The organism is Enterococcus sp. AZ048 (assembly GCF_051715125.1).
Lineage (GTDB): Bacteria > Bacillota > Bacilli > Lactobacillales > Enterococcaceae > Enterococcus_A > Enterococcus_A gilvus.
The window spans coordinates 459,496-517,166 of record NZ_JBIOTD010000002.1; the positions used below are offsets into that span (position 1 = coordinate 459,496).

Here is a 57,671-nt window from a genome sequence, read left to right on the forward strand (position 1 = left end):
AATCAGAAAAACCCGTCAATCTTTTGGTCGTATCCACGGATTCAAAAATGCAGGAAAGCCTGCTGACGGAGCTTTTGCGCCTTTCTATCCGCGGAAATTATGCCATCCATCAAATAAATGTTACCCAAATACATAAAAGAAGTTATCGGGATGTCTTTGAAGAATATGATTTAGTGATCAGCAGTTCGACCTTCGATGTCCCCCGCTGCAAGACGCCGATCATCGCAGTCGAGCTGTGTCCAAGTGTCCAGTCCTTGAATAAGATCCAAAGCTTGGTGGACCAAATGAACGAGCAAAAAAGTAAAGCAGTATACGCATAAAAATGGACCTGAGCGCTTACTGCTCAAGTCCATTTTTAGCTGCTATTAAACGTGCCAGTTCCTTTTCCATCGAGGCCTTCTCCGCCGTTAAACTGTCGATCATTCGTTGGTATTTTTCGGTCCCGTTTCTTTTGCGGATGACATTCAATTCGACGAAGGAATACAGGATGACGACGGCTGACAAGCCAATAATCACTGCAAAAATAATTCCTGTATTTATTCGTAATAATGTATATAAAAAGACGATCGCCGCAACCACGATTTCAATGATACTCAGTTTGGCTCGGCGTCCTCCTCCAAATAGTACACGCTTCAACGTTGAACCATGAAGCAATTCCTCATAACGAGTCAAGCGCGCTTCTAGAAAGCTGACCTGCTCTTTTAGTTGATCGATTCGTTGATTATCTGACATAGTGTTCTCGCTCCTTAATATCTTGACTCTTATTATCCCTAGTAATCTCCGCTTTCGCAAATATTTTATTTGTTATTATAGAAATAATAACTTTTTAACGGCGTTGACAAAGAGGCATGTCCGTCGCTAAAAAAATGAGAATATGTAAAGGGTACCATTTGGTCACAATGACCCTTCTGCCAGAAAAACTTCTTAAATTCTTATTTGAATAACGGGAAAAGTCTTGTACAATAACTTTGTAAGCGAATTCAATTCGCCCACTATCAGCAAAGAAGGAGTGTGTCAAATGATTATTGGAATTCCAAAAGAGATCAAGAACAATGAAAATCGTGTTGCCCTGCCCCCATCTGGCGTATTTGATTTGACCAATCGCGGCCATCAAGTATTAGTAGAAACGAATGCCGGTAAAGGTTCCGCCATTTCAGATGATGAGTATACTGCGGCAGGCGCTACCATTATCGAGAATGCTGCAGATGTTTGGGCAGCCGAGATGGTCATGAAGGTCAAAGAGCCCCTTCCAGAAGAATATCAGTATTTCCGTAAAGGATTATTATTATTTACTTACTTACACTTAGCTGCAAACAAACCGTTAACAGATGCCCTAGTAAACAGCGGTGTCAACGCGATCGCCTATGAAAATGTGCAGCCTGCGGACAACACACTGCCTTTACTAGCGCCAATGAGTGAAATCGCAGGACGAATGGCGGCCCAAATCGGCGCGAACTTCTTAGAGCGTGTCAATGGCGGCAAAGGCATCTTGCTTTCTGGCGTTCCCGGTGTGAGACGCGGCAATGTCGTGGTGATCGGCGGCGGTGTCGTTGGGTTGAATGCCGCGAAGCTCGCAGTCGGACTCGGGGCTAACGTGACGCTTCTTGATGTCAGTGTGCCTCGTTTGAAGGAACTGGATATTATTTTCGGCAACAGCGTACAAACTATGATGTCTAACCGCTTCAACATTCAGGAATGCTTGAAGACAGCGGATCTAGTCATCGGGGCTGTCTTGATTCCAGGGCACAAAGCGCCGACTTTAGTAACAAAGGAAATGGTAGCGACTATGCCGGATCATGGCGTGATCGTCGATGTGGCCATTGACCAAGGCGGTATTTTTGAAACAGAAGATCGAGTGACCACCCACGACGATCCGACTTATGTCAAAGAAGGCGTCGTCCACTACGCGGTAGCCAATATGCCAGGTGCTGTGCCGCAGACCGCTACCCACGCCTTGAGCAACAGCACGATGACTTATGCAAACCTGCTGGCTAACAATCCGCTAGAAGAAATCTTGAAAACCAATCTAGCCCTGCGTCGCGGAGTGAACACATACGGTGGTAAATTAACGATCGAGGCAGTCGCCAACGATTTAGGTATGGAATACACGCCAATCGACGAGTTATTGAACACTGAGCTATTGATGAATTCATAAAACAGGAAGGACCTGTCAGCGAGCTGCTGGCAGGTTTTTTGTTATAATAAGGTACATTCTTTGATTACAAGGAGGTTCACGGATGATTTTTTCAGATATTACCTATATACGCCCTGATTTGACGCGCTATGAAACGAATGTCGATCAGGCCATCCAGCAATTTGTTGAAGCTGGCGATTATGAAACGGCGAAGCAGGCCTTTGAGCGATTGGACCATCTGCGGGGCGAAATGTCAAAATACATGAAATTGGCGTACATTCGTCACTCGATCGATACAAAAGACAGCTATTACAGCGGAGAAAATGAGTATTGGGATCATCACACACCTTTGGTCGAACAGATCCACAATCGCTTTTATCAAGCGTTACTAACCTCCCCTTTCCGATCTGAATTGGAGGAAGAATTTCCTACAACACTTTTTCTATTTGCGGAGGACCAATTGCGGCTGTTAGACGACTCGGTCATCGAACTGATGCAAAAAGAAAATGACGTTATCAGCCACTATACGCAATTGATTGCTTCAGCCGAAATAATATTTAACGGAAAAACCTGCACGTTGTCCGAATTATCTGCTTTCTTCAGTGATCCGGATCGGGCCATTCGAAAAGCGGCTCATGAGGCCTACGAGGAGTTTTTTGTCACACATGAACAGGACTTTGATAACCTCTATGATCAGTTAGTGCACTTGCGGCATCAGCAAGCCCAAAATTTAGGGTTTGATAATTATGTTGACTATGGCGACCGGTTGATGAATCGCTGGAGCTACGACAGAGACGCTTTAAGAGCCTTTCGCCAATTTATCATTGAGGAAGTCGTACCGATCAATCAAACCCTTTACCGCCGTCAAAAGGAACGTCTCGGCGTCGATACGCTTCTGCATTATGACTTGCCCCTCGTCTATCCGAAGGGCAATCCACGTCCTCAAGGAAACGACAAAGAGCTCGTGGCACGTGCACAAAAGATGTACCATGAATTATCAAGTGAGACAGGCGCCTTCTTTGACCAAATGATCCATCAGGAGCTGATGGATCTCGTCAGCCGTCCAGGCAAACAGAGCGGCGGGTATTGCGAATTCATTGACGAAGTCCAAATGCCCTTTATTTTCGCCAATTTCAATGGCACTTCAGATGATGTCGATGTCTTGACCCATGAAACAGGCCACGCCTTCCAAAGCTATTTATCTCGTTGGATCAGAGAACCAGAGCTGGTCTTTCCTACTTCGGATACCGCAGAGATCCATTCTATGAGTATGGAGTTTCTGACGTGGCCCTGGATGGACAACTTTTTTGGGACGGACAGTGAGAAGTATAAATATGCCCATTTAAGCAGTGCACTGCAATTTTTACCTTACGGCGCGCTGGTTGACCATTTTCAAGAAGAAGTGTACGCCCATCCAAATTGGACAGCTTCAGATAGGAAAAAATGCTGGCGAGAATTAGAACAGACTTATTGTCCTGAAAGAGATTATCGTGCATCTGATGCCTTGGAGCGCGGCATCTATTGGTATCGCCAGGGACATATCTTTGAAGTGCCTTTCTATTATATCGACTACACGCTAGCGCAGGTTTGTGCCCTGCAATTTTGGAAACGAGCGATTGTCGAACACGATCCGACTACTTGGGAGGATTATCTTGCCATTTGCCGGATCGGCGGAAGTCAGACATTTTTAGAAACCGTGGCGCTGGGGCAGCTCGACTCTCCCTTTGATCGCGAAAAGATGAGTGACCTATTAGCCTCTGCGGCCCGCTACTTATCCGACGTACCAGAGTCAGAATTGCAGTAACAAAAAATGCTGAAGAAGACAGACTATCTATAAAGATAGGGACTGCTTCTTCAGCTTTTTCTTGATTGTCCAACGGGTGAATCCGGGTTAAAAGGCACTTATCTCTTTTGCAATATTTTTAGCTCTTATTAACAAACCTAAAAAAATCTACTCATTGAGAGCAGATTTCTATTTGGGAATCACCATCCGACGGTCATTGCTCATTTCGTGAATCATGATTGGTCGCTGATAAAAATCATTTAAAATAGGTTCTTCTAACAGCGCGTCTCGAGGGCCTTGCTGAACAATTTCTCCGTTGCGAATCATCAGAACATGCGTCAGTATCGGCAAAATTTCTTCCGTGTGATGGGTGACATAGAGCAAGCTCGGGGCGTCTGCCGCCTGCTTCATTCTCTCAATGCGTGCCAGCAGATCCTCTCGTGCAAATAGATCCAACCCGTTGCAAGGCTCATCTAAGATCAACAGCTCTGGTTTAGCCATCAGCGCTCGCGCGATCAGCACTAGCTGTTTTTCCCCTTGGGACAGCACCTGATAAGGTTTACCGATCAGTTTTTCAGCGCCCAGCGACGACAGCATCTGCTTCGCTTCCTTCATTTCGTCATCCGAAACCTGCTGATAAATCCCGATACTAGCAAATTTTCCCGATAGAACGATCCATTCCGCAAGCTCTTCTCGGTGGATTCGTTCTTGCAGAGACTGGCTCACCCAGCCGATCCGTTTCGTCAAATCGGGAATCGATGTCCGCCCAAAGACTTCTCCTAGAACCGTCAACCTCCCGCTTGAGGGCCACAAATTACCAGAAATCATATTTAGCATCAAACTTTTCCCTGCACCGTTCAATCCTAAAACTGCCCAATCTTCACCTGCTTTGATTCGCCAATCAATGTCCTGTAACAATACGTTCTGCTGACGGACAAACTGAACGTTTTCAAAAGATAAAATATCCATACTTTCCTACCAACCCCTTCCTTTTTTACAATTTTAACAAAATTTCACAGGAATGATATGGGAAATGATATAATTTAGCAAATGTCTCGAAAGGAGTTTTATCGATGAATTATGAAGTATCAGCCAGCACGTTTGCTCCAATCGCAAAGGTCCGCTTGCAAAAGGGAGAGAAATTACGGATTGAACCAGGAGCGATGGTCTACCAGCTCGGGCAAATCGAATTAGAAGGAAAAATGAATACCAATGGAAAAAAAGGGCTCGGCGGTGCGTTAAGCGCTCTAGGGCGATCCGTGACTAGCGGCGAAGGCTTTTTCATCAGTACAGCCACGGCGAATTCCAATGACGCGATGATCGCTATTGCTCCAGCCGTTCCGGGGAAGATTTTCGCTTTAGAAGTCGGTGCTGAACACTGGCGTTTGAACACGGGGGCCTTTCTGGCGAGCGAAGAACAGGTGAATTATCAGATGAAGCGGCAAAAACTATCTGGTGCCCTATTAGGAGGAACCGGCGGCTTATATGTAATGGAAACTACTGGCAACGGCCAGATTCTTGTCTCTGCCTTTGGTGATATCGAAAAAATTGATTTGGATGGGCAGCAGCCGGTCATTATCGACAATCAGCATGTCATCGCCTGGACTAGCTCACTGGATTACAACATCAAGGTCGCTTCTGGCACCTTCGGCTTTACAACAGGTGAAGGCGTCGTCAATGAGTTCCATGGTCGCGGGTCTGTCTATATCCAAACGCGAAATTTTGAAAGTTTCGCGGAGCATGTCAGCACGTTGATCCCTAAATCTTAAATATTTTTAGGTAGGATTGTAAGTGGGCGGCAGAACAGGTAAAATATGGAGGACACTGTTGTAGAAAGCTGGTTTATATGACTGAAAAAAATACTTACGGAAACGGGTCTGTTGAACATCCTTCACGAATGGCTCGTTACCATGCAGATACGGCAATTCCGCCGAAAAAAGAAGTAAAGAAAACACTGGAACCGACTGACGAAGCAGAAGCAATCGGAGCTGGTCCTTCTAAACCGAAAAAACAGGCAAGCGCACAGGAAAAAATGGTCCAAAGCACTGCTTGGCTAACAGTCGGAAACATCTTCTCTCGATTATTAGGGGCGGTTTATGTGATCCCCTGGATCGCGTGGATGCAGCCTCACGGACTAGAGGCCAACTATTTATACACCAAAGGATACAATGTGTACGCCCTGTTTCTCATGATCTCCACTGCGGGAATCCCTGCTGCTGTGGCGAAACAGACGGCGCGATACAACTCCATGAATGAATATGGGCTTAGTAAGAAACTGTTATTTTATACTATGCGGTTAATGACTATCGGCGGCATTATCTGTGCCGCTATCATGTTTTTAGGTGCGCCCTACCTGTCTCAAGGAAATGCGGATCTTGTTCCTGTCATGCGCTCGTTAAGCGTCGTCTTGCTGATCTTCCCAGCGATGAGTGTTATTCGCGGGTTTTTCCAAGGGAACAACAACATGAAGCCCTATGCGATTTCTCAGATCGTTGAACAGATTGCCCGTGTTTGCTACATGCTGGCTTCTGCTTTCATCATCATGCAGGTCAATAATGGCAGCTATAAAACAGCCGTCGTGCATTCCACGTTTGCTGCATTTATCGGCGTTGCCTTTGCTATGGCCGTGTTGCTGTTCTCATTACTGAAGGAACGAACGGCTTTTCGAGAGCTGATCAAAGAAAGCAACAACCAAATCAGCTTCTCAGGCCGCCAATTGGTCTTGCAAATGATTGCCCAAGCGATCCCCTTCATCATCGTCGGCAGCGCCATCAGCATTTTCAAACTGATCGATCAATATTCCTTTGAAAAGATCATGCTGCTTGTTTCCGATTATTCTGCTGCAAAAAATGCGGATTTGTTCACGTTGATATCCGCGAATCCAGATAAATTGACCATGGTTGTTATTGCTTTGGGAACGGCGATGGCGACAGCAGGATTGCCACTGATCACCGAACGCTTCAACAAAAAAGATCAAGCGGGTCTTGCACAATTAGTGACTAATAACTTACAATTGTTATTTTTTGTCATGATGCCTGCTACGATTGGAATGATTGTTTTGGCCTATCCGTTGAATACGTTGTTTTATTGGCCAAACCCTTTAGGCGCGGAATTATTGGCAGCCTCTTGTGTCGTCGGCATCATGATGGGTTTGTTCATGGTCTCTTCAACCATGCTTCAAGGGCTAGATGGAAACATGCAAGCGGTATGGTTCCTGTGTATCGGTCTTTTCGTTAAGGTAGTCACACAATTTCCGTTGATTTATATGTTCAAAGCATACGGGCCTTTGATCGCGACTTTTGTTGGCTTATTCGTAGCCAATCTGTTCTTGCTTGACCGTATCCATGTGTTATCGAAATTCCCATTCAGAGAAACACTAAGCTCTATCGGAAAGGTCACTGTGATGTCCTTGGTTATGGGTGCTGTTGCTTTCGTCGCCAAATTTGGCTGTGAACTGTTTTTAAGTTCAGACTCGAAAGTCCAGTCCATGATCATTATTCTGATTGTCGCAACTATCGGCGGCTTCACATACATTCTCTTAGCTTTGAAAACTCGGATGGCGGACAAATTATTAGGCCCTCGGGTCGACGGTATTCGACGTCGTTTGCGGATGCGTTAACAATAAAAATCCTCTTGGCTTTACGGTCAAGAGGATTTTTATTGAAAAAAACAGCCTGACGATTTGCTTTATGCGTCGGGCTGTTTTTCGGGAATCGTACAATACAGCGGCTCAATACCCAGTTTTGCCAAAAAAAGAATGAAATCACTGAAGGCAATGACCACTGTTGCGGTATTCGTATTTGGGTGAAAGCCGATTTTTTCCCTTTGGTCAATGGCTTTATCGATGATCAAGGTGATTTGCTGTTTGGTATCATGGGGCAAAGCAAGAGGTGTGACCGAGCCTCGCTCAAGGCCAAGCAACTCAAAAAGCTCTGCTTCCGAAGCAAAGGACAATTGCCGCTCCTCTAATTTCTTGGCAAGCGCCTTGATGTCTAGCCGCTTCTGACCAGGACAGATCACAAAATAGTAGTTCTTCGTTTTCTTGCTTTTCATCAATAGGTTTTTCACGTCGCTGCCGTCGATCGTAAAATCGATCTCAGCAACCGTATAAACGGCCTGATGATCGATCCGTTCATAAGGGACCTGCCACTCTTCAAACAATTGATACACTTCTTGGTCTGTCGCTTTTGCCACCCTTCTCACCTGCTTTCTTTTAAGAGATTTCGCCATGTGATGATCGTTTTATTGACATGATTCAAGACTTCCAGCTCCAGCTTTTTCGTATCCGATACTTCCCGCTGTTGAAAATCAAGCAACGCGTAGTAATTTTTATGTAATTGCTCCTCTATCGACTGATTGGCCTCTGAAACGATCAGACTAGACGCTTCCGCCTTCAATTGTTCAAGAACGATCGGTGTCGTTTCTTGAAAATAGACATAGCCATAGCTGTTAAGATTTTTTTTATAGGATTGCAGCGTGTCTAAGGAGTGTTCAAGCACCGTTAGACCATCATTGGTTTGTTTGGGAATCTGAACAACCGCTTCTTTGGTACGCGGAGCCGTTGGTTTTCGTTTCAGGGCCCACCGGGTGATCAAAAAGGTGATGAGACAAACGATCACATTTGACAGCAGCACCTCTGGACGCAAAAGATTTTCGAGCATAACTATCACTTCCTCTAAGAGATGTTTCCATTATACCCAACAAGCCTCGTTTAATATATCCATTTCTCCAAAAAAGAAAGAAAAAGCCAAACGGATTTTTTACGCTCTCAATAGAACGTAAAAATCCGTTTGACTTTCGCACGGTTCAGTCTTCCGCTATACTACTTGTTCGGTTCACTTATTTTTGAGGAGACCTTTGACAATGCCTGTGCTAGATCCTCTAATAAATCGTCTGTGTCCTCGATGCCTACAGACAAGCGGAGCAGCCCTTCTGTAACGCCCTGCTTCTCCCGTTCTTCCTTTGGTACACACGCATGGCTCATCGTCACGGGATAGGATAAGATGGACTCTACTCCACCGAGACTGACTGCGGCGATTGGCAGCTTCAAGGCATCCGCAAATGTGTAGACCGCTTGTTGATCGGCTAATTCAAAAGACAGCACGGCGCCGCCTGAGGTTGCTTGCCGTTTGTGCACCTCATAGTCGGGGTGGCTCGGCAGCCCAGGGTAATGGACTTTTTTCACGGCAGGATGTGCCTCCAGCATTTGGCTGATTCGCTCAGCACTGGTCGCACTCTGTTCCATCCGCAGACCCATCGTCTTCAATCCCCGCATCGTCAGCCAACAATCCTCCACTCCTAAAATCCCCCCCAAAACTTTTTGCTGAAGGGTGATTTGATTGTGCCATTCCTCATCATTTGTCACAACTAATCCTGCGACCACATCGCTGTGGCCATTAATGAATTTCGTCGCGCTATGAATCACGACATCCACCCCCAAAGCAAGGGGCTTCTGAAATTGCGGTGTCATAAATGTATTGTCCATCATCGTCACTAAATGGTGCGCTTTTGCGATCGCCACGACTCCAGCGATATCCGTTACTGACAACAGCGGATTTGACGGTGTTTCTAAGTAAAGACCACGGGTATTTGGGCGAATCGCTTGTTCCCACTCGTCAAGATTCGTCTCATCAATAAAGGTCACTTCGATGCCGAATCGTTTCATAACCTCATTGACCAATTGGAAGGTCCCGCCATAAATACTTTTACACATGACTAAGTGATCGCCCTGATCAAAGCTCAGCAGGACCGCCGAGATTGCTCCCATCCCAGAAGCAAAGGCTGTCGCATATTTTCCATTTTCCAACGCCGCGACTGCTTCTTCCAGAGCCGTTCTCGTTGGATTGCCAAAGCGTGAATAGGTATAGGTCTGCCCATCTTTGATGGATGCCTGTTTAAATGTTGAACATTGATAAATCGGAATGGAGGAAGCACCGCTCTCCTCATCAAATGCGTTATATCCGTGAATAAATTTTGTCTTATCCTTCATTACAAATCCTCCTCAACCATTACTTGTAAGCCAAGCTTAACACCAATCGAAGCGTTTTCAGCGATCGTGTATAAATTCCCATAAGAAACTTAGCTTATTTTTAGGAATTCTAGGGGCTTTCTAATGGATGAAGAAATAAAAAATACCGCCTAATAAGAACAGCAACCCGAAATTCACAATACTAAATAGACCCAAGAATTTCTTCGTTTCGTTTGGAAAATAGATCCGAAACAAATTGTAGCCGATCAGATTCGCTAAAGAGGCCAAAAGGGTTCCCAAGCCGCCAATATTGACACCCAAAATGACGGCCTGCTGATTCGTCGTAAATGGTGCGATCAAGAACGCTGCTGGGACATTTGAAATCACCTGACTGAGCCCCAAACCTGCCAAATAAATTTGTTTGCCGTTCAATGACTGTAAGAACTGTTTGATAAATTGCGCTTCTCCGATATTTCCGACGATTAGAAAAAAACATACAAAGGTAAGCAGCAAACCGTAGTCCACTTCCTTGAAGAGTTCGCGACGATACACCGCAACGATCAGCGCGACCAAAGGAATGACTCCTTGATAAGGCAGTACATCGAGCACCACCAGAATCATGATAAGCATCAATCCACTCAACAACATCGTTTCTTTACGTTCGAATCGGTGGTCTTCCATGTCTATTTCTTCTAAAGAATCCTTTGCGACTAAACACGTCAAAATCCCTAATGAAAGAACGCTGACCAGCAAGACTAAAAACATCCACGTCAAGAATTGACCCAACGGCACATGATAATAGTCATATAAATACAGATTTTGCGGATTGCCAAAAGGAAAGAAGCTGCTGCCTAAATTCGCTGCCACGATAATCAAGACACTCCCTAAAAAGCGCCCTTTGAATCTCGGAAGAACGGCTAACAGCTTTAAATAAATCGGCAGCAACGTCAAAATCGCTACATCATTTGTTAAAAACATCGAACCAACCAACGATAACAAAATCATTAGCTGAACCAATTGCCGTGTATTCTTTGAATAATGAAGGAGCTTCTGTGCAACGAACCGCAACACTCCCACTTGCTCAAACCCCTGGATCAGCAACATTAAACCAAATAAACTAAAAATCACTTTGTAATCAATAAATCCAGCGGAAAATCGACCAATCAAACAGCTAATGATTGCTAGAAGTAACGAAACACTCATCAATCGATTATTTATAAAATAGTTTGCCATACGCTTCACACGTCTACACCTTCTCATTCTAACTTTCTTTTCAATAGAATACTCCAAATACTTAAAATTAGGCAAAAAATAGACCCCCGACGAGAGGGTCTACTGAAATATTTTAATTAAGCATGTTCCTGATTCGCATAGCCTGCATACGAAGTTCGTTTACTACGATTGTAAAGCACAGAAATAATTTGAATTACAGAAATCACCACAATCACAAGGCTGATAATTAGTCGAATTGATGCGGTATCGCCAGTTGAGATATAGTGCAGCACATCTCCGCTGGACCAGGTTTGTTCCTGTAATAGTTCTACTAATTCAGAACTGAAGATATTTTCTCGCATCAGTAAAAAGACCCCTAGAATTGTCCATATCAAAATCTCAATGATCGACCATAAACACACGCGATTCGTCCAACGGCGATCGACCAGTTTTAATACGTTTGAATTTAAGGTCAACAGGACTCCAACGATCACTGTTGGTATTAAGAGCATCGTAAAGCTGTTACTAAACAACGGCACGTTGACAATCGCATGACCCGTTTTAGAAAAAACCTGCGGAAATAAATTCAAGGCTCCGAAGATCAGAAAAGCGCAAAAAAGCAACGTCGCAATGATCTCTGCCACTGGATCAGAAACGGGGATCAGTTTTTCCGTGGTCAGCGGCGGCAAGTCCGCCACTTTCCAATCGTCTTTTTTCTTACGATTGAACACTCCGGTTCGTTCGGCGATCACAAATCCGATCGTAGTCCAAACCAGTGTCTGCATCACCCCAGATACCCCGCTTTGAATGCCCGATTGGAACATCACCTGCAGGATTCGACCGACCTGCGGACTATTCTGCTGAAGGATTTCGAAAACGCCAGAGACTGCACCAACTATTAAGGTAATAATCCCAACGATCGGCACTAACAGTTTCAATAAGCGAAGATATTCATCATAGACCTGTGGAGAAATGAGATACCGCGGATTCTGACGATATTGTTCGGCCAGTTTCGCTGGGGCTCCCATTGAGTGAAGGACCTTTTCGATTTCGATATCATTTGGCCGATCTGATAGCATATCATAAATATTGCCGCGCAGTTCCTTGGCGACTTCCGCCCGTTCATTTTCTGGCAATTGCTGAACAACCGCCGCTATATAGCGCTCAATTAGATTTTCCATTTTCACCCCTCCGAATAAATGCCGATCAGACTTTTTTGCATTTCCTTCCATTCCTCAAACAACTTTTCCCTAACTTTTATGCCTGTTTTACTGATTGAGTAATACTTACGCGGTCTACTCTCAGTCGTATCCCAATCACTTTCCAACAATTCTTGCTTTTCCAGCCTTCTCAGCAGCGGATAAAGCGTATTGGCTTCAATATCCATTCCTCGCTCCTGCAACGTCTGCAACAACGCATAGCCATAATGAGGCGTACTCAAACTGCCTAATACAGCCAAAACTAGATTTCCTCTTTTCAATTCTGTCACATAGTTTTGAACAATATCCTTGTCTGGCATATGATCACCTCTTCGTATTCATTATACTGTGCGACACACATTATAGTCAATAATACAATATTGTTAACCACAAAAAACTCCCGAAAAAAATTTCGAGAGTTTAAACATTATTTCGTTTCTAAATCATGCAAGAACAACCCGCTCAACAGCTTTGGTTCAAACCACGTAGATTTCGGCGGCATGATTTTCTTGGCATCTGCCACATCTAACAAATCGGTCATTTGGGTTGGATACATCGAAAAGGCTAATTTCCACTCACCAGAATCAACTAATTTTTCCAGCTCTTCAGTCCCGCGAATTCCACCGACAAAATCGATCCGTTTGTCGGTGCGAATGTCGTTGATTTCAAAAATATCTTCTAAGACAAATTTTTGCAGCAAGGCTACATCTAGTTTCTCTACTGGATCATTTGGTACCTTCTCAGGCTTAATACTCAATGTGTACCAAGCTGTTCCATCGTATAATTGACAGTCCCCCGCTTTTTCAGGTTTTTTAGTCCCTGTATTGGTTACGTGATAATTTTCTGCCAAGCGTTCCATAAAATCGGCAGGCGGCGGTGTTTTTAACACGCGATTGTATTCCCAGATCGCTAATTCATCTTCTGGGAAGATGATCGACAAGAATTGCTCCGTTTCGGGATTCTGTTCACCGGATTGACGTTTTTCCAAACCGATTTTCACCGCTGATTCTGTCCGATGGTGACCGTCAGCGATATATAACGCATCCACTTTTGTAAAAAGCCCTGCTAAACGATCGCTCGTTGCCGCCTGATCGATCACCCAGACGCGATGTGTAACTTCATGATAGCTCACGAAATCATAGACAGGCGCGTGCTCCTTCTGCCAAGTTTTGATGATCGTTTGGATCTCTTCCTGCGGGCGGTAGCTCAAGAAGATCGGACTTGTATTTGCATCGCAAGTGCGGATATGATTCATCCGATCGATTTCTTTTTCGTGACGTGTAAATTCGTGTTTTTTGATTTTTTCATCAATGTAATCGGTGATTGAGGTGCAGGCCACTATGCCCGTTTGACTGCGGCCATTCATCACTAATTCATAAAGATAAAAGTTGGCTTCATTTTCCTTAAATAACCAGCCCTTCTCTAAAAATGCCGCTAAATTGTCCGCCGCTTTTTGATAGACCTTTTCGTCATAAGGGGAAACATCGGCAGGCAGATCAATCTCCGCCTTGTCAATATGAAAATAGCTGTAGGGATTCCCGTTTGCCAGCTCTTTTGCTTCCTGTGAATTCACGACGTCGTAAGGAAGTGCCGCCACTTGTTCGGCTAAGTCCTCTGCGGGTCGAATGGCTTTAAATGGATGAACTTGTACCATTAAAATTCACACTCCTCATCACGTTTGATCGCCCGAACGCGGACGATGCCGTCATTTTTACTTAATTGCTCCACGATTGCTGCTATTTTTTCTGGATCTGTTTCAGAAACATCTACCAATGTGTAGGCATGCTCGTCTTTTCCGCGATTCACCATGTTGTCGATATTGACCTCTAAAGAAGCGATCTCAGACGCAATCAATCCCAGCATATTCGGCACGTTGCGATTGATAATGGTGATACGGTAGGGTGAATCAAAGGCCATTTCAACATTTGGGAAATTGACCGAACGCTTGATGACTCCTGTTTCCAAGAAACGCTTCAAGCCCCGCGCCGCCATTTTTGCACAGTTTACTTCTGCCTCTTCTGTTGAAGCCCCCAAGTGAGGCAAAACAGTGATCTTGTCATTATGAAGTAATTTTTCTTCCGCGAAATCGGTGGTAAACCCTGCGATTCGTTCTTCATTGACTGCCTTTACCACCGCACAGGTATCCACGATCTCCCCACGAGCAAAGTTCATTAAATGCGCCGTTTTCTTCATTTGCATCAATTCTTCCGTACTAATCAAATGATGGGTATGCTCCGTCAAAGGAACATGAATCGTCACAAAATCACAATTCGTCAACACTTCCTTCAAATCCTTCGCTCGTTTTACACGACGAGAAATACTCCACGCCGTATCAACAGAAACATACGGATCGTAGCCGGTCACTTCCATCCCTAAACGGTAGGCATCGTTTGCCACCATCGCACCGATGGAACCTAACCCGATCACACCCAATTTTTTTCCTTCTAATTCTGTTCCTGCAAATTGCGCTTTTTGCGCTTCTGCCTGTTCATCGACATTGCTGCCTTCTAGGGTCTGTACCCAACTGATCCCTTGAACCATCGGACGAACAGCCAATAATAGACTTGCGACGACTAATTCTTTCACCGCATTCGCATTCGCTCCTGGTGTATTGAAGACAACGATCCCTTTTTCCGTACACTCCTTGACCGGAATATTGTTCGTTCCAGCACCCGCACGCGCCACTGCTAAAACAGATTCAGGAAAGTCATAGTCATGCAGCTTTTGGCTTCGCAGAATGATGCCATCTGGTTCTTCGCTTTCATTGATTCGGTAATTCTCTTTATCAAAACGCGTCATTCCTTCAGGAGCGATCGCGTTGAATGTTTTAATCTGAAACATCTATTTTCCCCCATTTTCCTTTTCAAACGTTTCCATGAATGCGACCAACGCCTCGACGCCTTCGACTGGAAAGGCATTGTACAGACTGGCCCGCATCCCGCCGACAGATCGATGGCCCTTCAAATTTTCAAAGCCTTGTGCTAAAGCTGCTTTATTGAAGGCCTTGTCTAGTTCTTCATCGCCTGTCACAAATGGAATATTCGTGATTGAGCGACTGTTCTTCGCCACTGGACTCGTGAACAGGTTCGATTTTTCGATCGCGTCGTAAAGCAATTGCGCTTTTTGCTGATCCTTCGCTGTGATCCCAGCGACACCACCCTGCTCCTTCACCCATTCAAAGACAAGCTTTGCAATATAAATGGCATAGGTCGGAGGTGTATTATAAAGAGAATTATTTTTCGCCTGCAGTGCATAATCCATCATTGGGGCGAAAACAGCTTCTTGATTGAGCAAATCTTCACGAATGATCACGACTGTAAGCCCTGCTGGACCAATATTTTTCTGTGCGCCGGCATAGATCACACCAAAGTCTTCTACGTTGTACTCATTGGCTAAAATATTCGAAGACATGTCAGCGATCACGGGAACATTGCCCACTTTTGGAATCTTCCCGTAGGCAGTTCCTTCTATTGTATTGTTCGTTGTGATGTGCAGGTACGCAGCCTCTTGATCGACGGTCTCCGGCAATTCAGGAATATACGTAAAATTCTTGTCTTCACTTGAGGCAATCACTTCTACCTCTACCGTTTCGATGGCTTTGGCAGCGCTGATGGCTTTTTTCGACCATGATCCTGTATTCACGTACAATGCTTTTTTTCCTTGCGCAAGATTCAGCGGCAGCATAGTGAATTGCAAGCTGGCTCCGCCTTGCAGGAATAAGACCTTGTAATTGTCTGGAATCGCCATGAGTTCTCTTAATAACGCTTCAGCCTGTTGAATGATGTCTTCAAATAAGGAGGAACGATGACTCAGCTCCATCACGGACATACCGCTGTTTTTGTAATCAAGCATTTCGGACTGTGCGATCTCCAATACTGTTTTTGGTAATACCGCTGGACCCGCAGAGAAATTATAAATCGTCATACTTATTCGCTCCTTTTCATTAGTGACATCCCTTTAGATGTGATGATAATTATAACAGATGTCTTTATATGATAAAAGGCTAATTTAAAACTAATTTCTCTATAATATGGTTTTATACTGAAAAATTTCATCTTTGTTTGCAACAATCAAAAAAGCTTAACACTTTCGCGCTAAGCCAATTGGTCTTCTGCTCGTTTTAAAAAAAGTTCAAACTGCTGCCGCTCTTCTTTAGAAAATGCCGACTCCATTTGACGGCCCAATTCATCGAAAATCGTCTGGACCTTTTCTACCATCTGCTCCCCTTCAGGCGTCAGATAAATATTTTTTTGCCGCTCATTGTTTTTCGGAATTCTGCGATAAATCAATTTCTTTTCCTCAAGCACTTTTAGAATATTCGTTACGGTCGCCTGCTGCTTTCCCAGATAATTCGCCAATTCTCGCTGCATCGTTCCCGGATACATTGCAATAAAATTCAGACTGCGAGATTGCAAGCTATTCAAATGCAGCGTCTTCAAACGTTCAATAACAAAATTCTGCTGCAAGGTGCTAAGCGCATAGATTTTTTCGGCTAAATCTTCTCTTTTTGAGATCATCTTCTCCCTCATTTCTTTCTTAATAGTTTAAATCACAACTATTTATTTGACAACTGTTTTCAATCAGCGTATGCTGTCGATAGTTAAAATTACAACTATTTATGTTTAAAGAAAGAAGCGAATACTATGTCATTAACGCCGCAAGAAATGCAACGCACAAAAGAAGAATTTAAAGAAAATGTCGAACGAACAGGTCTTAGCCTCGAGCAAATTGCCGCTGACCTCCATACGACGCCTCAAACGATTGAAAATATCTTGACCCTTGATGTCAGTCATATCGAAGATCCGTGGATTCTCAAAAATTATTTAGAAGAAACACTAAATAAGCAAGGCAAAGCCGCGGTTCCCTTTACTGCATTGACGGGTGATCACCACGGCTATTGGTTCTTGAATAGTCGTCGGATCGATAAAAAGAAAATCGGATAGAAGGAAATTTTAATTAATTCATTACAAGGAAAAAATATTCTATTTCATCTTTTATTAATGACAGCTCATACAAAAATTCAACTAAAAAAGACTGACAGACAAATTTTATAACAGTCCTAAAAATTATAGCGCCTGATTTTTAAAAGACTTTTGTTTCCTTCTACAAGTTGGAATCAAAAGTCTTTTTTATCGTCCTTGATTTTCGAGTCAAATTCTTTTGCTACATATTGTCACATCGTTGAAATGAGGCCTGTTACAAAACATCTCTTTATGCACGCTTTTAAATCAGGTACACTGAAATTATCTTAAGTGAGTCAACTGGTGAAAGGTGGGATTTTTTATGAAAATAGGAAGCAAGCTAAAAGAACTTCGCATCGCTCATGGATATACTCAAGCGGAATTGGCAACGATTCTCAATGTCTCCCGTTCAACGATCTCAAGTTGGGAGATCAATCGAACCTACCCTGATCTCAGTATGCTTGTTTCATTGAGCCAACTGTATAACATTACGGTCGATCAATTGATCAATGAAGATGACAAGCTAGTGGATACGATGACGAAGGAGACGAAAAGGAATATGATCTTTAAACGAATCATTCTGTCATTGATTGTTGTGGTCCTCTCTTTTGCCGTAGTCTTTTTCTTCATTTGCTCAGGGAAAATCACCAAGCAAATGAAGAAAAAGTCCTGTCCTATGAATTTTCAGATTATTCAAAATTCGTAGAAAAAAAGAAAGAGAACGACAATTCGATCTATTATTATAAAGATAATTTTGTTGAAGAAATCATTGATACCTTACCTGACGGAAATGAAACTAGTCTCTGGCAATCCGCTCACCTAAATACTGGCTTTGACAGTCAAGTCATTTTAAAGGTTAAAAGAGATCAAGAAAATCAAATCAAAAAAGTCTCAGTAGTTGAGAGGAAAGATACAATTCAATTAATAGAGGACCAGTATGGCGGAAAAATTCATGCGGTGAAGTACAAATCAATAGAAGAAGCCAGTGAAGCTATCGCAGCAACAGCTCGTGATGCGAAAGGAAATCCAGAAGGACTGGTTGCTATGAGAGGTGATGATACCCATGCAACTGCTTATTTTAAAGTCACTGATTCTGACTAGTAATTCTACTCCCTCACGTTTGTACAAACTATTAACCTCTTCTTCCGAGTGTCTTTCTTTGATTCCCGATTAGGTATCATGCTAAAACAAATTAGGAACCATTTTTTAGATAACGAAAGGATGTACGGCAAATGAACAAAGGCAGAGTTGAAGCTTTTTCTGATGCCATCCATCGTAGCAATCATTATAACGTTCTGAACGAACGAGGGCCGGATAAACTCTTTTTGAAATAAAAATAAATCCCAGCAATAGGCACCTTTTTAGATGCTTTTTGCTGGGATTTTCTCTTATAGGAGTCCGCTTACCCATAAACTTAGGAGCACGACACCTGAAACGATTGCTGTAAATACGACAACGATAAGGGTTTTCGCCATCAGATCTTTTCCAAAATGTCGTTCTTTCCGCTTCGCTTCGACGTCCTCTCCCTCCATGTAGGCAACGATTTCTTTGTAGGTCTTCACGTTAGTTGCTTTCTTGATCTTTTCGATCTTTAAAGCTGCCCACATTCCGATCGCCCATAAAATAAATGGAATCCAAAGGCCTTTATCGCCGAACAGCTTCCACGCAGGTCCAAATAAAATCGCCGCTGCACCGATCGTTCCAAGCATGATCCAACTATACTTATCCATCTCATCTTTTTTGATCATTTTTTTCATCGTTTCCACGTCTCCTTTGACAAGCTCATCTAAAGTCACGTCAAAAAGAACACTTAGCAATAACAGGTTATGAATATCGGGATAGCTCCGTTCGTTCTCCCAATTGGAAATGGTTTGACGAGAAACATAGATTTTTTCCGATAATTCTTCCTGGGAAAATCCTGCTTCTTCACGTAGTCTCTTGATCTGTTTGCTTAAGTTCATTTCATCCGCTCCTTCATCCTTACCCTAATCGCTCCCTCGGATACTCACTAGCAAAAGTCTTTGTCATTAGGGGTTTTCCGCTTGTCAAAAGTCTTTATCATGCTTAAAAACCTTGATTTATCAAGTCTAACGGAAAAATGGACAAAATAAAAGTCCCGACGAATTTTCGTCGAGACTGTTTATAATTATTCTGCTTTAGAACGACGGACATAGTTTTGGTAAAGAATAATACCGACAACTGTAAATCCGACTGGACCTGCGATCATCCATAATGTATCGCGTGCGCCTGCTCCTTCGATGATTGGTTGGAAGATCGTAAAGACATTCGCACCCAATACTAATAGGAAGACTACGACACTGATGACCATCGTCATGCTTTTAGATTTGTATACTTCGAATGGACGATCCAAGCCCGTTTTGTTCTTGAATTTAGGGAATGCATAAATCAAGAACAAGTATGGCAATGTCATCGAAACGTTCGCCATCAAAGTCAAGATGTTGTAGAAGGCAGATGGATCTGGCGTTGCGAATGACGCGATCAAGATGATCGCAACAACGATCGCACATTGTGCCCACATTGCGTAGCTTGGCATGCCGTTTTCGTTCAATTCAGTGAATTTCTTCGGCCATAATTTCTTCGGTGTTCCCATGATCAACGTCTTCAATGGTGAATACGTCAATGTAAAGAAGGCACCACTATAGGCTAAGAACATCCCTAGACCAGTATAACGAGCAAACCAGTTACCCATACTGATCGCAGTTGCTTGGCTAAGGCCGATGCCTTTACCAAATTCAACCCCTAAGTTGTTCATCATTACGTAAGAAATATTTCCCAAGTTCGTTGAATCGCCTGATAATACGTCTTGCCAGTTTGTGCTTACGCCCCATAGGAAGATCCCTAGTGCGTACCCTACAGAAATGATCAAGGCTGAAAGAACGACCGCTTTCGGGAATGTTTTTTCAGGATTGCGTGTTTTGTCGACCATCCCACCAACAGCTTCAAGACCGCCGTAAGCGAAGATCGCGAACACCGCAAACCCTAACAAACCGATCGGGCTTTGGTAACTAGGATTTGGAGAATGTAAAATGTGGTCAAATGGTTGAGCCAAGTGTCCACCATTTACAACCAGAATAATACCTGAAATCACAATAAGAACCACGTTCAAACTAGTTACTGCTAAACCACCAAGACTGGTGATCTTAACGATTCCTTTGACCCCTTTGATTGAGACCAACGTTACGATGATCATCCACACACACGCTAAAAGCCCAACCATTTGTGTTGAGTTTAACCCGAACATGTGCAGTTTTTGCGTTTGGTCGCTTCCGGCGAAAGCCGTTGTGAAGGGAATCCAAACTTTTGATGATGTTGACACCATCCAGACAACATAGGAAGCAAACCACATGAATGTTCCGATAAATGCGAAACGTGGGCCTACGCTGACTTCCAACCATTTGTACATTCCGCTGTTTTCGCCTTTGATCGTTGAACCATATTCAGCCATCATTAACGCGAAAGGAATGAAAAATAGAATTGCAGCAATGACATAAAAGACGATTGAGCCATACCCCATCAAGTAGAATGCTACTGGACCGTTAGCAAACCCGAATACTGAGGTAAAGATCATCATGACCAGAGCGCCAAGCGTCATGCCTTTTTCTGCTTTGGACATTGAAACCACTCCTATTCAATTTTATCTCGGGTGCTCCTTCGTCTGGTCTATTCAAAACTTCAATTAGTTATTAATTGAGCAAGAATTTTTTAAAGACTAGAAAACCCTAAATGTAACTTTACAATGAAAAAACACAGAACGCAAGAAACGGACTAGTTTAAATATTCAGAAAATTCTTGTCAAAGAAACCTTTTGCGCCAGAATAGAGTGGACATAATTAAATGATAAAATAACTAGCCTTTCCCAGTAAATACTAAGCAAATTATAGCTGTTTTTTTATTGTAATTATTCGCATCACATTAATGCTGTTATATCGAATTTTTATAATGTATTCAAGCATAGGCAAGCGCTTTCTTTCCAGGTGCTTTTTTTATTTAAAATTAAAAAACGACAATGTATTTCCTAATAAACCTTCATAAGAGCGTGTATTAAAAAATTTTTCGTTTTATTTATGAAAAATCCATTTAAAATATTTTAGTTATTTGCCATTTAGAAACCATCATTTAGAAACGGAAAAATCCTCCAATTTTAATCTTTCTTGTGCGTATTTTTGACCAAAGTGACACAAAAAAAGGACGAAACGCCCTCTCTTCTGAGAGCCTTTCGTCCTTTTTTAACTTATTATTCGCTGATTTTTTTCCAAAAATTGCTTTGATTGATCCACAGCCAAGCACCAGATAAAATCGCCAACCAAATCATCACTCCGCCATTTAGAAGTAACGGATTAAGATTCATCACTACAGCGATCACATAAAGTGCGACTACGATCACGCCCAAGATCGATGAGCCGAAGAGCCACAGCATGAGCCCATAGTTTCCGACACCTCGAGTAAAGAGCTGGCTGACATTGGTCCATGTAATGTTCAGTAAACGGTAATCGCGGCTGAAAAAGTACAACGACAAAAGATAAGTCCCCCACAGTATTCCTGCTAAAAAAGGAACCAGTAAGTACAACGGTGCTTTCAGCACGAGGGCAATGATCAGCCCAACGCCGCCTGCGATCCCCATTTGAATCTTACAACCGACCCAGAATTTTTGTCGAAGATATTTTCTCATGGACAACGGCAACGACTGGATGAAGAAGAAATTCTCCCGATCCAGCGAGATCAAGTTACTGACAAAAGACGTTTGGTTCAACACAACACTGGAAAAGACTATACCTGCAACAAAGAACACGCCCATAAATGTCATCGGCAAAGTTTGCAGATCGATTGAGTTCGTCGTCACCATTGTTCCCACCATCACGACAGGCATGATCAAGGAAGACGTCAGCACCTGCATAATCAGATTGGGATTTTTAAGCAGTTGCACATTGTAGCTGCCTAATTGCGTTTTCAGTGATTGATTGGTTTTACGTTTTCGTTTGGTCGCAATCGTGCGAGAGCCCTCATCACTGAACTGTTCATATAAACTTGGAACGACGAAATAGCGTAGCGCAAGTAACAGCACCGCGGTTGCAACAAGCAGTCCAACAAGGGTCAGAAGTCCTTTCGTCGTAAACAAGGCGTGCATCACATGGTAGAACGGCATAAATATCGCGAAGGGATGGCGATCCGTAACGCCCGCTGAATGATCCACAGAGTTTTGGGAAAAATTGATCGCGAGGATTCCTCCAACAGAAACGACCATTGAGAATCCCAGCATCAAACTCGTAAATAATTTTTTATGTTGTCGGAACAACTTGGTTTTTGTCATCCCAAACACGATCAAGCTGCACAAACTAAAAAGCAGGTTAAAAAAGATGATAAATAGTAGAATGGCTCCAATCACCGCAAAGACAATGGAATAGCCGCTTTTAAACGCCGTTAAGAAAAATAAGATCAACAGCGGCAATAAAAAGGGCACGATCGTCATTCCGACCGCCAGGAATTTTGCGATGAAGACCTCCCCTTGCTTGATCGGTAACGGCAGATAATCCTGCAGGTCTTTGCTTTCAAAAAAGACGTTGAAAATGGCAGACAAGGATTGAGAAAAGCCGATCAACGCAAACAATGCCATATAATACGTAAAGAATCCCGGCAACTTTGAAAAATCGATCATGACCATCGTCAATCCGTAAATAGCTAAAAAAATGACCCCAGACAACAGATACTGCTGAACGATACTGCGAAGGACCTGCTTTCCTTTCCGTCCCTTTTTTCGAATTTGATTCGTCGCCGACGGATTGACATATAGCATATTGACGCCAATCAACCGTTTGATGATTCCGCTATTCATGAGCATCCTCCTCAATTTCAGCCACCAAATCCCCGTTCGCCTGTCGACCAGCCATCTTCAGATAGATACTCTCCAGTGATTCATTTGGATGTTCCGCTAACAAATCATCAACGGAGCCGTTATAAATCAGCTCTCCTTTTTTCAAAATCGCCAGATCATCGCACAATTGCTGCGCGGTGTCTAACACGTGTGTCGAAAAGATGACGGTTTTTCCTTTTTCCGCATGACGTTTGATCATTTCTTTCAAGTCGAAGGCGGCTTGCGGGTCTAATCCTTGCAAGGGTTCGTCCAAGATCCAGATATCCGGGTCCGGCAGCAGTGCCCCGATAATAATGGTCTTTTGCCGCATCCCATGAGAAAAGCTTTCCAGCGTTTCATCTTCATGTCCCACAAGATCGAACAATTCGATCAGCTCTTGATGCCGCTTTTCTTGCCCCTTCAGCTCATAAGCTGCGGAGATCAAATCCCAGTATTCATTAGCAGTTAATTGCAAAAACATATCTGGAGAATCCGGTACATAGGCGATTTTCTTTTTGATTGCCAAACGGTGCTCTTTTAAGTTTTTACCGTCAAACAAGATCTCGCCGCTCGTTGGTTCAATAATACTCACTAAGCTTTTGATCGTGGTGGATTTACCAGCGCCGTTATGTCCTAAAAATCCAAAGATCTCTCCTTCTCTAATCGTTAGGCTTAACTGATTCAGCGCTTTTTTCTCTCCATATACTTTCGTGATCCCTGTTAATTCAATCATTGTTCCATCTCCTCGTTTCCCCTACCAGCATCCAGAATGGCCTGCTAACTTAAGATTTTGGTCGCCTTTTTAAATATAACGCGTGATTGCTTTTATTCACTATACGAGAAAAAGCAGCGACTTACAATAGAATGGGCCTTATTAAACAGAGGACTCTTGTTTCAGTAACAACGCCTTTTGCATCATTTTATGATAATAAGGCCGCATCTCCTCTTCGGCTACCGCCTCGTCCAGCTCTGCCACAGCGATCCATTTGACATCGCTATTTTCGTCCTCCTTGATTGTTAATTGCTGATCTTCCTCCGCCATAAATAGAAAGGTCGTATTGACGTGCACGTGTTTTTTTATACGCTTTCCATTTTTACAGTGTTCCTCCACAGGTAAAATATCGAAGGCAAACAGCCCGTCATACATTAAGTGATAATCTGTTATCCCGGTCTCTTCTTCCAATTCCCTTTTAGCAACGCCCAGAAGGTCTGCGTCACCGTCAGCGTGTCCGCCGGTCCAGGCGTAGGACTGATAAATATGATGGAAAACCATCAACACCTTGTCATACGTTGGATTGACGACCCACGCAGAGGAAGAAAAATGAACCTCTGGATTGTCACGGGTCAAAAGGTCCTTTTGAAATTGCAGCTTCGTCAAAAACAACGTCTGATCCGCAGCTTCCTGTTTCGTGAAGGGGACGTATTCGCTGATTTGTTTTATTATTTCTTGCATTCTTTTCACCTCATACCATTGATTTTGACTCCTGTATCTACCGATTATAACAAAAGACCTCCGGCATCAGGATAGACAAGAAGACTCGATCAACGTGATCGAGTCTTCTTGTCTATGGGATGAATCGGTAGCCTGCACCCCAAACCGTCTGGATATGTACAGGCTCTGAAGGATTTTCTTCGATTTTTTCTCGAAGGCGGTTGATGTGGACTGCTACGGTGCGGATCTCTCCAATCGATTCCATTCCCCAAATTTTTTCGTACAATTCTTCCTTGCTGAATACCCGTTGGATGTTTTCCATTAAAAACAGCAACAGCTCAAATTCCTTGTGCTTCATCACCACTTCTTTTTCTCTGACAAACACCTTCATTGCTTCCGGCTGGATCACGATATCTCCCGTGCCTATCATGTGTTGCTTTTCAGGTAGCGACTGCTGCGTATTCAGGCGTTCAACTTGTGCGAGGTTGGCACGAACACGTGCGACCAATTCTGTTGGCGAAAAAGGTTTACTGATGTAATCGTCTGCCCCTAAGCCCAGTCCGCGTAGTTTGTCTAGCTCCTCGCTTTTTGCAGTGACTAGAAGAATCGGCACCCGCACCTCATTTCTAAGCTGGCGTAGGACCTCGATGCCATCCATAGTCGGCAGCATCACATCCAATAAAATCAAATCATAGATGTTTTTTAGGGCTTCGGTCAAGCCTTCCCCGCCATCATGGATCACCGTACTCTCAAAATGATTGATCGTCAAAAAATCTTGTACAATATCTGCGATCGCCGCATCGTCTTCTATGATCAAAATCTTCTTCATCGTTTTCCCCTTTACCTGCTGCAGGTTGTTTTTCTCTAGTTAATCCCTCATGTTGCTTCGCTGATGGGCAATTGGATTCGAATTTGCAGCCCGCCGCTATCAGAAGCTCGTGCTTCGATGGTCCCCGCCTGACTTTCAACCACTCGACGAGCAATTGCCAGCCCCAGTCCGCTGCCTTTTCCTGATTGGGTTCGTGATTCGTCCCCGCGATAAAAAACATCAAAAAGCTTTTCTCGTTGTTGAGGCGGAACCCCTGGACCATTGTCACTGAAGGTAAGGATTACTTGTCCTGACTGCTCGTACTGTTCGATGAACAATTGATTGTCCTTTTCGGCGCCATACTTTACTGTGTTTTCAATAATATTGAGGATCACATTTCGCAACTGTTCCGAGTCGATCGCTGCCATCGTTTGATACGAATGCACGCCAAGTGTGAGCGTCAAGCCACGCTGCCTGTACTCCTCTGAAATCCCCTGAATCAGCTCAGCTAGATATTTTCCAATATCGACAGGCTGTATCCTCAAGGCGTATTCCCCTAGATCGATCTTTGAAAATAGGAAAAGCTGGTCCACCAATCGTGTGAGGTCATCCGTTTTTTGAGTAATAATCTGCAAATACTTGTTCTTCATCGCAGGCGTTGTGGCAATCCCTTTGTCTAAACCTTCTACATAAGCTTTGATCGCTGTCAGCGGCGTACGAAGGTCGTGGGAGATCCCGGCGATCAATTCTTTGCGGTTCTCACTCGTTTTTTCTTGTTCCGTCACCATCATTTCTAAGCGCTCAGCCATTTCATTGAGACTCGTCACGACTGGACGAAATTCATCATTCGCCTGATACGTTGTCCGCCAACTCAAATGGCCATCACGAATTTGTTCTACGCCATAGAGTAACGTGTTCAGTCCTTCATTGATTGGTCGAAAAATGAAACGCGCGAGCACATAATTGGTTAAAATAACAAAAAGAACCACACAAAGTACAGTCAAAAAAGCGATCAAAAGAATCATTTCCTTGTTATCAATAATTTTTTCTTCCAAATTCATATGGTAATTCGGATTGACCAGCAAAAGGGTGAAATCTCCGATGGGAAGTCGATTAAGCAAAACGTTATTGACTACAAGAGTTTCTTGTTCAGGATTCCCCACCATACCAGTGACAATGTTATTTTCTTTGTACGTTCCTTCATGCGTTACCAATGTGTGTTCCTTATCATAAAGAAACAAACTATAGGCATGACGAGGATGCTCTGCGGCTAAACGATCGAGGGCGGTCGTTAACTCCGCTTCTGTCGGCGGCTTCGAATCAAAGGATTCCTGCAGGTCTTCGAGACGTTCGTATTCTTGCGCATACCCCTTATTTTCCTGCCACTGAGTTATGAAATCACTGCCCAGCGTTTCAGAGAAAATAAAAAAAACGCCTCCTAAAACAATCGTCGTCAAAACGATCGGCATGACGATCATTAAGACATTGGAAAAATATAATCGTTGTCGAATCGTCATTCTTGCACTCCTCACTGTTCGTTTCTCTCTCTTCTTATTTAACACGAATGTTTTGTGTTTTCACGAAATAAAGCAAGTATTAATAAATAGTTTATAAATTGTTTATTCTTTCCACCCTATTTATTTGCTTTTGTTTCTTATCATAGAAGGTGCTTTATCGATAAGATATTGACTGAACTGCTTCGGAGGAACTTATTTATGGATGAATTTACAGGATTAACAGAAAAACAAGTAAAGGAAAAAATTGCTGCTGGGCAGACCAATGAGCATCGGATGAATCCCGCGAAGTCGACAACGACGATTATCCGGGAAAATACGCTGACACTCTTTAATTTGCTGAATTTTCTTTTGGCCTTGTGTCTTTTCGCTGTCGGCGCCTACAGCAATATGTTCTTTATCTCGATCATTATTCTCAACATGATCATTGGGATCGTACAAGAGATTCGTGCAAGAAATATGGTCGAGCGCCTGACTTTATTGGCTCAACACGATATCACTGTGATCAGAGACGGAAAGAAACAATCCATCTCACCAGAATCATTGGTACTTGGAGACCATGTCTTGCTGAAGGCAGGGGAACAAATTCCTAGTGATATGCTGGTCTTGGATGGATTGGCAGAGGCAAATGAATCTCTGCTCACCGGCGAATCGGATACGATTCCTAAAAGAAAAGGATCAGAAATTTTATCAGGAAGCTACTTAACCAGCGGGCAGCTACTCGCAGAAGTTCAACATGTGGGAGCTGAAAACTATGCCGCAAAAATCATCAATGAGACAAAAACGGCAAAACCGATCAAATCGGAGCTGATTCAGTCCATTCGAAAAATCTCAAAATTTACAAGTGTTATCATTCTACCCATTGGAATATTACTATTTATTGAAGCCTTTTTCTTACGCGACAGCTCTACCCATACCGCAGTGGTCACTTCTGTTGCGGCGCTTTTAGGGATGCTGCCGAAAGGGTTGGTCTTGCTGATCAGCATTGCATTGACCACAGGCGTCATCAAATTGGCAAAGAAACAGGTTCTTGTTCAGAATATGTACGCCATTGAAAATTTTGCGCATATGGACATTCTTTGTTTGGATAAAACGGGAACCTTGACTGAAGGAAACATGCAAGTGGAGAATCTCTATTTGCTGGATGAGGACTATCGCGAGGCACTGCCTAATTTAATGACCAGCTATTTAGCTGCCACCGAGGATAGCAACCCAACAGCTCAAGCCTTGAATCGGTATTTTGGCTCAGGGGCGCACGACCCGGCTAAGCAAGTCTTGCCCTTCTCGTCCGAGAGAAAATACGGCGCGGTCACCTTTGAAAACAATACAACGCTCTATTTAGGATCGCCAGAAAACCTGTTGCCTGCGGAAGAGATCCCCAAGATCATTCAACACTATCAAGAATTCGGACTGCGTATCTTAGTGATTGCCTTATCGCCAACAGTGCTTTCAGAGCAGCCCAGCGGCTTAGCACCTATCGCCTTCTTGACCTTGAGTGATCCCATTCGCGAAAATGCAAAAGAAACCTTGGACTTTCTAACTGAACAAGGTGTGACACTAAAAATTATTTCCGGCGACAATCCGAAAACCGTTGCTGCGATTGCTGAAAAAGCAGGCTTTAAAGACTACCAGCAAGCCGTCGATCTTTCGGCATACACAAAAGAAGAAGACGTTCGTGCACTCGCCCACACCCATTCGATTTTTGGACGTGTAACGCCACAACAGAAAAAGCTTTTGATCCACGAATTGAAATCTCAAGAGAAAACAGTTGGTATGACGGGGGATGGCGTCAACGACATCCTTGCCCTTCGCGAGGCGGATATCTCCATCGCCATGGCTGAAGGCGATGACGCGACTCGTCAAATCGCTGACGTGGTGCTTTTAGATTCCAACTTTGGCAGTCTGCCGAACATCATTTTTGAAGGCCGCCGTGTTATCAATACAATTACGCGTTCCTCTGGCGTGTTCTTCATTAAGACGATTTATTCCTTGCTAGTTTCTTTGTTCTGCATTTTGACTGTCTCGACGTTCCCTTTTATTCCGCTTCAAATCACCTTGATTGATTTAGCGATTGAAGGCTACCCTTCTTTCTTCCTATCCTTCGAGGAGGATAACAGAAAAATCAAGGGACGGTTTTTACCAACCGCGATCAAACGCGCGCTGCCGAGTGGACTATTGGTCTTGGTCAATGTAGTTCTCGTTTGGCTATTTGGACAGTTTTTCTTGTCAGCATTAGATACACGTACCTTGATGTACTACTTACTAATCGGAATCAGCTGCTTTGCGGTGATGAAGTCGTGCCAGCCCTTCAATCGTCTGCGACTATTTTTAGTTGTTACGACGACGATCGGCAGTTTTGTAGCAGCTTTACTGTTCCACAACCTGTTATCTATCGGCTTGGTCACATTTCCGATCTTCCTCTTCTTTTCAATAATGATGATCGGCAATGTCCTTCTTTGGCAACCGCTTGCCAGCAGAATCAACAAAATGAAGTTGGCGTTTATCTAATTTATAAATAACAAAAAACCTGTCCGATTGGACAGGTTTATTTGTTATTTCGCTCTTACTGGCAACCAGACTTGGAATGTTGCATTTTCTGGATTGGCGTCCAGATACAGTTCAATATCCGGCAGTTCTGCATACTCAAAACCAGATGTCGGAAGCCATTCGGTAAAGATTTGTGTTTGAAGCTCTTGGATCGCACCGGGCATAGGTCCCGTTCCAGAAAAGATCGCCCATTTAGCTGCGGGAATTTCGTATTGCTTGAAGTTTTCAGGCACGTCATCACTGGCAACACCGATAACATATTCCCACTCTTCTTGACTTTCTGCTGTCATTAAACTAATGCCCATGACCCCTGGATTCTGCTGATCCATGATGGGAATGAGCTGCTCCAAACAGCCGTCCTTACTTGTTTCCGCCCAAAATTCTGGAATCTGTTTTTTAAACTTCTCCATGTCTTTGCCTAACGTGATCCCTACTCCTGTTACATTGAAAACGGACTTGTCGATTAATTGATATTCCATCGCATAAACTCCCTTTACTGTAATTTTGAAGGTCAACATGGGATAGCTGGTTAATTTAGTGCCAGATTGCTTTGCTTCTTTCGGGGTGATTCCGTGGACACTCTTGAACACCCGATTAAACGACGTCGGTGAATCATAACCGAATGCCGCCGCGACATCGATCACCTTTTCACCTCGTTGCAGTGCCACACCTGCCAAACTCATCTTACGGCGTCGAATGTATTCACCCAAAGTTACGCCGGCGATATACGAAAACATTCGCTGATAATGATAGGTCGAGCACTGCGCCAATTGCGCGGTTCGATCAAGATCAATCGTTCCCGTCAAGTGCGCCTCCACATATTCAATACTGTCGTTAAAATGATCCAACCATTCCATTCATCTTCCTCCTACACTTACTATACTGGGAAATGGAGCCGTATACCTCTTAAAACGTGCCGAGTTTGAAGAGCTTAAAAATGCAGCTTCGCCAAACGATCAAAAGCTTCCGCCAATACCTCTAATGGTTGTGTCGCTGCCAAGCGAATATAGTCGTCCCCCACCGTTTCACCAAAGGCTTTTCCGGGAACAAACAACACGCCGCTTTGTTCCAAGACCGTTTCAACAAACGTCACTGAATCTAGCCCGCTTTTACGGATATTGATAAACGCATACATGCTGCCCGTCACGGAACGCAAGGATAAATAAGGAATCTCTGCCACTCTTTTTTCAATATACGTCAATCGTTCCTTAAAAATCTCGACTGTCGGCGGCACGAGTTCTTCATAATGGTTCAACGCATAGATCCCGCCGCGCTGAGAGGCTGTCGGTGCCGAATACGTGATGCTCTCATTGATCATGCCGGCGACTTGATTAATATAGGCGGGTGCGATCATGTAGCCTAGTCGCCAGCCAGTCATCGCAAAGCCCTTCGACACCCCACTGATGGTGATGGTGTGTTCAGGAGCAAGACGCGCCATCGGGACAAATGTTTCTTTAAAAGCAAAATCCTCGTAGATTTCATCAGAAATAATGAATAAATCATTTTCAATAGCAACCTCCGCGATTTTTTTCAACGTTTCTTCAGAGAAAACCGCGCCTGTAGGATTGTTTGGCGAATTGATGATGATTGCTTTCGTCTTATCTGTAATCGCTGCTTTTAAATCTGTCACGTCTAATTGAAAGTCATTTTTCTCATAGGTCGGGACAAAAACGGGCGTTCCGCCAGATAAAACAACTTGTTCGCGATAGGGTGAAAAATAAGGCTCATGGATGATCACTTCATCGCCTGGATCAAGCAAGACTTGCATAACGAGGTACATTCCATGAAGAGCCCCCACGGTTGCTCGAACCTGATTGATCTGAAAACTCAAATCGTATTTTTTTTGATAAAAGTCAACGACTGTCGTTAAAAATTCTTTACTGCCATCGGGTGCCGTATAATTTGTGGCACCCTTTTTTACATCTGTATAGGCCGCTTCAATGATTTTTGGATTGGTGATCAAATCTGGGTCACCGATCGACAGATCAATAATATCTTCTTTTTCCTTTGCTAGAACAGCGATCTTCATCAGCAAATTTTCTGCCGGCTGCTGGAAGCGCTGTGCAATTTTATCTTTGTTCATCCTGGTTCCTCCGCCTCTGTTTACAATACTTTATTTAAGAAATCCTGTGTCCGGCTGTTTTGCGGATGCTCGAAGATTTCTTCTGGTGTCCCCTCTTCTTGAATGATGCCGTCCGCCATGAAGATCACACGGTCCGCTACCTCTTTCGCAAAGCCCATCTCGTGGGTCACGACGACCATCGTCATGCCTTTTTTGGCTAAATCCTGCATAACCGCCAACACTTCGCCGACCATTTCCGGGTCAAGGGCGGAGGTTGGTTCATCGAATAGCATCACATCTGGATTCATTGCTAAAGCTCGGGCGATCGCCACCCGCTGCTGCTGCCCGCCAGACAAACTCGCAGGGTAGCTGTCTGCTTTTTCCTTTAAGCCTACTTGATCCAACAGGGCTAATGCCTGTTCTTTGGCCTTTGTCGGATCTTCTTTTTTGATTTTTACTGGCGTAATCGTTAAATTCTCTACTACACTCATATGCGGGAACAGATTGAAGCTTTGAAAAACCATGCCCATTTTTTGGCGAATTTGATCGATGTTGCTGTCGGGTGCTGTGATATTTTGCCCCTCGAAAAAGATCTCGCCAGAAGTCGGCTCTTCTAAAAGATTCAAGCAACGCAGAATGGTACTTTTCCCGCTTCCTGAAGGACCGATGATGACTACCACTTCGCCTTCTTTGACCGTTAAATCAATGGCTTTTAAAACTTCATTGTCGCCAAAACTTTTCGATAGTTGTTTTACATTAATCATTTAAGCCCATTCTCCTTTCAACTAATCCCAATAGACGGGAAATACAGAAGGTCATTACGAAGTAAATCAGCGAAACGAGCACGTAGGGTAAGAACGGCTTGAAGCTGGCTCCTTGTACGACTCCTGTTTGGAAGATCAGCTCGGACACCCCGATGACTGAAACGACTGAGGATTCTTTGATGATCGTCACGAATTCATTACCTAATGCTGGGAGAATGTTCTTGATGGCCTGTGGGAAAACGATAAACCGCATCGCTTCTTTTTGATTCATCCCCAAGGAACGCGCCGCTTCCATCTGACCTTTGTTCACCGCGTTGATCCCGGCACGGACGATTTCTGCCACATAAGCCGCACTGTTTAATGAAACGGCGATACAGCCGGCTAGAAGTTTGGATAAATCTAGGCCTAATACGCCTGTACCAAAGTAAACGATAAAGATCTGAACCAATAGCGGGGTTCCCCGAACATATTCAATATAAATTACTGCAAGAGCCTTCAAGATCTTGCTTTTGCTTAACTTCATCAACGCCAGCAAGCTACCAAAAATCAATCCGAAGAGTACACCAACAAATGCTAATAAGATGGTATATTTCGCCCCATTCAAATAGTATGGACCGTATTTTTGCAAGAATGATTGGTCTCCTTGAAACATTAATTCATTGGCATCTTTTTGATAACCTTTCAGAAGGTCTTCATCATTGATCGTTTTGATCGAGGCATTGACGTGCTTCTTCAATTCTGGGGTGTTTTTTGACATCGCGATCGCGGTCACTTTTTCACCTTGTTCAAATTTCACTGGTGCCAGCTCCACATTGTCGCTTTGCTGTACATAGGCTTCAGCTACTGGCTGCTCCAGCACAACGGCTTCCACTTTTTTATTCAGCAAATTATTGACTAGGTCGGGCACTTTTTGCAGAGAGGTTGGTTCTGCCCCTGTCATTTCATTTTTGACAAGGTCTTCTTGTGTCGTTTGTTTTTGAGCTCCGACGGCTAATCCGTCAAAATCAGCGGTCGTTTTGAATCTGTTTTTATCTCCTTTACGAACCAGTACCTTTTGCTGAACGACAAAATACGGATCAGAGAAGTCTACTTCTTTTAACCGTTCCTCAGTAATAGACATCCCTGAAATAACTAGGTCGATCTTTCCAGTCTTCAAGGCACCGAGTAATGCATCAAAACCGAGCTCTTCGATTTTTAGTTTGACCCCCATATCCTTTGCGATTTTCTCTGCAATCGATATGTCAAAGCCAACGATTTTATCTTTTCCATCCACTTCTGCGTGGAATTCATAAGGCGCATAGTCTGCCGATAGACCAACGACCAATTCCCCGCTTTGTTGAATGCGTTCGTAAATTTCATCTTTTTCTGCTCCTTGTGCGGTTGCCGGTAAAATGCTCAACAACACGAACAGCACGGTGATCAACGCACCAATTTTCTTCTTCATCCGTCCCACTCCTTCTTCCTATCTACTGATTCACTCTTTTCAATGCAACCATCAATTTTGATCCTTATTCTTTGATCCGCGCGATTAAGGCTGTAGCAAGGTCGCAGGTGGAAAGACCTCCTGCCGACACTTTATGAATAATAATATAACTATGCAGATTTTTATAGAATAAATATTCAAAATCAACTTGCATTTATACTACCACAACTATTATAATAAAAAAAGATTTATCTAAAAAAATAATGAAAGAAGTTTTCCGATGACCAAACAGTTGATTGTACGTGGTGCACCACAGGAATATGAACTAAAAATCAATGCCTGGAATTCCTTAGAATCCCACCTAAATAGAAGAAAGATCACAAACATTCTCGTCCTCCATGGCGACACCTCTTGGAAGGCCGTAAAACCCTTTTTCCCTGAGCTATCAATAACAAAAACGTTTCATTATTATGGCGGTCAATGTACGGATTCTGCCGCTGAAGAATTTGCGTCTTTATGCAAGAAGGAACAGTTTGACGGTATCGTGGCAGTCGGTGGCGGAAAAGTGGCTGATTTAGGAAAGTTTGTCGCGTTCAAAGCACAGCTGCCGATCCTTATTTTGCCAACGTTGGCTGCAACTTGTGCCGCTTATACCCCGTTAAGTGTCGTCTATGATGAGACGGGCGTTATGCTCCGGTATGATATTTTTCCAAAGGCCAGTGATCTGGTTTTGATCGATCCCACCATTCTTTTGCACTCCCCTCGTGAATTGATGATCGCCGGGATCGGTGACACGCTCGCGAAATGGTATGAATCTCACGCCATCATTTCTCAATTGGAGGTGCTTCCTGTCGAGGTTCAAGTCGCAGCCTTTGCCGCTGAAAAGTGCCGCGGGATTCTTTTAGAAAAGAGTACCGACGCATTATCAGCAATGGCGAAGAACGAACTGAATCAAGCCTTTGTCGATGTCGTTGAAGCAAACATTCTACTGGCGGGCATGGTCGGCGGATTTGGCGATGAATACGGGCGGACAGCAGGCGCGCACTCGATCCACGATGCGTTGACCGTTTTGCCTGAGAGCCATCAGCAGCTTCACGGGAATAAAGTCGCCTACGGAATTTTAGTGCAATTGATGATCGAGGAAAATCTAGCAGAGATCCAACGCCTGCTCCCGTTTTATCACCAATTGAATTTGCCAACGAGTTTAGCTGATATGTCCATGGAGTTGTCAGAGGCAGACTATCAAGCCGTAGGGGAACGTGCTTGTGCCCCCGGTGAGATGATCCATTTAATGAAGGAAACGGTCTCACCAGCGCTCGTCATTGAAAAAATGAAAGCTCTGGAATCTTTGATGGAAAAATAAGAAAGCGGAACTTGTCAAAACAAGTTCCGCTTTTTTGGTCTAGCTTTAAAAAAAGTGCAAAAAAAAAGATACGAATGAAACGTATCTTTTTTAGAAAAGTTTCCCAGTTCTAATGGCATAAATAGTTAAGGAAATCAGGATGAACAACGCCAACATTTCTACTAGAAAGTCAGTGGTTTTTACTCCGTTTTTCGAAGTGTTCTTCTCTTGTTTCATTGCTCTATTAGGGCCCTCCTTACGTTTACAATGCAAGGATAGCAAACCATTGGTATAGGCTCGTAACAATTCTTATTGAATTTGATTAGAATACTGTGAGACGACCCTCATTCAATCCAATTTCTTTATAAAAAGGTCGCCTTTTGCCTTTCTCATTACTAGAGAAAGGCCCAACAACTGAAGGACTTGTATCAAAGGAACCCCCGCTCCAGTATAGAAGAACATGAACAAGCCCATTCCCTTCGGTGCCCAAGTAGCGAACCACGACACGCCAAAAAGATAGACAACATACGTCAGCAGCAGACCAAGAACTATGATCAAATACTCTGACAAAACAGCCCGCGTTTGTTTCTTTTTAGCGTAGGTGAACGTCGACAAGACGAACATCCCCAAGCTGATCAGCATTAATAGAGGAGAAAGAATACGGTAGATCCAGATCATGCCATTTACGATTCGTACGATTGGCCGTGTTCGTTTTGCTTCTGCCTCCATGCCCTTTTTAATAGTAGAAACAGAACGTACATTTACCAAGTCCAGGACTTTCTCCGCAGGTTGCTCTGGAACGAAGATCGAACCCCCGTAACTTGTTTGATAGCTTTTATAGAGGGTGGTCTCAATGATTCCAGCTTTCATATAATTTGCTACTTTACTCAGATCTTCCAGTTTTTTCCCATTGCTTTGTTTTGAGACGAAAAGCATATTCTTCTTGGTTAACTGCCCAGACTTGAATCCTTGCTCCAGTTCACGATTGATCTTTTTAAAGACTTTTTCGTTTTCACGGCCATCTTTATACAAACCCTCTCGCTGGAACATCTCCCTTAAGCCCCAGACAAACATATCTCCAGGCAGCTCGCCATTTTTGACAGGCCAAGAATCAGGCCAGATTGAGTCGTTCAGCATCCAGTGAATCCCTTGATGGTACTTCGCAAATGTCGGTGAGACTTCCTCCGCCTTCGCGAATGTTTTTTTCGACACCCAGATCCCGCTGTCTTCAGCAATCTCTGGTGTATCATACCCGCGATTATCAATTTGGATCAGATGTTCCGTCATCTTGGCAAAGGATGTCTTTGTTCGATCATTCGTTGTGAAAATACCGTAATGGTCTTCATTCATCTTGGAGATCAATAAGGACTCACCGACCGTAAATAAAACAGGTGCGATTAAAAGTAAAAAATTTCCAAGTATTTTTCTTTTTTTCGTCGTTTTTACAGACTGCCAAAAGGTACGAATCTTTTCCTTCGGTGACCCACCCAGCGGTCCTTTTCCCGCTAGGATACCCAAAAGTGTAAAAACCGTAGCGACGGCATAGAAAGGAACCAACCAAATCGAATCTTCTCGTAAAAACCAGAAAAAAGGAAAAGCTGCCATTAGCAGGATCGACCACGGCAGGCGCTGATGGATCGTGTCTTTCCTTCGTAAATACAGCCCTAAGATCCCTGCCAAAACAAAGAGGACAGCCGCAAACACTAAGCTGTTTCGGTAAATTCGCAAAGAAAAATCGGAGGCTAAAGTCGCTGGTGAGTAAATGAGAAATAAGAAGCCAAAAGCACTTAGGTACTTATTCTTAATCAGCGGCGCTAACGCCTTCACCATCGCAACTGCTGCGAGCATATCGATCAAACATAAAAAGAGCGGATATGACAGCCTTGAAAAATGATTCACTAGTAAAAAGAAGGTAAAAGACAATCCTTTAGTCAATATCCCTGCATTGTAGGGTCCTAGCCACTTACCGGCTAAAATGTTCAACGCCTGATTGATGGATAGCGCGTCATCATACCCTGCCTGCATATACACTTTGACAGGCATCTCCACAGCAATCAGAAGCCGAAAAAGAATCGCTAAAACAACAAAACCAACAAGTATTTTTCCTTTTTTCGTATTCAGGTGCCATCGTTTTATAAGGTTCATAGTTCAGGGAAAGGGATAAAAGGCGGCATTTCCCCTTCTACCTCCATTAAAAACTTTTGCAGCCAAATGACATCTAGCCATTGCTCAAATTTGTAGCCGATTTTAGGGAAATTCGCGACCTCGCGATACCCTAATTTTTCATGAAAATGAATACTGGCTTGATTTCCGCCTGTGATACATGCTGTTAGAATCGCCACGTTCTGCTTTCTCAACGTTGCTTCTAACGCTTGATATAAATGTCTTCCTGCACCATTGCCACGTTTGTCACGGTCTACATAAACACTGACCTCCACCGCCCAGTCGTAAGCTGCTCGTTCTTTATAAGCATGTGCATACGCGTAGCCTAAAATGTGTCCCTCTTCTTCTGCCACTAAGTAAGGGTATTTTTCACTAGTTTCTGCGATTTTTTGAACAAAATCCTTCGCATTCGGTACGTTATAGTCAAAAGTAATTGTCGTTTCTTCAACGTAAGGTGCATAAATCGCGGCCAAAGACGCGGCGTCCGCGGGTACTGCTGCTCTAATATTCATCATAGACCTCCTCGCTGTCCCAATTCTAACACTCCACTCTATAAAAAAACACCCTGTTCCAAAAGGATTACGACAAAACTTTAAAAATAATAAGGACTTATCTGCGAAGGCGGGGCTTACTTGAACCCTCCATAAACATGACATCATGATGGCATCAATAACACGTTGGTACATTTTTATACAAAGTTATTTCTCATTTATACAGACCTATTTTTTGTTTAAAAAGATGTGAATTTGCGAATTTTACCTGTTTGTCCTTATTCCTTGAATCCTATTAAAAGAAAATGGCAATTATTTAAGGCAAAACTGATTAGTTTTACCCCCTACTTCTGGTTATTTTTGCATAAGTATGCTTATATAGAAACTGTGTTTCTTGAATCCTCCATTTTCAATGTCACAACGAAAGTGAGTGTTTCAATAGAAGCCGTAGTTCACTAATTAAAGAGCATTTTTCGTTTTTCGAAAGATACGTCTATGCCTATGAATTAAAGGAGAAGTTATGAATCAGAATCAAACGCCGGATAATCATACAAAAGAAATGAGTCTGCTAGGACTGAGCATGAGCATGATCGTGATCGGCTCGATGCTTGGCGGCGGTGTATTTAATTTACCAAGCAGTATTTCCCAATCAGCTGGAGTTGTTGCTTCCTTGCTTGCCTGGCTGATCACTGGGATCGGTGTGTTCTTCATCGCTAAAGTTTTTCAGACTCTTTCAAAGGAGACACCAGAGATCATTGGGGGAATCTATTACTATGCAAAAGACGGTTTTGGCGATTATGTCGGCTTCAATTCCGCTTGGGGCTATTGGCTGAGTAATATAATCGGAAATGTATCTTTCGTTATTTTATTCTTAGATGCATTGAGCAAATTTATCCCGTCGATCGGCGGTTCGGGCGGTCGAATCGGTTTATTTTTAGGGACATTTATGATCTGGGGCGTGGTCTTTTTAGTCGCTCGCGGAATTCGTACAGCCAGTCTTTTAAATACCATCGCCACAAGTGCAAAAGTGGTGCCCATCTTGATGGCGATTTTTCTTTTGTTTATTCATTTTAAGTACCAGACCTTTTCAATGGACATCTTCGCTAAAAATATGATGCTGAATGGCAAACAACTCGGCGGAATCCCCACTCAGATTCGCCACGCGATGCTCCAAACCATGTGGGTATTTGTCGGGATCGAAGGCGCCGTTGTCCTGTCTGGTCGTGCGAAACGGGCACGAGATGTGGGCCGCGCGACACTGATCGGCTACAGCACGACGCTTGCGATCTACGTGCTGATCGTGATGCTGAGCTTTGGTTCATTGCCGCAGGAACAGCTTGCGAATTTGCCAAGCCCTTCATTGAGCGGTGTGTTGCGCGCATCCACAGGCCCTTGGGCGGCTCATATGATCGATGTCGGTGTCATAATTTCCGTATTGGGCGCTTGGATTTCTTGGACGATCTTAGCAGCGGAAATTTCATTTGATGCGGCACAGGACAAAATGTTCCCCGCTTTCCTAGGAAAAGCCAATAAACAAAACGCACCAGTAAACGCATTGATCCTGAACGGTGTGATCATGCAGGTCGTCTTTTTGATTTCACGTTGGGCGATGGATGCCTTCCAAGCGGTGACCGACACTGCGACAACAATGGTGCTCGTCCCTTATGTCCTATCTGCCGCTTTCTTATGGCAGATCGCGAAAGGGAAAAAACATAAAGGACAACAAGTGTTAGCTATCGGCGGGATCGTCTATGGCATCTATATGCTGTATTCCTCCGGCATTTTAAATTTACTTTATTGTATCGGTATTTATGCGTTGGGCATTGTCTTTTGGTTATGGAACAGCCATACGTACCACCGTCCGATTTTCGCCACCAAACGAGACAAACTTCTATTTGTGCTTGTGACCGGCTTAGGCGTCGTGAGCCTTGTGACTTTTTTGATCCAATTAATGTAAAAAAAAACAGCGAATCAATTGATCGCTGTTTTTTATATACGTTGTAAAATCATCGTAATCAGAAGCCCTGCCGCATAGCAGCTATTGAAGACAATCAAGTTTTCAACGGCCATCGGAAATGTTTTAGTTTTGATCTGTACCTGTGTGAAGCGGGCGGTTTGAGGAATCACTTTTACCAGACTGACAAAAACTAGCAGAATCGGCCACTGATAGATGCCAGTGAGCATTCCAACAAGGATCACGCCATAACAGCTATACATCAACCCATTGAATAAGCGAATCCCCCACTCACGTCCGATATAAAAAGGCAGCGTGTAACGATGATTTTGAATATCTTGTTCCAAGTCACACAGGTTATTTGCCAGCATAATATTCGCGATCGTCAGCATCAAAGGCAACGCTGCCCAAATAACGGCCAATACAGCCCTCGTGTCGCCAGTCACTGCGAAGTGATCTATGTCTAGCTCCATGAAAAAAAGCCGCTGGTCGTAAGTGTTCAAGTAGATCGTAATCGCAAAAATCCCTAGCCCTTCCGTCACGCCACTAAAGATTTCTCCTAAGGGCATCCGTGACAGCGGAATGGGACCATACGTGTAAAACACGCCAACAAAAAAGCAAGCCGCTCCCATCGGCAACAGCATCCAGCCCGTTTGGACAACTAATATGAGTCCTATGATCGCCGCAAATCCTACTAAGCCAATAATCAGTCGTTGAATCTGCTTTTCGGACAAATTTTCGCGTCCAATAATGTTTTCTTCGTACTTATAGGTCTCTGAATGGGCCTTTTTAAAATCCATATAATTGTTGATTGCTGTGATTGCCAAATCAAAAGCGAACATCCCGAAAAAGAAAATCATTGTTTTTCCTGGATGAAACGAATGGAAATAGGTATTCGTAAACAGCACAGCTATGACAAAAGGAAAAATCCCAGCGAACTTTGTGCGTATTTGCACAAGTTCAAAGAAATGTTCTTTCGTCATTTTCTTAGAGGCGTGTTTCAAGTCCTTCATATTCTCCATAGTGTCAATTCCCCATTTCAGTTCCTTTTTTCTAGATATATACATAAAAATAGACTACACCAGCAGGCAAGTGACGGCTCCACCTGCCTGTGGTGTATGTCTATTTAGCCAATAAAAATCTGCAAGAGAATGGTCGCAGCAAGACCGATCGCGTAACAGCTATTGAAGGCGACCAAATTTTTGATCGAAAAGATAAAGGTTTTTCTTTTGATCTGTTCTTTTGTAAATGCCTTTGTCTGGGGATAGACCCTCACTAAACTCAGAAAAGTCAAGAGGATCGGCCACTGATAAATCCCAGCGATCCATCCAATAACAATCGCGATGTACGAACTGTACATAAGAATATTGAACAAGATCACCGCATTTCTTTTACCCAAATAAAACGGCAAGGTGTATCGGTGATTCGTAATATCCTGCTCCAGATCGCAAATATTATTAGCCAGCATAATATTTGCGATCGTAGCGATCAAGGGCAATGATGCCCAGATGACTGCCAACGCTGCGGTGGTACTTCCGGTAATCGCAAAATGCTGCAAATCCAGCTCCATGAAGAATGGTTTCTTATCATACGAATTAATATAGATCGTAATGGCAAAAATCCCCAGTCCCATCGTTACCCCGCTGAACACTTCACCTAGCGGCATCCGAGATAACGGAATCGGACCGAATGTATAGAAAACACCAATAAAACAACAAGCACAACCCATGACAAGTAACAGCCAGCCCGTTTGAATTGCCAAGGTGATCCCTACAATTGCCGCGAAACCGATCAGTCCAAAAATGATCAGTACGACGGTCTTTTCAGAAAGCTTGTCTCTTCCGATAACATTTTCTTGATATTTATATTCTTCTGAGTGGGCCTTGCGAAAATCCATGTAATTATTGATGGCGGTCGTTGCCATGTCAAAAGCCAGCATTCCAAAGAAGAAAAAGAGCGTTTTTCCCCAATGGAAGGAATGGAAATACGTATTCGCAAACAGCACCGCAATTATAAATGGAAACAGACTTGCTAATTTGGTGCGTATTTCTACTAGATCAAAAAAGCTTTCTCTTGTCATATTATTTCATATCCTTCTCGTCGCCCATCGTATAGCCTGCCTCTTTGTTCAGCTCGAAAACATCCTTCAGGCCAGAGGTCACATAGACTTTGTCATCGCGTGTAACGAAAATAGCTTCCGTATCCTTTATATCCTCCACGTATTTCATCCCATCTTTCACGCCCATTGAAAAGACTGCCGTAGACAGACCGTCCCCGTCAATGGATTTTTTCGACACGATCGTTACGCCTGCAAGATCGTTATCAAAAGGATACCCTGTCTTCGGATTGAACAGATGATGGTACGTCTTTCCATCTACTTCCAGATAGCGTTCGTAAATTCCAGAAGTGACTAGTGACATATTGGTCTCAGGAACACTTCCTAAAACGACATTTCGTGCCTGGTTCGGGTCTTGAATCCCCACAGTCCAATCTTCTTTTTGATTTCCACGAGGACTGTTCCCCATTACATAGACATTTCCTCCAAGGTCAATGATCGCTGTAGTCACACCATTTTCCTTCATGACTTTCACGACTTCATCTGTAATATAGCCTTTGGCGATGGCACCTAGGTCCAATTTCATGCCCTTTTCTTTTAAAAAGACGGTCTGTTCATCGTCGTTGAATACCACATCGTGATAATTGACTAGCTTCAAGGCCTGATCGATCTCACTTTGATCCGGCTTGCGCGCATCAGGGAAGCCAATTCGCCATAGCGAAGTGATCGAGCCGATCGCCATGTCAAAGCCGCCCTTTGAATCTTCACTGTATTTGTAGGCTTCTTTCAGCAAATAATACATGTCATCGGTAACTTTAACTGGCTTTACGCCCGCCTCTTGATTGATCTCGTCAATCTCGGAACCCTTCTGATTGACCGTGATTTTATCCGCCAATTCCTTTACCCGCTTAAAAGCAGGCTTCAAGACCTCTTTTTTCCCATCATCATAGATGCGCATTTGGACATATGTACCCATTAAAAACTGTTTATCTTCATAAGGTTTTTGATTGATCTTCGGTTTGCTGCCTCCACAGGCCGCTAGAAAAATCGTTAATAGACCAAAAACCAAAATTAATGCTCGTTTTTTCACTTCCATACTTCCTTTACTAAAGCTAAATTTTTTTCACCTTATCATAGCCTTTTTGAACCTATTTTCAAAGTACTTTAAGAAACTTTTTGTCAGGAATAGGAATCCTGTTTCTTCTATAGTAATAAACATTTGATAGTTATTGATTGCCAACTAAGAAAAGACTGACAGTCATCTCAACTTCTAGGAAATAAATTTTTGACAAAATTTATCTGCAAGTTCGCTGACATATCATCCAACTAAACTTCATTGTTGCTTTACTTGATAATCATTTCATACTGATTGCACTATTCTAGATACTGCGAAAAGTTGGACTGACAGCTCTCTCCGTTTTTATGGATTCATTTTTCTAAAATCTTGAAAAATGAGTCTTTTTTTCGTTGCGCCTATCATTTTACTAACCTGCTAAAGCAGGAAGTAAAACTGACAGTCATCTCCGCTTCTAGGAAATAAATTTTTGACAAAATTTATCTGCAGGTTCGCTGACATATCATCCAACTAAACTTCATTATTGTTTTACTTGATAATCATTTTATACTGATTGCACTATTCTAGATACTGCGAAAAGTTGGACTGACAAAAAGAGCTGGGGAAACCCCAGCTCTTCTAAGATTCCCTATTGATAAAGGAATTATTTTTTCATTACGATGTTGTCTACTTGGATTGTTTCTGTGTTGCCTTTTTCTGCAGCGTTTACTAATTGTGCTGCATATGTTTGGAAAGCGTGTGAAGAATGAGTAGCACCAGTGACAACTTCTACATCTGCTGGAGCGCCTTTTTCTACTAAGCCTTTGTTCAAGTCTTCGATGTATTCTTTTGGTCCTACACCGCTTTTAGCTTTCATGTTCTTTTCGTAGTCAGCGTCATCTTTTTTAGATTTGCCGTCTTTGTCCACGTTATCGTAGTTTGATTCAGTGATTTTTCCACCAGCAACAGTAATACTGAAGTCTGTACGGTAGCCGTTAGAATAGTTCTTTTCTTCTAATTTGTACGTGCCGTCTTTCAAGTCCGCACCGTTGTCGATTTCAATCGTATCTGTTTTACCAGCTTGAGCAGCTTGTACTAATTGTTGAGAGTAGTTTTTGAAGCTTTCGCTTGAATGAGTCGCGCCTGTCACTACTTCAACCGCATCTGGATTTTGCGTTTGTTCTAAAGATTTATTCAATTCTGGAATGTATTCTTTAGGACCAGTTTTTGTTTTTTCTTTCATTTTCTTTTCGTAGTCGGCATCTTTTTGTTTTGATTTGCCGTCTTCGTTCAGATAATCATAATTTGATTTTGTGATTTTGCCATCTTTAACTGTCATATCGAAGACAACGCGATAGCCATTTGCATAATTTTTTTCTTCAAGCTTGTATGTTCCGTCTTTTAAATCGCCGCCTGCTTCTTTTTCTGCTGGTTTTGCAGCTTCTGAAGAACTTGCAGTTGAACTTGAGCTTGACGCAGCGTCTTTATCATTGTTTCCGCCGCAAGCAGCTAAAGCTAGTGTAGAAAATGCAACGACAGCAAACCCTGATACTATTTTTTTCATTTTCATGAGTAACTCCACCTTTTTTCTTTTTTTGTGATTCATTAAACAAGAATCATTCTAAATCACTTCTCAAGTTTTGTACATAGTTTTTTTACATATAACCTTAGTTTTTAATTTAATTATTAGAATACCACCATTATCAAATGAGAATAATTACCGTAGACAAAGAAATAAAGTAAATGTATAATATATTCGATTGTTCATTTATTATCAATACATATTCATTGTGCAGTCATTATCATTTAAAAGGAGCGGATTATCAATGGCGAAAGAGAAAATTGTCGTTGTGGGTGCAGGGTATGCAGGTGTTGCAGCAACGAAATTTATGGCCAAGAAGTTAAAAAAAGATGATGTTGAGATCACCTTGATCGACCGTCACTCTTACCATACAATGATGACCGAATTACACGAAGTAGCGGGCGGACGGGTAGAACCGGAGGCTGTGCAATACGACCTACAACGTTTATTTGCTCGTCAGAAGAATGTTTCATTAGTGACAGATACAGTTACTGGGATCGACAAAGACAAAAAGATCGTTAAAACGAAGTTAGGAAAATACCCATTTGATCAACTGATCATCGGTATGGGTGGTGAACCAAATGACTTTGGTACTCCTGGCGTGAAGGAACACGGATTTACGTTGTGGTCCATGGAAGATGCGATCAAGATCAGAAAACACATCGAAGATACCGTGGCAAAAGCAGCCGCAGAACCAGATGAAGCAAAACGTCGCGCGATGTTGACCTTTGTCGTTTGTGGATCAGGGTTCACAGGAATCGAAATGATCGGCGAATTGATGGAATGGAAAGCGGTTTTAGCGAATCAGCACAAATTGCGTCCTGAAGAATTCACATTGATGGTCGTAGAAGCCCTTCCTACTATCTTGAATATGCTGGATCGGAAAGATGCTGAAAAAGCAGAACGCTTCATGATGAAAAAAGGCATCCAATTGAAAAAAGGCGCCCCTATCACTGAAGTAACCGCAGATCACATCATTTTGAAGGATGGTTCACAAATTCCTACAAACACTTTGATCTGGACTGCCGGAGTCAAAGGAACTTCTGACGCGGCGGACTTTGGACTTGAAGCTGCGCGCGGGCAACGGTTATTCGCCAACGAGTACATGCAAGCAAAAGGCTACGAAGAGAAAGACATTTATATTATCGGTGACTTGGTTCATTACGAAGAGAACAGCGATGGCCGCCCTACTCCGCAGATCGTTCAAGCAGCGGAACAAACAGGACACACGGCAGCAGCGAATATTGTCGCGAAGATCAAGAACACACCAAAACACGAATTCAAAAGCAATTATCAAGGATTTATGGTTTCGATCGGTTCTAAATGGGGCGTCGCGAACTTGATGGACAAGTTCCACCTGTCTGGTTTTCTGGCGATCGTCGTAAAACATCTAGTGAACCTGTTGTACTTCTTCACGATTCGTTCTGGGTACTACATGTTCCAATACATGATGCATGAATTCTTCCATATTAAGAATGATCGTAATGTTACGCGTGGACATTCTTCCCGTTACGGCAATGTTTTATGGAGCGTACCGCTGCGTGTCTTCTATGGCTCAATGTGGTTGATCGAATCTTCGAAGAAAATTGTTGGAGACGGTCAGTATTTAAATCCTACTTCTTGGTTTGGAGACGGCTCATGGTTTACAGATAAAGTGGTCTTTCCTTTCCCTTGGTTGCAAGAACAAGTGACTACTGGCGCTTCTGCGGCAGGTGCTCATGCGGCCGAAGCAACGACTGCGGCAACAGATGCCGCTGCGACAGCAACACATTTTGGCTTCAGCTATGCTTTTGGTGAAAATCCAATGCCGGTCTTTGAAAAAATGCCCCACTGGTTCGCAAACATCATGGAAGTTATGATGCCAAATAGAGACGTTGCATTGTTCATGCAGAAATTCATGACCTTTGTGGAAATCGGTATCGCTTTAGCCTTGATCTTCGGATTGTTCACTTGGTTGGCAAGTGCTGCGACGATCGGTTTGACTGTTGTCTTCTGTCTGTCAGGCATGTTCTACTGGGTCAACATCTGGTTTATCTTCGTTGCCTTTGCTTTGATGAACGGCTCTGGTCGTGCTTTAGGACTTGACCGTTGGGTGATTCCTTGGATTCAACGTAAAACAGGCAAATGGTGGTATGGTACGCCACGATCCATTTATGGAAAAAACGATTCAAATTAATTGGATGAATAATGAAGGAAAGTTCTAAAGGGCTTGTTTTTCTCTTTAGAACTTTCTTTATGTTATGATAAGAAAAGATTTATACCCGAATCAACCTACAAATCAAGAGAACAAGTAAGAGGTGTTTATGTTGAAGCTGAAGGATCTTGCAAAAAATAGTTTGCTGCGCCCTTGGGATGGCCTCATTATTCTTCTTCTTGTGCTGCTCTCCTTTGCACCTGTCGTGGTCTTTAGTCTGAATCGCGCCTCTAGTTCGACACAAGAAGCGGTCCTTTCAGTCGATGGAGAAAAAATCAAAACCTTCGATCTATCTGATAAATCCCAAACCTACACGTATCGTTACGAAGAAAAAGATGGAGATTATAACCTGATCGAAGTCAAAGATGGTCGGATTCGAATCAAAGAAGCCGACTGCGGAGATCAAATCTGTGTTCGACGTGGATGGATCGACCAATCTGGCGAGACTATCGTGTGCTTGCCTCATAAATTGTTGATTGAAATCAAATCCTCAGACGGAGGGGAACCTGGCAGCGTCATTTATTAGCTGTCTTCATTATGAATAAAACACAAAAGTTGATCTATATAGCCCTACTCGTCGCCCAAGGTGTTATTTTGGGCTTGATCGAGAATATGTTCCCGTCCCCTTTCGCATTTGCGCCAGGAGCAAAGCTGGGACTTGCCAATTTAATAACAATCGTTGCTATTTTTACGATGCCAAAACGCGACAGCTTTCGCCTGATTTGGATGCGTCTGATCTTAACGACCCTCTTAGGCGGAACCGTGTCAACGTTTTTATATAGTATGAGCGGCTCTTTGCTGAGTTATTTCGGCATGCTTCTCGTCAAAAGTCTTGGCCCTAAGCGTGTCAGCATCATTGGTATCAGTGCTGCCGGCGGTTTTCTTCATAACGTGGGTCAGCTTTTAGTTGCTAGCTGGATCGCTCAATCCTGGACGGTCATGCTGTACTTGCCTGTCATGTCCTTCATGGGTATCCTTGCCGGGATCGTTATCGGGATCGCTGGAAACTACCTATTGAAGCATGTACGAGCGCTGCAAAAATTCCAATTAGATTATGAGCAGACCAAGAAATCGAATAAAGGCTCAGGAGGCCAGCCAAAATGAAACTTCATCCTATGTGGCAAGATTATCCTGATCTTGCGAAGCAATTGACGACGACACTGCACTTAATGGAAGACGTCGTGAAATTAAAAAATAAAAAAGTGGAATCTGCTGTACTGGATATGATCCATGCTGGCGGCAAGCTTCTGCGCCCGGCATATCAGCTTCTATTCGCTCAATTCGGTCCCGAGCAGGACGAAAAAAAAGCCACGGCCCTCGCCGCGTCGATCGAAATGCTGCACACAGCGACATTGATCCATGACGATATCGTCGATGATTCTGAATTACGCCGTGGATTGCCGACGATTCGTTCGACCTTTGGAAATGACACGGCCGTATACGCTGGCGATTATCTATTTATTTGCTGTTTCAAATTATTATCGGACTATTCAACGTCACTGAGAAGCTTGCAGCTAAATTCCCGCAGTATGGAAAAAATCCTCGATGGCGAATTGGGACAAATGGATGATCGTTACAAATTAGATCAAACAGTAGAAGAATACTTAGAAAATATTTCTGGTAAAACCGCTGAGCTCTTTGCTTTGAGCTGTTCTGTCGGTGCTTTTGAGAGCGGGAATAGTGAACGCTTCGCCAAAAAAGCTGGAATGATCGGACAAAACATCGGCATCGCTTTTCAAATCATGGACGATCTCCTCGATTACGATGCGGCTAGCGATACATTAGGCAAGCCCGTTTTGGAGGATGTCCGTCAAGGCGTCTATTCCCTGCCTTTGATTTATGCCATAAATCAGGACAACGAAGAATTGCAACACCTGTTGGAAAAGAAAAATCAACTGACGGCAGAGGATGCTTTGGCTGTCCAACGTCTGGTTCATCAATTAGGCGGCACGACCTATGCGCAGCAATTGGCCTCTGATTATACGGATCAAGCCTTAAAGGACATTCGCAAATTGCCGGATAATTATTTCAATACGAAGGAAACCTTAGAGCGTTTGACACGTCAAATTTTATTGCGTACTAATTAAAAGCCTCCAAAAGTTAGATTGTCTGTCTAACTTTTGAAGGCTTTTTTCATTATTCGACTAAGCCGAAGCTCATACCGATGATCAAAATAATCAAGACGAGGATCGTGATCGCCACATACAAATAGTCCTTCTCTTTTGCAAAGGCAAAAATCGAAACTACCACTCGCAAGACAGGCGTTAAGATCAGACAAAAGAGTCCGAACATCACAAAGGCTTCCCCGTTGAACTGGACCATCCCCTTGAAAATCGTTTCTAATGTAGTCGGTGTTTGGTGGGCGGCCGTTGGGTTTAAAAACAATAATGCCAATCCAACTAGAATGATCACCGCTGAAACAATGACACCGATCCGTAAAATGTACCCGATGGAACGCTCGATTTTCAGCATTTCTTCTTTATTGTCCATTACATGATCACCCCAAATCCACGAAGAACCATTTGAAGTCCCATAAAGAGCAGTATTGGAATAAAGATCATACGAATCACGATCGGCTTCAAGCGTGTCATGATGCGGGAACCGATCGTCGCTCCAGCTAACACCCCTAACGCTACCGGTGCCGCGATCTCCGGCAAGATCGTCCCATTAAAAAAGTAGACCATCGCAGAAGCCGCTGCTGTGACGCCCATCATTAAGTTACTCGTGGCGCTTGAGGGTTTCATCGGCATTTTCATGATGGTATCCATCGCTGTTACTTTGAAGACCCCGCTGCCGATCCCCAATAATCCCGAAGCAAGTCCTGCCCCCAGCATCATGGCGAAGCCTCCCGGTACCTTTTCTACTTGATAATCAATTTTTTTATTTAAGACTTTATCGTAATAAGACCCGTTCAATTTTAATTTTTCCGCTAAAGGATCATTGGCGACTTGAAGAGCCTCTTCTCCTGATTTACTGCGAATCTTTTGGAGCATATTGAGGACCGAAAATAACAAAAAGCTGCCAAACAAAACAAATAGAAAGCCTGTCGGCGCAACGCCTGAAAGCAGCGCCCCAACGATTGCTCCGATGGTTGTCGCGATCTCCAAAAACATGGCTACTCGCAAATTCAGCATGTCGTCCTTCAAATAAGCGATCGTTGCACCTGAACTGGTGGCGATCACACAGACGATGCTGGTCGCGATCGCATATTTGATGTCCAATCTCATGATCAACGTCAAATACGGGGTCAAAATAATGCCGCCGCCGATCCCTAAGATCGAGCCCAATACGCCGGCCAGTATACCGACTACAAGTAAAATTCCAATCTGACTAAGCATAACTTCCCGCCTTTCTGCTGCTATTATAGCGCAACATTTCTTTTGCGGCAGAACGTGTAGCGGATACATCAGACAATCAAATAAATTACTTTAGCAAAACCAATCATTTTTTAGTTTGTCCCGTTTGTCGAAGGGGACACATCTAATTGCGTGTGCAGAATTTTTTTCACGCGATCCACTTCTTCTTGCGGAATGCTTTGATACGAGATGCCCTCTTCTCCTGTAAATCCATCCCCTGTGAACCCTTCCCCTTGAACCTGCTGACTGTCAATTTTGGTTAAGCAGGAATGATAATTCGTAAGGATCTTTTGCATTTGGTTGAAGGTCAAATCTGTTTTTCCGTTTTCACCGATCCCATCAAAGATTTTTTGATAGTTGAAGAGGCTTTTCGTGGAGAGCATTTTTTGGATCAGCAACTCGATGACCTCCCGCTGTCTACCCTGACGACCATAATCTCCGGTGGGGTCTTCATACCGCATCCGTGAATATTGAAGGGCTTCCCAGCCATTCAAATGCTGTTTTCCCTTTGGATAATCGATGCCCTCTGCGGAAAAGGCAAATTTGTTGTTTACATCCACGCCGCCAACTGCATCGACCAGCGTCTGCATGCCATCCATATCCACCGACACATAGTGATGGATCGGGATGTCTAAAAATTTCTCCACCGTGTCCATGATCATTTCTGGTCCGCCGATAGAATGCGCATGATTGATCTTATCTTCATAATCGGCACCCACGATCTCTACGTAGGCATCCCGAGGAATACTCACCAGCGTGGTTTCTTTTGTTTGATTGTTTAACGTAGCGACCATGATCGTGTTCGCTCGAAAGTCGGTTTTTCTTTTTGAGTCGTTGGCGATTCCTAGAATCAAAATACTCATCGGCTCCGAAGCTTCGGGTGTTTTCACCTTGCCTGTACGCGCAGTTGGTGAATACATGGAGTCCGCCATTTTTTGCGAACTGTGATACATCTTCATCGCAAAAACACTGACTCCTGAAACAAGAAGAACCAAAAGCGCGACACCGCTCAAGACGACTTTTTGCCAGGTCCCTCTTCTAACGCGTCCGCTGCGTGTCCGACGAACATCGGCAGTAATAATCTCAGGTTTACTTTGTAGATAAGGGTAAAGGATACCCGCCGTTCCAAAAGTAAGGCCCGCTCCCAGCAGAAGTCCAGCAAGTACGTCGCTGAAATAATGGACGCCTAGATAGATCCGTCCGCCTGCGATCGTGATCCCTAAGAAAATAAACCCTAATTTAATGAATCGCGGCAGCTTCTTTTCGTCAAATAAATACAACAGCGCGATGGTACTGATAAACGTCATGATCAATAACGAGTGACCACTTGGAAAGCTGTAGGAAGATCGTGAGATGTATTGCAGCTGTTCTGGTCGTGAACGCTGGATCAGATGCTTTAGCACGTAACCTACACCACTAACGAAAATCAGATTGGCCAGAGACCAGATCGCCAGTCTTTTCTCGTTTTTTCGCCAAAAAAGAAACGCAAATCCGGCAATCAGCAGCAGCATCGGCCCGATCGTCGCAAGCTTAGAGAGCCCTCCGACACCTGCTGTTAAAAAAGAAATATTTGGTACTCGATGATTTATGAAAAAGTGATCTGCTTGTTTCAACCACTGTGCGCCGCTTGCGACTGACAAAGTCAGCAGGCTAACGAAGGCGAGCGCAGCTCCGCTAAATAGTAACATTTTCTTTCGCATAGTTTTCCTCGATTCTTTGTTCGATCCTCGCTTGATCGAATACTTATTTTTCTTTGAAGCCCATCATGATTCCTAGGCCTAGGCCTAATACGATCAAGGATGTTCCTCCCTGACTCAAGATCGGCAACGGGATTCCTGTTAACGGCAAAATGCCGATCGCCGCACCGATATTTTCAAAAATTTGAAACAGCAAACCGAAGACAAACGCGACGGCAATGTAAAGATTGGCCTTGTTGTTTGTTTTGATCGCGGCGGAAAGGATCTGGTAAAACAAATAGAAATACAAAAAGATGACCAGCGTTCCGCCGAAGAAGCCAAAACCTTCACCAACAACCGTAAAGATCATGTCCGATTCGCGCACGGGAACGTAAACCGACGCTTGCTCAGCGCCTCGTCCGAACAAGCCGCCGGAGCCGATCGCATACAGACTCTGGACCTGCTGATACGCGATCGAGTCACGGTATTGAAAAGGATCGACCCAGGCACGTACACGATCCAATTGATAGGTTTTAAAATGCATAAAATAAAGCAGCTTGTTTCCCCACTCGCTAAATACCAACACCAGCAAGCCGCCGCCTAGCGCCGCACCGATTCCAGTAATCGTCGTCAGTATCTTCCAATGAACACCAGAAATCACAAACAACGCACCTAGAATGGCGATAAACACCAGACTCGTTCCAAAATCTCGCTGCATAAACATCAGTAAGAATGTGGGCAAGCTGAATAGCAGAACTTTTCCGAGATGCCTCAGATCTGTTTTTAATGTCCGATGCTTGCGATTCATCTCATCCACGATCGTCAAACGAACCATCAGCAAAATAAAACTCAGCTTCATCAGCTCCGAGGGCTGAAATGAAAAGCCGCCGAATCGCAGCCAGCGTTTGGTTCCCGTCACAGCGTACATCGCGGGATCATAAAACCAATACAGCAGCGCCATTACGCCAAGGGAAAGGACATAAAAAACAGGTGCATACTTCAATAGAAAGGAGGTGCTTATTTTACTGACTATTCCCATCGCCGCAAGCGAGATCAGGCAAAAAACAATCTGCTTGGTCACAACATTTTTCACATCTGCGCCATCTAGATCAGCCGCCAGCGATTGCACACCGACACTGATCAAATAGAACAAGAAAATCGGCAATAGCAGCGAATAATTACAGTCATTGCTTAATCGTTTGATCATTGACTCGAACCTCCGAAGAAAATTTTAGACAGACCCCCAAGGCCGCCGATAAAATCAAATAACTTGTTCCCCCGTAGCTGATAAACGGCAGCGGGACACCCGTCATAGGGATCAGCCCTAAGATACTGGCGATGTTGATGCTGGTTTGCAGCAAAATCAACGCGCCGACCCCGAAGTAGATCAGACTGACTTGCTGGCTGACCTCTTTTGATGCCAATACGAACAACCTCAAAGCGATCAAAAAGAGCATCGCGAGTACGAGAAGGCCGACGATCATTCCCAATTCTTCTACTAAGATCGAATACACGAAATCTGTCTCTGCAACGGGCAGATAGCCTTTTTTCGTGATACTATTTCCCAGCCCTCGTCCGAAAAATCCACCGTTGTAGAGGGCATAATAGGAGTTGCTCATCTGAAATCCTTTTCCGTAAGGGTCTAAAAAGGGATCTCTCACCAATCGGATACGGTCATAGGTGTGGGCGAACAATTCCGGCAATAACTGGTGACTCCCTAGGAAGAGAATTATGCCGCCGATCAACACGATCCCGGCGAAAATCGTTGCAAAGACCATGACGGACAATTGATACGGCAGCTCCGCAGTGGTGATGATCACCAATGCAACACCCCAGATAATGATCGCTCCGGTAACCTTCGGCTGAAGCAGGATCAACAACCCGCTGAGCAGTACCAGCCCGCAAGGAACCAGCAGCTCCCGTTGGGTCCGTTTTACTCGGAAATAATAGGCCAAGTAGAGAATCAGCGCGACATTCGTTACCTCTGAAGGCTGAAACTGAATCCCCATCACGGAGACCCAGCGTTGGGCACCGTTGATGTTCACTCCGCTGATTTTCACCAGTATCAAACTGACCAGCCCTGCTGCCAGTAATCCCTTAGCCAACGTCCCCTTTACTAATACATTGCTTTTTACCCGATAAATGAAGGCGATCAGCAACCAGCTCAATCCCATAAAAATGGCTTGCTTGCTAAATAAGGACAGTGGATTCTGACCTTCCGCCATCAGCCGGTAGGAACTTGCGCTAAAAACCATTAAAAGACCGATCAGGCTTACTCCCAAATAGGGTAATAATAACAGCCAATCGATCTTTTTTCTCTTCATCATGTGCATCTCTCCCCTTCGTCAAGTAATTGTTTGAGACGAGAGAGCCCACAGTTAAATAACCTAAAAAAAGAGACACCAAACGTTAGTAGAAAAAAACTAACTAGTTTGGTGTCTCACACAATCAATCTCATCGTCTGAGTTTTAGCACTAAACAACGTAAAGAATTACTCTTAGCTATTTTATGAAAAGCCTTAATCCGACAATTCCTATTTTACACATTGGCGTCTTTCGACGTTTCTGCGCAATAGCCTGTGTTTGTTTAGGAGCCTCACCTAACAAGTTTACTTATATTCACTTTCACAATGAATACTACGTCCTTTATCTTTCGATAGCAAAAGTTTCCCTAGAAAATATCATTTTCTTATCATTTGCTTATAAAATCTTTTAAAAAAAATTTACTAGGCAACCGTGCTATTTTCTGGTATTAGGGAAATTCCCTGTTTTAATCACGAAATGGTCAAAAATAACAAAGAGAAAGACAAAAGTTGAACGTTTTCTTTGTAATTAAATAGTTATTATTAACACGTTATAAATTAATTAAAAAAGAGTTACATTTGTGAAAACTATATTTATTTATGACGTTACACTATTACCTTTATCCTGAACTACTTTTTTATCCCCTATTCAACATACATAGACTTTTTAACGAGTGGCACGAACGTCGTTACTTCAAGACGCAGCTTCAACAAGGATCAAATGCCTATTCAGTCGAAAAAAGCACCGGATATTTCTCCCTGAACGATTCAGATACCCGTGCTTTCATCGATTTTTTAATACAGAGCGGATCACTCACGAAAACGATCACCTAAACATCATATATAAAGGAGTTTTATTTTTGAAAAAGAATCTATATGTTTTAATGGCAAGTATGTTGGTCGCGGGACCAGCGCTAAGTTTCCCTATACAAAGCAATGCCGAAGCAACAGCCGCAACAAGCAGCGACTCTATCCCCACACCTGCTAGTGAACCTGTCTCTTCGACGCAAGCATCACAGGCACTGCCTTCAACGCCGCCAGTGAGCAGCACGACTGCAACCACTCAAGCATCTGTACCAACAACGGCTTCTTCCAGCACAACGGATGCACCAGCCAGCACCACGAGTGATTCTCAGTCTACTTCGACTACAAGCACTACCTCAAGCACTCCTGAGACCCGGTCAGCCGATTTGACTACATGGATGCCGGACCCAGTATTGCAGCAAATCGTCGCAAAAGCGGTCGGAAAAACGGTCGATACGTTGACCAAAGAAGACATGCCGAAGCTGACAACGCTGTATATCCAAAACGCGGATAGCGCGATCGCAACTCTCCGAGGGCTGGAATTAGCAACAAATCTGGACTCTTTTTATATGAACGCAAACAGTCAGATCAGTGATTTTTCATTGCTTGCTGCATTGCCAAAATTAAGCCAAGTATATTTAATGGGTGCCAATGTCAACGATCAGAACGTACCGAATTTTGGAACAGGGATTACCCGTTTGAACCTTTCAGGAAGCAGTGTAACGGACAATGTCTACGATAAAATAACTAAAATTACAGGTCTGTTATCTTTGACCTTTGAGTCTAATATGAACATCACGACGATCAAACCAGCAACTGCCTTACCTCAATTAAATGAGCTTCGAGTACAATTTTGCGGTATCACGGACTTCACGCCCATCAATCAAATGCCTGCCCTGACTCAACTGGCCGCGTTCGGACAGAATACAGGACGTAACGATCCGGCTACAGCGATCAATGCCAAGGAATTAAATTACGATGCTGAAAAGCAAACGGTCTACATTCCTTTTTCAATGATGCCGAACCGAATGACGAACTTTGATGGCTATGTTCCTCCGTTCAGTACATCAAACAGTGCAAGTCAAACCTATCTTGATTTCAATGGGACGCAATTGGCGAGCAGCCGTTTGGCAATAACAGATGAAGGGATAACCGTATCTGGGGTAACACAGGACGAATTCGATAACTTGCAGACCTTTGAATACAACGCGCGGTTGAACAATCCGGCCGGAAGCTATAAACAGCCGGAGCGCTTTACCTTCTACGCGATTTCATCAGGCACCTATTTGCACCAATTCACGATTCAGCATACTGCTGTTTCTCCTGGATTGACGGTCAACTATGTGGATGAAGACGGCGACGAGATCGCTCCTTCTCAAACAGTCGAAGGCAATGTGGGTGATCCCTACGATGTTACGACAGAAACGTACCAACCAGAGATTCCCGGCTATCTTTTAGATCAAGATCAGCTGCCAGCGAATGTCGTCGGCACATTGACCGCGGAAGCTCAGACAGTCACCTATATTTATCAACAAAATAAGGCGGTCCTGAAAACCCATGATTCTAAAATCTACGTTGGCGATCCATGGACAGCGAAGGACAACTTTGATGGCGGGACTGATACGTGGGGAAATCCTATCACATTTGAGGACGTGACTTTCGAAGACAATGTCGATCCTTCCAAAGTCGGTCAGTACGAAGTCAAATATACCTATGACCGTGTACCCAATCGGATGTGGACCGGCGATTATGCTACTGCAACGGCAACTGTGACAGTCGTTGACCGCAACAAAGAAGCTCAACCTGTCACGATCCGCTATGTCGATCCTGATGGAAAAGAGATCCATAAAAAGAAGGAACTTCATGGAACGATCGGTGAAGCCTTCGATGTTTCTGACAAAAAGTACCAACCTGCAATTCCAAACTATACATTGGATAACAAGCAGTTACCGAAAAACGCTAAAGGACTCTTCAGTGACAAAGCGCAGACTGTTACCTACGTGTATCAGCCCGTGACGACACCGACAACCACTACAAGCGACTCGTCTTCAGAGACGACTCCGCCTAGCACCACGACGGACACTGGCACGACAACAGAAACTAGCTCTAGCAGTCAGTCAAGTGGCAAGATTTCTGATTCCAGCAGCAGTACGAGTGGCGGGAATGGGACTCCGGCTGGAACATCCAGCACGCCTCCAAGCAATCGGGGCACGGCAAAACAAACCGATAAAAAGCTGCCGCAAACAAACGAAAAAATAACTCCTGCTTATCTTTTAGCTGGGCTTGCCATTCTCAGCTTTGCTACAGGACTACTCTTCGTTAGTCGAAAAAAAGTCAACTAAAACAAAAGCATCCTAGCCGATTTGGTTAGTATGCTTTTATTTTCCTTCAATGAAGGACGTTCTATAGAAAATGGGGCTCTGTGAAGGCGAACGATTTCTTCTCTGGGTGACTTCCGATTTCTCAAACTACGAAACACTCCCACGAAAGCGTCCTTTTCTCCTTACCCCTCTTGGATCTGCAGGCCTAGACCTGCGGCGATGGTCAAGGCTTGGTAGCTGTTGACCTTCAGCCCCTTCAGTTGTTCCATTGAAAAAGCGATCTTGCTGAATTGGTTGGAGGTCAGATCCAAATCAGACAATTTCGTCCGCATCCAGTTGCTGTTCTCCAGATTATTAGTATCCAAAAATAAGTACTTCCACGTGACTTCAAAAAATTCGCTGTCGGTCATCTGACAATTTTCAAAAGCGACATGCTTAAGATTTGTCCCACTGAATGAACCAAAATTGATCACACAATCTTTGAAGCGACAATCGCGCAAATAGCTTTCTGCAAAGTTGCAGCCGGTCAGTTTGCAGTTTTCAAAAACCACTTGATGAAAGCTGCCGCCGATCCATTCCAGATTTGAAAAATCACAATTTTTAAACAGAACATTTCCCGCCTCGAAACGGGTCAGTTTCCCACGCTGCATCGTAACCTTTTCTAAAATCGACCGTCGAATAACAAGGTTCTCACACGTTA

General features: G+C 43.6%; 51 protein-coding genes and 1 riboswitch (2 of these 52 only partly in view). Of the genes, 16 read left to right on the top strand and 35 right to left on the bottom strand.

The annotated features are described in order from the left end of the window. Positions 1-320: the final stretch of a helix-turn-helix domain-containing protein gene (locus IGI66_RS16060; protein ID WP_010779336.1), read on the top strand. The gene continues 1,195 nt to the left of window position 1, outside the view; only the last 320 of its 1,515 coding nucleotides appear in the window; its start codon lies off the left edge, out of view; it ends in the stop codon at positions 318-320. A 16-nt stretch (positions 321-336) separates the two neighbouring features. Here the strand turns inward: IGI66_RS16060 and IGI66_RS16065 are convergent, their stop codons facing one another. Further along, positions 337-732: a hypothetical protein gene (locus IGI66_RS16065; RefSeq protein WP_438849572.1), complete on the bottom strand. Its 396-nt coding sequence runs from the start codon at positions 730-732 to the stop codon at positions 337-339. Between the two features lie 286 nt (positions 733-1,018). Here IGI66_RS16065 and ald point away from each other — a divergent pair, with 286 nt between their 5' ends. Both ald and IGI66_RS16075 read left to right on the top strand, forming a co-directional pair. Next, a complete protein-coding gene (gene ald, locus IGI66_RS16070; RefSeq protein ID WP_010779338.1) occupies positions 1,019-2,155 on the top strand; it encodes an alanine dehydrogenase in 1,137 nt (378 codons plus the stop codon). Between the two features lie 82 nt (positions 2,156-2,237). Beyond that, positions 2,238-3,938: a M3 family oligoendopeptidase gene (locus tag IGI66_RS16075; RefSeq protein WP_438849573.1), complete on the top strand. Its 1,701-nt coding sequence runs from the start codon at positions 2,238-2,240 to the stop codon at positions 3,936-3,938. Between the two features lie 168 nt (positions 3,939-4,106). On the opposite strand, the gene IGI66_RS16080 is transcribed toward IGI66_RS16075, so the two are convergent. Continuing rightward, positions 4,107-4,886, bottom strand: coding sequence for an ABC transporter ATP-binding protein (locus IGI66_RS16080; protein WP_438849574.1), 780 nt, complete (start codon positions 4,884-4,886; stop codon positions 4,107-4,109). A gap of 104 nt (positions 4,887-4,990) precedes the next feature. On the opposite strand from IGI66_RS16080, the gene IGI66_RS16085 reads away from it, so the two are divergent. Then, positions 4,991-5,686: a TIGR00266 family protein gene (locus IGI66_RS16085; protein ID WP_438849575.1), complete on the top strand. Its 696-nt coding sequence runs from the start codon at positions 4,991-4,993 to the stop codon at positions 5,684-5,686. A 77-nt stretch (positions 5,687-5,763) separates the two neighbouring features. Further along, complete coding sequence (locus IGI66_RS16090) at positions 5,764-7,536, top strand: putative polysaccharide biosynthesis protein (RefSeq protein WP_438849576.1); 1,773 nt, start codon at positions 5,764-5,766, stop codon at positions 7,534-7,536. A 68-nt stretch (positions 7,537-7,604) separates the two neighbouring features. Here the strand turns inward: IGI66_RS16090 and IGI66_RS16095 are convergent, their stop codons facing one another. The 10 genes from IGI66_RS16095 to IGI66_RS16140 form a co-directional block, all read right to left on the bottom strand. Beyond that, positions 7,605-8,111, bottom strand: coding sequence for a prolyl-tRNA synthetase associated domain-containing protein (locus IGI66_RS16095; protein WP_438849577.1), 507 nt, complete (start codon positions 8,109-8,111; stop codon positions 7,605-7,607). 5 nt (positions 8,112-8,116) lie between these two features. After that, positions 8,117-8,578 carry a hypothetical protein gene (locus tag IGI66_RS16100; RefSeq protein WP_438849578.1) on the bottom strand — a complete coding sequence of 154 codons (462 nt, stop codon included), beginning with the start codon at positions 8,576-8,578 and terminating at the stop codon, positions 8,117-8,119. A gap of 161 nt (positions 8,579-8,739) precedes the next feature. Next, positions 8,740-9,906, bottom strand: a complete 1,167-nt coding sequence (locus tag IGI66_RS16105; protein WP_438849579.1) for a trans-sulfuration enzyme family protein — start codon at positions 9,904-9,906, stop codon at positions 8,740-8,742. A gap of 120 nt (positions 9,907-10,026) precedes the next feature. Continuing rightward, positions 10,027-11,118: an SLC13 family permease gene (locus IGI66_RS16110; RefSeq protein WP_438849889.1), complete on the bottom strand. Its 1,092-nt coding sequence runs from the start codon at positions 11,116-11,118 to the stop codon at positions 10,027-10,029. A 116-nt stretch (positions 11,119-11,234) separates the two neighbouring features. Beyond that, the gene (locus IGI66_RS16115; protein WP_438849580.1) at positions 11,235-12,278 is read right to left on the bottom strand and encodes an HAAS signaling domain-containing protein; all 1,044 of its coding nucleotides are present in this window, start codon (positions 12,276-12,278) and stop codon (positions 11,235-11,237) included. 2 nt (positions 12,279-12,280) lie between these two features. Further along, positions 12,281-12,616, bottom strand: a complete 336-nt coding sequence (locus tag IGI66_RS16120; RefSeq protein ID WP_438849581.1) for a PadR family transcriptional regulator — start codon at positions 12,614-12,616, stop codon at positions 12,281-12,283. Between the two features lie 107 nt (positions 12,617-12,723). Then, the gene (locus IGI66_RS16125) at positions 12,724-13,950 is read right to left on the bottom strand and encodes a DUF1015 domain-containing protein (RefSeq protein WP_438849582.1); all 1,227 of its coding nucleotides are present in this window, start codon (positions 13,948-13,950) and stop codon (positions 12,724-12,726) included. After that, positions 13,950-15,137, bottom strand: a complete 1,188-nt coding sequence (locus tag IGI66_RS16130) for a 3-phosphoglycerate dehydrogenase family protein (protein ID WP_114525443.1) — start codon at positions 15,135-15,137, stop codon at positions 13,950-13,952. The genes IGI66_RS16125 and IGI66_RS16130 overlap by 1 nt, the downstream gene beginning before the upstream one ends. Continuing rightward, a complete protein-coding gene (serC, locus tag IGI66_RS16135; protein WP_438849583.1) occupies positions 15,138-16,220 on the bottom strand; it encodes a 3-phosphoserine/phosphohydroxythreonine transaminase in 1,083 nt (360 codons plus the stop codon). It abuts the gene before it with no gap. A 170-nt stretch (positions 16,221-16,390) separates the two neighbouring features. Next, the gene (locus tag IGI66_RS16140) at positions 16,391-16,813 is read right to left on the bottom strand and encodes a MarR family winged helix-turn-helix transcriptional regulator (protein ID WP_316407043.1); all 423 of its coding nucleotides are present in this window, start codon (positions 16,811-16,813) and stop codon (positions 16,391-16,393) included. 126 nt (positions 16,814-16,939) lie between these two features. Between IGI66_RS16140 and IGI66_RS16145 the strand changes: the two genes are divergently transcribed. From IGI66_RS16145 to IGI66_RS16155, 3 genes are all read left to right on the top strand, one after another. Continuing rightward, complete coding sequence (locus IGI66_RS16145) at positions 16,940-17,239, top strand: DUF2316 family protein (protein WP_438849584.1); 300 nt, start codon at positions 16,940-16,942, stop codon at positions 17,237-17,239. Positions 17,240-17,579: 340 nt separating this feature from the next. Beyond that, a complete protein-coding gene (locus tag IGI66_RS16150; protein WP_438849585.1) occupies positions 17,580-17,963 on the top strand; it encodes a helix-turn-helix domain-containing protein in 384 nt (127 codons plus the stop codon). Next, a complete protein-coding gene (locus IGI66_RS16155; RefSeq protein ID WP_438849586.1) occupies positions 17,888-18,358 on the top strand; it encodes a hypothetical protein in 471 nt (156 codons plus the stop codon). Before IGI66_RS16150 ends, IGI66_RS16155 begins: the two co-directional genes overlap by 76 nt. A gap of 287 nt (positions 18,359-18,645) precedes the next feature. Here IGI66_RS16155 and IGI66_RS16160 read toward each other — a convergent pair whose 3' ends face one another. The 7 genes from IGI66_RS16160 to IGI66_RS16190 form a co-directional block, all read right to left on the bottom strand. Beyond that, a complete protein-coding gene (locus tag IGI66_RS16160; RefSeq protein ID WP_431380294.1) occupies positions 18,646-19,218 on the bottom strand; it encodes a helix-turn-helix domain-containing protein in 573 nt (190 codons plus the stop codon). Positions 19,219-19,403: 185 nt separating this feature from the next. Further along, the gene (gene yjeM / locus IGI66_RS16165) at positions 19,404-20,891 is read right to left on the bottom strand and encodes a glutamate/gamma-aminobutyrate family transporter YjeM (RefSeq protein ID WP_438849587.1); all 1,488 of its coding nucleotides are present in this window, start codon (positions 20,889-20,891) and stop codon (positions 19,404-19,406) included. Positions 20,892-21,512: 621 nt separating this feature from the next. Next, positions 21,513-23,108 carry an ABC transporter gene (locus tag IGI66_RS16170; protein ID WP_438849588.1) on the bottom strand — a complete coding sequence of 532 codons (1,596 nt, stop codon included), beginning with the start codon at positions 23,106-23,108 and terminating at the stop codon, positions 21,513-21,515. Further along, the gene (locus IGI66_RS16175) at positions 23,101-23,859 is read right to left on the bottom strand and encodes an ABC transporter ATP-binding protein (RefSeq protein WP_010779355.1); all 759 of its coding nucleotides are present in this window, start codon (positions 23,857-23,859) and stop codon (positions 23,101-23,103) included. Before IGI66_RS16175 ends, IGI66_RS16170 begins: the two co-directional genes overlap by 8 nt. A gap of 141 nt (positions 23,860-24,000) precedes the next feature. Next, complete coding sequence (locus IGI66_RS16180) at positions 24,001-24,579, bottom strand: NUDIX hydrolase (protein WP_438849589.1); 579 nt, start codon at positions 24,577-24,579, stop codon at positions 24,001-24,003. A 112-nt stretch (positions 24,580-24,691) separates the two neighbouring features. Beyond that, entirely contained in the window at positions 24,692-25,387 is a 696-nt protein-coding gene (locus tag IGI66_RS16185) for a response regulator transcription factor (RefSeq protein WP_010779357.1), read from the bottom strand. A gap of 47 nt (positions 25,388-25,434) precedes the next feature. After that, positions 25,435-26,883 (bottom strand): sensor histidine kinase, encoded by a 1,449-nt coding sequence (locus IGI66_RS16190; protein WP_438849591.1) that lies wholly within the window; start codon positions 26,881-26,883, stop codon positions 25,435-25,437. Positions 26,884-27,081: 198 nt separating this feature from the next. Here IGI66_RS16190 and IGI66_RS16195 point away from each other — a divergent pair, with 198 nt between their 5' ends. Then, a complete protein-coding gene (locus IGI66_RS16195; protein ID WP_438849592.1) occupies positions 27,082-29,388 on the top strand; it encodes an HAD-IC family P-type ATPase in 2,307 nt (768 codons plus the stop codon). Positions 29,389-29,432: 44 nt separating this feature from the next. On the opposite strand, the gene IGI66_RS16200 is transcribed toward IGI66_RS16195, so the two are convergent. From IGI66_RS16200 to IGI66_RS16215, 4 genes are all read right to left on the bottom strand, one after another. Next, positions 29,433-30,284 (bottom strand): AraC family transcriptional regulator, encoded by an 852-nt coding sequence (locus IGI66_RS16200; protein WP_438849593.1) that lies wholly within the window; start codon positions 30,282-30,284, stop codon positions 29,433-29,435. A 74-nt stretch (positions 30,285-30,358) separates the two neighbouring features. Next, a complete protein-coding gene (locus IGI66_RS16205) occupies positions 30,359-31,510 on the bottom strand; it encodes a pyridoxal phosphate-dependent aminotransferase (RefSeq protein ID WP_438849594.1) in 1,152 nt (383 codons plus the stop codon). Positions 31,511-31,530: 20 nt separating this feature from the next. Further along, entirely contained in the window at positions 31,531-32,253 is a 723-nt protein-coding gene (locus IGI66_RS16210) for an amino acid ABC transporter ATP-binding protein (protein WP_086304676.1), read from the bottom strand. Continuing rightward, a complete protein-coding gene (locus IGI66_RS16215) occupies positions 32,246-33,697 on the bottom strand; it encodes an ABC transporter substrate-binding protein/permease (RefSeq protein WP_114525430.1) in 1,452 nt (483 codons plus the stop codon). The genes IGI66_RS16210 and IGI66_RS16215 overlap by 8 nt, the downstream gene beginning before the upstream one ends. Positions 33,698-33,956: 259 nt before the next feature. On the opposite strand from IGI66_RS16215, the gene IGI66_RS16220 reads away from it, so the two are divergent. Then, the gene (locus tag IGI66_RS16220; protein WP_438849596.1) at positions 33,957-35,039 is read left to right on the top strand and encodes an iron-containing alcohol dehydrogenase family protein; all 1,083 of its coding nucleotides are present in this window, start codon (positions 33,957-33,959) and stop codon (positions 35,037-35,039) included. 327 nt (positions 35,040-35,366) lie between these two features. On the opposite strand, the gene IGI66_RS16225 is transcribed toward IGI66_RS16220, so the two are convergent. Together IGI66_RS16225 and IGI66_RS16230 are read right to left on the bottom strand one after the other, a co-directional pair. Continuing rightward, positions 35,367-37,043 (bottom strand): hypothetical protein, encoded by a 1,677-nt coding sequence (locus IGI66_RS16225; protein ID WP_438849890.1) that lies wholly within the window; start codon positions 37,041-37,043, stop codon positions 35,367-35,369. Positions 37,044-37,159: 116 nt separating this feature from the next. Continuing rightward, positions 37,160-37,693: a GNAT family N-acetyltransferase gene (locus IGI66_RS16230; protein WP_438849891.1), complete on the bottom strand. Its 534-nt coding sequence runs from the start codon at positions 37,691-37,693 to the stop codon at positions 37,160-37,162. 499 nt (positions 37,694-38,192) lie between these two features. Here IGI66_RS16230 and IGI66_RS16235 point away from each other — a divergent pair, with 499 nt between their 5' ends. Continuing rightward, complete coding sequence (locus tag IGI66_RS16235) at positions 38,193-39,629, top strand: basic amino acid/polyamine antiporter (RefSeq protein WP_438849597.1); 1,437 nt, start codon at positions 38,193-38,195, stop codon at positions 39,627-39,629. A gap of 32 nt (positions 39,630-39,661) precedes the next feature. Here the strand turns inward: IGI66_RS16235 and menA (IGI66_RS16240) are convergent, their stop codons facing one another. The 4 genes from menA (IGI66_RS16240) to pplA all read right to left on the bottom strand — a co-directional run bounded on the left by menA (IGI66_RS16240) (position 39,662) and on the right by pplA (position 44,306). Next, complete coding sequence (gene menA / locus IGI66_RS16240) at positions 39,662-40,648, bottom strand: 1,4-dihydroxy-2-naphthoate polyprenyltransferase (RefSeq protein ID WP_438849598.1); 987 nt, start codon at positions 40,646-40,648, stop codon at positions 39,662-39,664. 104 nt (positions 40,649-40,752) lie between these two features. Continuing rightward, entirely contained in the window at positions 40,753-41,706 is a 954-nt protein-coding gene (gene menA / locus IGI66_RS16245) for a 1,4-dihydroxy-2-naphthoate polyprenyltransferase (protein WP_314574712.1), read from the bottom strand. Position 41,707: 1 nt separating this feature from the next. Further along, a complete protein-coding gene (locus IGI66_RS16250; protein ID WP_438849599.1) occupies positions 41,708-42,772 on the bottom strand; it encodes an FAD:protein FMN transferase in 1,065 nt (354 codons plus the stop codon). A 628-nt stretch (positions 42,773-43,400) separates the two neighbouring features. Further along, positions 43,401-44,306 carry an extracellular electron transfer flavoprotein PplA gene (gene pplA / locus IGI66_RS16255; protein WP_010778538.1) on the bottom strand — a complete coding sequence of 302 codons (906 nt, stop codon included), beginning with the start codon at positions 44,304-44,306 and terminating at the stop codon, positions 43,401-43,403. A gap of 256 nt (positions 44,307-44,562) precedes the next feature. Between pplA and IGI66_RS16260 the strand changes: the two genes are divergently transcribed. The 4 genes from IGI66_RS16260 (at position 44,563) to IGI66_RS16275 (ending at position 48,599) form a co-directional block, all read left to right on the top strand. Continuing rightward, positions 44,563-46,494, top strand: coding sequence for an FAD-dependent oxidoreductase (locus IGI66_RS16260; RefSeq protein WP_438849600.1), 1,932 nt, complete (start codon positions 44,563-44,565; stop codon positions 46,492-46,494). A 130-nt stretch (positions 46,495-46,624) separates the two neighbouring features. Further along, the gene (locus tag IGI66_RS16265; protein WP_438849892.1) at positions 46,625-47,038 is read left to right on the top strand and encodes a NusG domain II-containing protein; all 414 of its coding nucleotides are present in this window, start codon (positions 46,625-46,627) and stop codon (positions 47,036-47,038) included. An 11-nt stretch (positions 47,039-47,049) separates the two neighbouring features. Beyond that, positions 47,050-47,616 carry a Gx transporter family protein gene (locus IGI66_RS16270; protein ID WP_010778541.1) on the top strand — a complete coding sequence of 189 codons (567 nt, stop codon included), beginning with the start codon at positions 47,050-47,052 and terminating at the stop codon, positions 47,614-47,616. Then, entirely contained in the window at positions 47,613-48,599 is a 987-nt protein-coding gene (locus IGI66_RS16275) for a polyprenyl synthetase family protein (protein WP_010778542.1), read from the top strand. Before IGI66_RS16270 ends, IGI66_RS16275 begins: the two co-directional genes overlap by 4 nt. Positions 48,600-48,648: 49 nt before the next feature. Here IGI66_RS16275 and IGI66_RS16280 read toward each other — a convergent pair whose 3' ends face one another. The 5 genes from IGI66_RS16280 to IGI66_RS16300 all read right to left on the bottom strand — a co-directional run bounded on the left by IGI66_RS16280 (position 48,649) and on the right by IGI66_RS16300 (position 53,871). After that, positions 48,649-49,002: a DUF1634 domain-containing protein gene (locus IGI66_RS16280; RefSeq protein WP_431378610.1), complete on the bottom strand. Its 354-nt coding sequence runs from the start codon at positions 49,000-49,002 to the stop codon at positions 48,649-48,651. Further along, entirely contained in the window at positions 49,002-49,850 is an 849-nt protein-coding gene (locus tag IGI66_RS16285; protein ID WP_438849601.1) for a sulfite exporter TauE/SafE family protein, read from the bottom strand. The genes IGI66_RS16280 and IGI66_RS16285 overlap by 1 nt, the downstream gene beginning before the upstream one ends. A 110-nt stretch (positions 49,851-49,960) precedes the next feature. Beyond that, positions 49,961-51,568, bottom strand: coding sequence for a phosphatase PAP2/LCP family protein (locus IGI66_RS16290; RefSeq protein WP_438849602.1), 1,608 nt, complete (start codon positions 51,566-51,568; stop codon positions 49,961-49,963). Positions 51,569-51,611: 43 nt separating this feature from the next. Then, positions 51,612-52,751, bottom strand: a complete 1,140-nt coding sequence (locus IGI66_RS16295; RefSeq protein WP_438849603.1) for an FtsW/RodA/SpoVE family cell cycle protein — start codon at positions 52,749-52,751, stop codon at positions 51,612-51,614. Continuing rightward, on the bottom strand, positions 52,729-53,871 hold the full coding sequence (locus tag IGI66_RS16300; RefSeq protein WP_316407060.1) for an FtsW/RodA/SpoVE family cell cycle protein: 1,143 nt from the start codon (positions 53,869-53,871) through the stop codon (positions 52,729-52,731). Before IGI66_RS16300 ends, IGI66_RS16295 begins: the two co-directional genes overlap by 23 nt. A gap of 119 nt (positions 53,872-53,990) precedes the next feature. Beyond that, positions 53,991-54,158: riboswitch (M-box (ykoK) riboswitch) on the bottom strand. Positions 54,159-54,706: 548 nt separating this feature from the next. On the opposite strand from IGI66_RS16300, the gene IGI66_RS16305 reads away from it, so the two are divergent. Continuing rightward, a complete protein-coding gene (locus tag IGI66_RS16305) occupies positions 54,707-56,992 on the top strand; it encodes a MucBP domain-containing protein (protein ID WP_438849604.1) in 2,286 nt (761 codons plus the stop codon). 161 nt (positions 56,993-57,153) lie between these two features. Here IGI66_RS16305 and IGI66_RS16310 read toward each other — a convergent pair whose 3' ends face one another. Further along, on the bottom strand, positions 57,154-57,671 hold the 3' portion of the coding sequence (locus IGI66_RS16310) for a pentapeptide repeat-containing protein (protein WP_438849606.1). It continues 118 nt past the right edge of the window; only the last 518 of its 636 coding nucleotides appear in the window; its start codon lies beyond the right edge, outside the window; it ends in the stop codon at positions 57,154-57,156.

What these genes read in the sequence shown, in the direction of transcription:
- IGI66_RS16065 (WP_438849572.1), bottom strand. Translation starts at nt 732, where the DNA reads ATGTCAGATAATCAACGAATCGATCAACTAAAAGAGCAGGTCAGCTTT.
- ald (WP_010779338.1), top strand. Translation starts at nt 1,019, where the DNA reads ATGATTATTGGAATTCCAAAAGAGATCAAGAACAATGAAAATCGTGTT.
- IGI66_RS16075 (WP_438849573.1), top strand. Translation starts at nt 2,238, where the DNA reads ATGATTTTTTCAGATATTACCTATATACGCCCTGATTTGACGCGCTAT.
- IGI66_RS16080 (WP_438849574.1), bottom strand. Translation starts at nt 4,886, where the DNA reads ATGGATATTTTATCTTTTGAAAACGTTCAGTTTGTCCGTCAGCAGAAC.
- IGI66_RS16085 (WP_438849575.1), top strand. Translation starts at nt 4,991, where the DNA reads ATGAATTATGAAGTATCAGCCAGCACGTTTGCTCCAATCGCAAAGGTC.
- IGI66_RS16090 (WP_438849576.1), top strand. Translation starts at nt 5,764, where the DNA reads ATGACTGAAAAAAATACTTACGGAAACGGGTCTGTTGAACATCCTTCA.
- IGI66_RS16100 (WP_438849578.1), bottom strand. Translation starts at nt 8,578, where the DNA reads ATGCTCGAAAATCTTTTGCGTCCAGAGGTGCTGCTGTCAAATGTGATC.
- IGI66_RS16105 (WP_438849579.1), bottom strand. Translation starts at nt 9,906, where the DNA reads ATGAAGGATAAGACAAAATTTATTCACGGATATAACGCATTTGATGAG.
- IGI66_RS16110 (WP_438849889.1), bottom strand. Translation starts at nt 11,118, where the DNA reads ATGGCAAACTATTTTATAAATAATCGATTGATGAGTGTTTCGTTACTT.
- IGI66_RS16115 (WP_438849580.1), bottom strand. Translation starts at nt 12,278, where the DNA reads ATGGAAAATCTAATTGAGCGCTATATAGCGGCGGTTGTTCAGCAATTG.
- IGI66_RS16120 (WP_438849581.1), bottom strand. Translation starts at nt 12,616, where the DNA reads ATGCCAGACAAGGATATTGTTCAAAACTATGTGACAGAATTGAAAAGA.
- IGI66_RS16125 (WP_438849582.1), bottom strand. Translation starts at nt 13,950, where the DNA reads ATGGTACAAGTTCATCCATTTAAAGCCATTCGACCCGCAGAGGACTTA.
- IGI66_RS16130 (WP_114525443.1), bottom strand. Translation starts at nt 15,137, where the DNA reads ATGTTTCAGATTAAAACATTCAACGCGATCGCTCCTGAAGGAATGACG.
- serC (WP_438849583.1), bottom strand. Translation starts at nt 16,220, where the DNA reads ATGACGATTTATAATTTCTCTGCGGGTCCAGCGGTATTACCAAAAACA.
- IGI66_RS16140 (WP_316407043.1), bottom strand. Translation starts at nt 16,813, where the DNA reads ATGATCTCAAAAAGAGAAGATTTAGCCGAAAAAATCTATGCGCTTAGC.
- IGI66_RS16145 (WP_438849584.1), top strand. Translation starts at nt 16,940, where the DNA reads ATGTCATTAACGCCGCAAGAAATGCAACGCACAAAAGAAGAATTTAAA.
- IGI66_RS16150 (WP_438849585.1), top strand. Translation starts at nt 17,580, where the DNA reads ATGAAAATAGGAAGCAAGCTAAAAGAACTTCGCATCGCTCATGGATAT.
- IGI66_RS16160 (WP_431380294.1), bottom strand. Translation starts at nt 19,218, where the DNA reads ATGAACTTAAGCAAACAGATCAAGAGACTACGTGAAGAAGCAGGATTT.
- yjeM (WP_438849587.1), bottom strand. Translation starts at nt 20,891, where the DNA reads ATGTCCAAAGCAGAAAAAGGCATGACGCTTGGCGCTCTGGTCATGATG.
- IGI66_RS16170 (WP_438849588.1), bottom strand. Translation starts at nt 23,108, where the DNA reads ATGAATAGCGGAATCATCAAACGGTTGATTGGCGTCAATATGCTATAT.
- IGI66_RS16175 (WP_010779355.1), bottom strand. Translation starts at nt 23,859, where the DNA reads ATGATTGAATTAACAGGGATCACGAAAGTATATGGAGAGAAAAAAGCG.
- IGI66_RS16180 (WP_438849589.1), bottom strand. Translation starts at nt 24,579, where the DNA reads ATGCAAGAAATAATAAAACAAATCAGCGAATACGTCCCCTTCACGAAA.
- IGI66_RS16185 (WP_010779357.1), bottom strand. Translation starts at nt 25,387, where the DNA reads ATGAAGAAGATTTTGATCATAGAAGACGATGCGGCGATCGCAGATATT.
- IGI66_RS16190 (WP_438849591.1), bottom strand. Translation starts at nt 26,883, where the DNA reads ATGACGATTCGACAACGATTATATTTTTCCAATGTCTTAATGATCGTC.
- IGI66_RS16195 (WP_438849592.1), top strand. Translation starts at nt 27,082, where the DNA reads ATGGATGAATTTACAGGATTAACAGAAAAACAAGTAAAGGAAAAAATT.
- IGI66_RS16200 (WP_438849593.1), bottom strand. Translation starts at nt 30,284, where the DNA reads ATGGAATGGTTGGATCATTTTAACGACAGTATTGAATATGTGGAGGCG.
- IGI66_RS16205 (WP_438849594.1), bottom strand. Translation starts at nt 31,510, where the DNA reads ATGAACAAAGATAAAATTGCACAGCGCTTCCAGCAGCCGGCAGAAAAT.
- IGI66_RS16210 (WP_086304676.1), bottom strand. Translation starts at nt 32,253, where the DNA reads ATGATTAATGTAAAACAACTATCGAAAAGTTTTGGCGACAATGAAGTT.
- IGI66_RS16215 (WP_114525430.1), bottom strand. Translation starts at nt 33,697, where the DNA reads ATGAAGAAGAAAATTGGTGCGTTGATCACCGTGCTGTTCGTGTTGTTG.
- IGI66_RS16220 (WP_438849596.1), top strand. Translation starts at nt 33,957, where the DNA reads ATGACCAAACAGTTGATTGTACGTGGTGCACCACAGGAATATGAACTA.
- IGI66_RS16225 (WP_438849890.1), bottom strand. Translation starts at nt 37,043, where the DNA reads ATGCAGGCAGGGTATGATGACGCGCTATCCATCAATCAGGCGTTGAAC.
- IGI66_RS16230 (WP_438849891.1), bottom strand. Translation starts at nt 37,693, where the DNA reads ATGAATATTAGAGCAGCAGTACCCGCGGACGCCGCGTCTTTGGCCGCG.
- IGI66_RS16235 (WP_438849597.1), top strand. Translation starts at nt 38,193, where the DNA reads ATGAATCAGAATCAAACGCCGGATAATCATACAAAAGAAATGAGTCTG.
- menA (WP_438849598.1), bottom strand. Translation starts at nt 40,648, where the DNA reads ATGGAGAATATGAAGGACTTGAAACACGCCTCTAAGAAAATGACGAAA.
- menA (WP_314574712.1), bottom strand. Translation starts at nt 41,706, where the DNA reads ATGACAAGAGAAAGCTTTTTTGATCTAGTAGAAATACGCACCAAATTA.
- pplA (WP_010778538.1), bottom strand. Translation starts at nt 44,306, where the DNA reads ATGAAAATGAAAAAAATAGTATCAGGGTTTGCTGTCGTTGCATTTTCT.
- IGI66_RS16260 (WP_438849600.1), top strand. Translation starts at nt 44,563, where the DNA reads ATGGCGAAAGAGAAAATTGTCGTTGTGGGTGCAGGGTATGCAGGTGTT.
- IGI66_RS16270 (WP_010778541.1), top strand. Translation starts at nt 47,050, where the DNA reads ATGAATAAAACACAAAAGTTGATCTATATAGCCCTACTCGTCGCCCAA.
- IGI66_RS16275 (WP_010778542.1), top strand. Translation starts at nt 47,613, where the DNA reads ATGAAACTTCATCCTATGTGGCAAGATTATCCTGATCTTGCGAAGCAA.
- IGI66_RS16280 (WP_431378610.1), bottom strand. Translation starts at nt 49,002, where the DNA reads ATGGACAATAAAGAAGAAATGCTGAAAATCGAGCGTTCCATCGGGTAC.
- IGI66_RS16285 (WP_438849601.1), bottom strand. Translation starts at nt 49,850, where the DNA reads ATGCTTAGTCAGATTGGAATTTTACTTGTAGTCGGTATACTGGCCGGC.
- IGI66_RS16290 (WP_438849602.1), bottom strand. Translation starts at nt 51,568, where the DNA reads ATGCGAAAGAAAATGTTACTATTTAGCGGAGCTGCGCTCGCCTTCGTT.
- IGI66_RS16295 (WP_438849603.1), bottom strand. Translation starts at nt 52,751, where the DNA reads ATGATCAAACGATTAAGCAATGACTGTAATTATTCGCTGCTATTGCCG.
- IGI66_RS16300 (WP_316407060.1), bottom strand. Translation starts at nt 53,871, where the DNA reads ATGATGAAGAGAAAAAAGATCGATTGGCTGTTATTATTACCCTATTTG.